Annotated in this window: 55 protein-coding genes and 1 pseudogene (1 of these 56 running past the window's edge); 37 read left to right on the top strand and 19 right to left on the bottom strand. The window is 70.5% G+C overall.

Annotated features, from left to right (window positions below):
- On the top strand, positions 1–102 hold the final stretch of the coding sequence (gcvT, locus tag WU80_RS08050) for a glycine cleavage system aminomethyltransferase GcvT (RefSeq protein WP_055401047.1). Its footprint begins 996 nt before the window's first position; the window shows 102 of its 1,098 coding nt (coding positions 997–1,098); the start codon falls outside the window, past its left edge; it ends in the stop codon at positions 100–102.
- 53 nt (positions 103–155) lie between these two features.
- Positions 156–1,262: a branched-chain amino acid aminotransferase gene (locus WU80_RS08045; protein WP_055401045.1), complete on the top strand. Its 1,107-nt coding sequence runs from the start codon at positions 156–158 to the stop codon at positions 1,260–1,262.
- A 13-nt stretch (positions 1,263–1,275) separates the two neighbouring features.
- Here the strand turns inward: WU80_RS08045 and WU80_RS08040 are convergent, their stop codons facing one another.
- The 4 genes from WU80_RS08040 to WU80_RS08025 are packed head-to-tail and all read right to left on the bottom strand — an operon-like array spanning position 1,276 to position 4,312.
- The gene (locus WU80_RS08040; RefSeq protein ID WP_055401043.1) at positions 1,276–2,034 is read right to left on the bottom strand and encodes an adenosylcobinamide-GDP ribazoletransferase; all 759 of its coding nucleotides are present in this window, start codon (positions 2,032–2,034) and stop codon (positions 1,276–1,278) included.
- Positions 2,031–3,086: a nicotinate-nucleotide--dimethylbenzimidazole phosphoribosyltransferase gene (gene cobT / locus WU80_RS08035; RefSeq protein WP_156349466.1), complete on the bottom strand. Its 1,056-nt coding sequence runs from the start codon at positions 3,084–3,086 to the stop codon at positions 2,031–2,033. Before cobT ends, WU80_RS08040 begins: the two co-directional genes overlap by 4 nt.
- Positions 3,083–3,616, bottom strand: coding sequence for a bifunctional adenosylcobinamide kinase/adenosylcobinamide-phosphate guanylyltransferase (locus WU80_RS08030; protein WP_055401039.1), 534 nt, complete (start codon positions 3,614–3,616; stop codon positions 3,083–3,085). The genes cobT and WU80_RS08030 overlap by 4 nt, the downstream gene beginning before the upstream one ends.
- 21 nt (positions 3,617–3,637) lie before the next feature.
- Complete coding sequence (locus WU80_RS08025; RefSeq protein ID WP_055401037.1) at positions 3,638–4,312, bottom strand: DUF3043 domain-containing protein; 675 nt, start codon at positions 4,310–4,312, stop codon at positions 3,638–3,640.
- 191 nt (positions 4,313–4,503) lie between these two features.
- Here WU80_RS08025 and WU80_RS08020 point away from each other — a divergent pair, with 191 nt between their 5' ends.
- Positions 4,504–5,580, top strand: a complete 1,077-nt coding sequence (locus WU80_RS08020; protein WP_055401065.1) for a glycerate kinase — start codon at positions 4,504–4,506, stop codon at positions 5,578–5,580.
- Between the two features lie 63 nt (positions 5,581–5,643).
- On the top strand, positions 5,644–6,000 hold the full coding sequence (locus tag WU80_RS08015; protein ID WP_055401035.1) for an iron-sulfur cluster assembly accessory protein: 357 nt from the start codon (positions 5,644–5,646) through the stop codon (positions 5,998–6,000).
- 18 nt (positions 6,001–6,018) lie between these two features.
- On the opposite strand, the gene WU80_RS08010 is transcribed toward WU80_RS08015, so the two are convergent.
- On the bottom strand, positions 6,019–6,675 hold the full coding sequence (locus WU80_RS08010) for a hypothetical protein (protein WP_055401033.1): 657 nt from the start codon (positions 6,673–6,675) through the stop codon (positions 6,019–6,021).
- A gap of 196 nt (positions 6,676–6,871) precedes the next feature.
- Between WU80_RS08010 and WU80_RS08005 the strand changes: the two genes are divergently transcribed.
- A complete protein-coding gene (locus WU80_RS08005) occupies positions 6,872–7,846 on the top strand; it encodes a carbohydrate kinase family protein (protein ID WP_055401031.1) in 975 nt (324 codons plus the stop codon).
- A gap of 127 nt (positions 7,847–7,973) precedes the next feature.
- On the opposite strand, the gene asnB is transcribed toward WU80_RS08005, so the two are convergent.
- The gene (asnB, locus tag WU80_RS08000) at positions 7,974–9,926 is read right to left on the bottom strand and encodes an asparagine synthase (glutamine-hydrolyzing) (protein ID WP_055401029.1); all 1,953 of its coding nucleotides are present in this window, start codon (positions 9,924–9,926) and stop codon (positions 7,974–7,976) included.
- A gap of 112 nt (positions 9,927–10,038) precedes the next feature.
- Here asnB and WU80_RS07995 point away from each other — a divergent pair, with 112 nt between their 5' ends.
- The 4 genes from WU80_RS07995 to WU80_RS07980 all read left to right on the top strand — a co-directional run bounded on the left by WU80_RS07995 (position 10,039) and on the right by WU80_RS07980 (position 13,346).
- Positions 10,039–11,151 carry a cytochrome c oxidase subunit II gene (locus WU80_RS07995; protein ID WP_156349462.1) on the top strand — a complete coding sequence of 371 codons (1,113 nt, stop codon included), beginning with the start codon at positions 10,039–10,041 and terminating at the stop codon, positions 11,149–11,151.
- Between the two features lie 13 nt (positions 11,152–11,164).
- A complete protein-coding gene (locus WU80_RS07990; RefSeq protein WP_055401027.1) occupies positions 11,165–11,584 on the top strand; it encodes a cytochrome c oxidase subunit 4 in 420 nt (139 codons plus the stop codon).
- Between the two features lie 179 nt (positions 11,585–11,763).
- The gene (locus WU80_RS07985; protein WP_055401025.1) at positions 11,764–12,696 is read left to right on the top strand and encodes an MmpS family transport accessory protein; all 933 of its coding nucleotides are present in this window, start codon (positions 11,764–11,766) and stop codon (positions 12,694–12,696) included.
- A complete protein-coding gene (locus WU80_RS07980) occupies positions 12,696–13,346 on the top strand; it encodes a DUF2561 family protein (protein WP_055401023.1) in 651 nt (216 codons plus the stop codon). The genes WU80_RS07985 and WU80_RS07980 overlap by 1 nt, the downstream gene beginning before the upstream one ends.
- 7 nt (positions 13,347–13,353) lie before the next feature.
- Here the strand turns inward: WU80_RS07980 and WU80_RS07975 are convergent, their stop codons facing one another.
- The gene (locus WU80_RS07975) at positions 13,354–13,587 is read right to left on the bottom strand and encodes a hypothetical protein (RefSeq protein ID WP_055401022.1); all 234 of its coding nucleotides are present in this window, start codon (positions 13,585–13,587) and stop codon (positions 13,354–13,356) included.
- 329 nt (positions 13,588–13,916) lie between these two features.
- On the opposite strand from WU80_RS07975, the gene WU80_RS07970 reads away from it, so the two are divergent.
- Entirely contained in the window at positions 13,917–14,357 is a 441-nt protein-coding gene (locus WU80_RS07970) for a DUF5994 family protein (protein ID WP_055401020.1), read from the top strand.
- A gap of 19 nt (positions 14,358–14,376) precedes the next feature.
- Here WU80_RS07970 and WU80_RS07965 read toward each other — a convergent pair whose 3' ends face one another.
- From WU80_RS07965 to WU80_RS07950, 4 genes are read right to left on the bottom strand one after another with little or no spacing between them, the layout of a single operon-like run.
- Positions 14,377–16,077, bottom strand: a complete 1,701-nt coding sequence (locus WU80_RS07965; protein WP_055401018.1) for a cytochrome bc complex cytochrome b subunit — start codon at positions 16,075–16,077, stop codon at positions 14,377–14,379.
- The gene (locus WU80_RS07960) at positions 16,074–17,276 is read right to left on the bottom strand and encodes a ubiquinol-cytochrome c reductase iron-sulfur subunit (RefSeq protein ID WP_055401016.1); all 1,203 of its coding nucleotides are present in this window, start codon (positions 17,274–17,276) and stop codon (positions 16,074–16,076) included. Before WU80_RS07960 ends, WU80_RS07965 begins: the two co-directional genes overlap by 4 nt.
- Complete coding sequence (locus WU80_RS07955) at positions 17,273–18,127, bottom strand: c-type cytochrome (RefSeq protein WP_369808504.1); 855 nt, start codon at positions 18,125–18,127, stop codon at positions 17,273–17,275. Before WU80_RS07955 ends, WU80_RS07960 begins: the two co-directional genes overlap by 4 nt.
- A 40-nt stretch (positions 18,128–18,167) precedes the next feature.
- Complete coding sequence (locus WU80_RS07950) at positions 18,168–18,779, bottom strand: heme-copper oxidase subunit III (RefSeq protein WP_055401014.1); 612 nt, start codon at positions 18,777–18,779, stop codon at positions 18,168–18,170.
- A gap of 138 nt (positions 18,780–18,917) precedes the next feature.
- On the opposite strand from WU80_RS07950, the gene trpD reads away from it, so the two are divergent.
- The gene (gene trpD / locus WU80_RS26340; protein WP_231633770.1) at positions 18,918–20,009 is read left to right on the top strand and encodes an anthranilate phosphoribosyltransferase; all 1,092 of its coding nucleotides are present in this window, start codon (positions 18,918–18,920) and stop codon (positions 20,007–20,009) included.
- Here the strand turns inward: trpD and WU80_RS07945 are convergent.
- A pseudogene (locus tag WU80_RS07945) lies at positions 19,947–21,779 on the bottom strand (DEDD exonuclease domain-containing protein); the annotation flags it as partial. The gene trpD and the pseudogene WU80_RS07945 sit on opposite strands and share 63 nt — an antisense overlap.
- A gap of 166 nt (positions 21,780–21,945) precedes the next feature.
- Here WU80_RS07945 and WU80_RS26335 point away from each other — a divergent pair.
- From WU80_RS26335 to pimB, 4 genes are all read left to right on the top strand, one after another.
- Positions 21,946–22,200, top strand: a complete 255-nt coding sequence (locus tag WU80_RS26335) for a hypothetical protein (protein ID WP_082459760.1) — start codon at positions 21,946–21,948, stop codon at positions 22,198–22,200.
- A 182-nt stretch (positions 22,201–22,382) separates the two neighbouring features.
- Positions 22,383–23,534: a peptidoglycan hydrolase RipC gene (ripC, locus tag WU80_RS07940; protein WP_055401012.1), complete on the top strand. Its 1,152-nt coding sequence runs from the start codon at positions 22,383–22,385 to the stop codon at positions 23,532–23,534.
- A gap of 34 nt (positions 23,535–23,568) precedes the next feature.
- On the top strand, positions 23,569–24,414 hold the full coding sequence (locus WU80_RS07935) for a hypothetical protein (RefSeq protein WP_055401010.1): 846 nt from the start codon (positions 23,569–23,571) through the stop codon (positions 24,412–24,414).
- Between the two features lie 47 nt (positions 24,415–24,461).
- Positions 24,462–25,604 carry a GDP-mannose-dependent alpha-(1-6)-phosphatidylinositol monomannoside mannosyltransferase gene (gene pimB / locus WU80_RS07930; RefSeq protein WP_055401008.1) on the top strand — a complete coding sequence of 381 codons (1,143 nt, stop codon included), beginning with the start codon at positions 24,462–24,464 and terminating at the stop codon, positions 25,602–25,604.
- Positions 25,605–25,656: 52 nt separating this feature from the next.
- Here the strand turns inward: pimB and WU80_RS07925 are convergent, their stop codons facing one another.
- Positions 25,657–27,459 carry a long-chain fatty acid--CoA ligase gene (locus tag WU80_RS07925; protein WP_055401006.1) on the bottom strand — a complete coding sequence of 601 codons (1,803 nt, stop codon included), beginning with the start codon at positions 27,457–27,459 and terminating at the stop codon, positions 25,657–25,659.
- A 129-nt stretch (positions 27,460–27,588) separates the two neighbouring features.
- Between WU80_RS07925 and WU80_RS07920 the strand changes: the two genes are divergently transcribed.
- The 5 genes from WU80_RS07920 to WU80_RS07900 all read left to right on the top strand — a co-directional run bounded on the left by WU80_RS07920 (position 27,589) and on the right by WU80_RS07900 (position 30,977).
- On the top strand, positions 27,589–27,978 hold the full coding sequence (locus tag WU80_RS07920; RefSeq protein WP_055401057.1) for a hypothetical protein: 390 nt from the start codon (positions 27,589–27,591) through the stop codon (positions 27,976–27,978).
- Between the two features lie 117 nt (positions 27,979–28,095).
- Positions 28,096–28,530 carry an SRPBCC family protein gene (locus WU80_RS07915; RefSeq protein WP_055401004.1) on the top strand — a complete coding sequence of 145 codons (435 nt, stop codon included), beginning with the start codon at positions 28,096–28,098 and terminating at the stop codon, positions 28,528–28,530.
- The gene (locus tag WU80_RS07910; protein WP_197281136.1) at positions 28,527–29,795 is read left to right on the top strand and encodes an ArsA family ATPase; all 1,269 of its coding nucleotides are present in this window, start codon (positions 28,527–28,529) and stop codon (positions 29,793–29,795) included. The genes WU80_RS07915 and WU80_RS07910 overlap by 4 nt, the downstream gene beginning before the upstream one ends.
- Positions 29,792–30,172 (top strand): hypothetical protein, encoded by a 381-nt coding sequence (locus tag WU80_RS07905; protein WP_055401000.1) that lies wholly within the window; start codon positions 29,792–29,794, stop codon positions 30,170–30,172. The genes WU80_RS07910 and WU80_RS07905 overlap by 4 nt, the downstream gene beginning before the upstream one ends.
- Positions 30,173–30,248: 76 nt before the next feature.
- Positions 30,249–30,977, top strand: coding sequence for a 1-acyl-sn-glycerol-3-phosphate acyltransferase (locus tag WU80_RS07900; RefSeq protein ID WP_055400998.1), 729 nt, complete (start codon positions 30,249–30,251; stop codon positions 30,975–30,977).
- 10 nt (positions 30,978–30,987) lie between these two features.
- Here the strand turns inward: WU80_RS07900 and WU80_RS07895 are convergent, their stop codons facing one another.
- Positions 30,988–32,283 (bottom strand): glycosyltransferase 87 family protein, encoded by a 1,296-nt coding sequence (locus WU80_RS07895; protein WP_055400996.1) that lies wholly within the window; start codon positions 32,281–32,283, stop codon positions 30,988–30,990.
- A 108-nt stretch (positions 32,284–32,391) separates the two neighbouring features.
- Between WU80_RS07895 and WU80_RS07890 the strand changes: the two genes are divergently transcribed.
- The 3 genes from WU80_RS07890 (at position 32,392) to WU80_RS07880 (ending at position 35,359) form a co-directional block, all read left to right on the top strand.
- Positions 32,392–33,258 carry a hypothetical protein gene (locus WU80_RS07890; RefSeq protein ID WP_156349465.1) on the top strand — a complete coding sequence of 289 codons (867 nt, stop codon included), beginning with the start codon at positions 32,392–32,394 and terminating at the stop codon, positions 33,256–33,258.
- A 138-nt stretch (positions 33,259–33,396) separates the two neighbouring features.
- Positions 33,397–33,936: a polyadenylate-specific 3'-exoribonuclease AS gene (locus WU80_RS07885; RefSeq protein ID WP_055400992.1), complete on the top strand. Its 540-nt coding sequence runs from the start codon at positions 33,397–33,399 to the stop codon at positions 33,934–33,936.
- Between the two features lie 34 nt (positions 33,937–33,970).
- A complete protein-coding gene (locus WU80_RS07880) occupies positions 33,971–35,359 on the top strand; it encodes a class II 3-deoxy-7-phosphoheptulonate synthase (protein WP_055400990.1) in 1,389 nt (462 codons plus the stop codon).
- Here WU80_RS07880 and WU80_RS07875 read toward each other — a convergent pair.
- Positions 35,356–36,585 (bottom strand): protein kinase, encoded by a 1,230-nt coding sequence (locus tag WU80_RS07875; RefSeq protein ID WP_197281134.1) that lies wholly within the window; start codon positions 36,583–36,585, stop codon positions 35,356–35,358. The two genes, WU80_RS07880 and WU80_RS07875, sit on opposite strands and share 4 nt — an antisense overlap.
- An 80-nt stretch (positions 36,586–36,665) precedes the next feature.
- Here WU80_RS07875 and WU80_RS07870 point away from each other — a divergent pair, with 80 nt between their 5' ends.
- Positions 36,666–37,070, top strand: coding sequence for an Rv2175c family DNA-binding protein (locus tag WU80_RS07870; protein WP_055400986.1), 405 nt, complete (start codon positions 36,666–36,668; stop codon positions 37,068–37,070).
- Here the strand turns inward: WU80_RS07870 and WU80_RS07865 are convergent.
- Both WU80_RS07865 and idsA2 read right to left on the bottom strand, forming a co-directional pair.
- Positions 37,064–38,614, bottom strand: coding sequence for an alpha-(1->6)-mannopyranosyltransferase A (locus tag WU80_RS07865; protein WP_055400983.1), 1,551 nt, complete (start codon positions 38,612–38,614; stop codon positions 37,064–37,066). The genes WU80_RS07870 and WU80_RS07865 overlap by 7 nt on opposite strands.
- A 4-nt stretch (positions 38,615–38,618) precedes the next feature.
- On the bottom strand, positions 38,619–39,668 hold the full coding sequence (gene idsA2, locus WU80_RS07860) for a bifunctional (2E,6E)-farnesyl/geranyl diphosphate synthase (protein ID WP_055400981.1): 1,050 nt from the start codon (positions 39,666–39,668) through the stop codon (positions 38,619–38,621).
- A 231-nt stretch (positions 39,669–39,899) separates the two neighbouring features.
- Between idsA2 and WU80_RS07855 the strand changes: the two genes are divergently transcribed.
- Positions 39,900–40,796, top strand: a complete 897-nt coding sequence (locus tag WU80_RS07855; protein ID WP_055400979.1) for a mycobacterial-type methylenetetrahydrofolate reductase — start codon at positions 39,900–39,902, stop codon at positions 40,794–40,796.
- Here WU80_RS07855 and WU80_RS07850 read toward each other — a convergent pair.
- Positions 40,793–41,440, bottom strand: coding sequence for a DUF3153 domain-containing protein (locus tag WU80_RS07850; protein ID WP_055401055.1), 648 nt, complete (start codon positions 41,438–41,440; stop codon positions 40,793–40,795). The two genes, WU80_RS07855 and WU80_RS07850, sit on opposite strands and share 4 nt — an antisense overlap.
- Before the next feature lie 140 nt (positions 41,441–41,580).
- Positions 41,581–42,183 (bottom strand): N-acetyltransferase, encoded by a 603-nt coding sequence (locus tag WU80_RS07845; RefSeq protein ID WP_055400977.1) that lies wholly within the window; start codon positions 42,181–42,183, stop codon positions 41,581–41,583.
- Positions 42,184–42,487: 304 nt separating this feature from the next.
- On the opposite strand from WU80_RS07845, the gene WU80_RS07840 reads away from it, so the two are divergent.
- From WU80_RS07840 to WU80_RS07785, 12 genes are all read left to right on the top strand, one after another.
- Positions 42,488–42,892: a DUF3040 domain-containing protein gene (locus WU80_RS07840; protein WP_055400975.1), complete on the top strand. Its 405-nt coding sequence runs from the start codon at positions 42,488–42,490 to the stop codon at positions 42,890–42,892.
- Between the two features lie 423 nt (positions 42,893–43,315).
- Positions 43,316–43,747: a division/cell wall cluster transcriptional repressor MraZ gene (gene mraZ, locus WU80_RS07835; protein WP_007170790.1), complete on the top strand. Its 432-nt coding sequence runs from the start codon at positions 43,316–43,318 to the stop codon at positions 43,745–43,747.
- Positions 43,722–44,879, top strand: coding sequence for a 16S rRNA (cytosine(1402)-N(4))-methyltransferase RsmH (rsmH, locus tag WU80_RS07830; RefSeq protein ID WP_156349459.1), 1,158 nt, complete (start codon positions 43,722–43,724; stop codon positions 44,877–44,879). Before mraZ ends, rsmH begins: the two co-directional genes overlap by 26 nt.
- Positions 44,876–46,045: a hypothetical protein gene (locus WU80_RS07825; protein WP_055400971.1), complete on the top strand. Its 1,170-nt coding sequence runs from the start codon at positions 44,876–44,878 to the stop codon at positions 46,043–46,045. Before rsmH ends, WU80_RS07825 begins: the two co-directional genes overlap by 4 nt.
- The gene (locus tag WU80_RS07820) at positions 46,042–48,087 is read left to right on the top strand and encodes a penicillin-binding protein 2 (protein ID WP_055400969.1); all 2,046 of its coding nucleotides are present in this window, start codon (positions 46,042–46,044) and stop codon (positions 48,085–48,087) included. Before WU80_RS07825 ends, WU80_RS07820 begins: the two co-directional genes overlap by 4 nt.
- Positions 48,088–48,318: 231 nt before the next feature.
- Positions 48,319–49,869: a UDP-N-acetylmuramoyl-L-alanyl-D-glutamate--2,6-diaminopimelate ligase gene (locus WU80_RS07815; protein WP_197281132.1), complete on the top strand. Its 1,551-nt coding sequence runs from the start codon at positions 48,319–48,321 to the stop codon at positions 49,867–49,869.
- The gene (murF, locus tag WU80_RS07810; RefSeq protein ID WP_055400965.1) at positions 49,866–51,386 is read left to right on the top strand and encodes a UDP-N-acetylmuramoyl-tripeptide--D-alanyl-D-alanine ligase; all 1,521 of its coding nucleotides are present in this window, start codon (positions 49,866–49,868) and stop codon (positions 51,384–51,386) included. Before WU80_RS07815 ends, murF begins: the two co-directional genes overlap by 4 nt.
- On the top strand, positions 51,383–52,462 hold the full coding sequence (gene mraY / locus WU80_RS07805; RefSeq protein ID WP_055400963.1) for a phospho-N-acetylmuramoyl-pentapeptide-transferase: 1,080 nt from the start codon (positions 51,383–51,385) through the stop codon (positions 52,460–52,462). The genes murF and mraY overlap by 4 nt, the downstream gene beginning before the upstream one ends.
- A 1-nt stretch (position 52,463) precedes the next feature.
- Entirely contained in the window at positions 52,464–53,921 is a 1,458-nt protein-coding gene (gene murD / locus WU80_RS07800) for a UDP-N-acetylmuramoyl-L-alanine--D-glutamate ligase (protein ID WP_369808503.1), read from the top strand.
- 6 nt (positions 53,922–53,927) lie between these two features.
- Positions 53,928–55,526 (top strand): putative lipid II flippase FtsW, encoded by a 1,599-nt coding sequence (ftsW, locus tag WU80_RS07795; protein WP_055400961.1) that lies wholly within the window; start codon positions 53,928–53,930, stop codon positions 55,524–55,526.
- The gene (gene murG / locus WU80_RS07790) at positions 55,523–56,731 is read left to right on the top strand and encodes an undecaprenyldiphospho-muramoylpentapeptide beta-N-acetylglucosaminyltransferase (RefSeq protein WP_055400959.1); all 1,209 of its coding nucleotides are present in this window, start codon (positions 55,523–55,525) and stop codon (positions 56,729–56,731) included. The genes ftsW and murG overlap by 4 nt, the downstream gene beginning before the upstream one ends.
- Positions 56,732–56,781: 50 nt before the next feature.
- A partial coding sequence (locus WU80_RS07785; RefSeq protein WP_231633771.1) for a Mur ligase family protein occupies positions 56,782–57,671 on the top strand: 890 nt, incomplete at its 3' end.

The following is a 57,671-nucleotide window of genomic DNA, read 5'->3' as shown; positions in this document are numbered from 1 at the left end:
GCCGGCGTCGAGGACGGCCAGCGCGTCACGGTCGACATCCGCGGCCGCGCCGCCGAATGCGAGGTCGTGCGGCCGCCCTTCGTCGAGGCGAAAACCCGTTAGCGCCGCAGGTTCGGGTGAAAAGCCCGATCGCAGGCGGATATACAATCAGCGCCATGGCCAGCGACTCCCCTGAGTTCACGGTTTCACGGTCGGCCAACCCCGTCTCCGACGCCGAGCGTGAATCCATCCTGGCCGAGCCCGGTTTCGGCAAGTACTTCACCGACCACATGGTGTCCATCGACTACGACGACGACCAGGGCTGGCACAACGCGCGCGTCATCCCGTACGGCCCGATAGAGCTCGACCCCTCGGCGATCGTGCTGCACTACGCGCAGGAGATCTTCGAGGGGCTCAAGGCGTACCGCTGGGCCGACGGCTCGGTGGTGTCGTTTCGGGCCGAGGCCAACGCCGCGCGGATGCGGTCGTCGGCGCGGCGGCTCGCCATGCCCGAACTGCCCGACGAGCTGTTCATGGGCTCGCTGTGCCAGCTGATCGCCGTCGACAACGCCTGGGTTCCCGCCGCCGGGGGCGAAGAGGCGCTGTATCTGCGCCCGTTCATCATCGCGACCGAGCCGGGGTTGGGCGTGCGGCCGTCCAAGCGGTACCGCTACCTGCTGATCGCCTCGCCCGCCGGGGCGTACTTCAAGGGCGGCATCAACCCCGTCACCGTGTGGGTGTCGACGGACTACGTGCGGGCCAGCCCGGGCGGCACCGGCGCCGCCAAGTTCGGCGGCAACTACGCCGCCTCGCTGCTCGCGCAGGCCGAGGCCGCCGCGCACGAGTGCGACCAGGTGGTCTGGCTGGACGCCGTGGAACGCCGCTTCGTCGAAGAGATGGGCGGGATGAACATCTTCTTCGTGTTCGGCAGCGGCGGGTCGGCGCGCTTGGTCACCCCGGAACTGTCCGGGTCGCTATTGCCGGGAATCACCAGAGATTCGTTGCTGCAGTTGGCGATTGACGCCGGGTTCTCCGTCGAGGAGCGCAAGATCGACATCGACGAGTGGCAGAAGAAGGCCGCCGCCGGGGAAATAACCGAGGTGTTCGCGTGCGGCACCGCCGCCGTCATCACCCCGGTCTCGCACGTCAAGTACGGCGATACGGAGTTCACCGTCGCCGACGGTAAGCCCGGCGAAGTGACGATGGCGCTGCGGGACACGCTGACCGGCATTCAGCGGGGCACCTTCGCCGACACCCACGGCTGGATGGCCCAACTGGGTTAGGTCGCCCGCCCGGCTAGAAGCGCACCAGCCCGGCGAGCGCCACGGCGCTCACCGTCGCGGTCAGCTCGATGACGGCGCCCAGCACGTCACCCGTGATGCCGCCGAACCGGCGCACGCAGTGCCGCACCAGCACCGCGCCGCAGGCCACACCGGCCAGCACCGCCACCGGTCCCTGCCACCACCGCGGCCCGGCCGCCAGCGCGGCGACGAGCAACACCGCGACCCACGCCGCCACCACGGCCACCGGCTGGCTGCCGGCGACCCGCGCCCCCAGGGAGCTGCCCGCGGCCGCCGGCACCGACCGGCGGCCGGCCAGCACCGCGGCCACCCGGCCCGCGAACACCGTCACGGCGATGCCGGCGATCCCCGGCCTGTCCGCCGCCCCGAGCGCCGCGAAGGCCAGCCCCTGCAGCGCGACCACCAACACGATCGCCGCGGCGCCGAACGGCCCGGTCGACCCGTCGCGCATCACCGCCAGAGCGCGCTCGGGCGGCCCGTAGCAACCCAGCCCGTCGGCCGTGTCGGCCACGCCGTCGACGTGCAGGCCGCGGGTGGCCAGCAGCAGCGCCGCGACCGCGAGCAGCCCCGACAGCGGGCTGGACGCCCCGAACGCGTGCGCCCCGCCCCACGTCACGGCGGCGGCGAGCACACCAAGGACGGCGCCCACCACCGGCAGCGCCGTCAGGGCGCCGCGGCCCATCGGCCCATGCCGCGAACCCGGCACGGGCAACACCGTGCCGAACGCGAAAGCCGTTGCCAGCGAACGGATCACAGTGGGGGAGCGGCCCGCTCGGACACGCCGGCCTGGCTGAATGTGGCCATCGACGACAGCGCGCCCACCGCGGCGCGCAGCACGGGCAGCGCCGCCGCGGCGCCGCTGCCCTCGCCCAGCCGCATCCGCAGGTCCAGGATGGGCTCCAGGCCGAGCTCGGTCAGCGCCAGGGCGTGGCCGGGCTCGGTGGACCGATGACCGGCCTGCCACCACAGCCGGGCGCCGGGGGCCAGCCGTTCGGCGACCAGCGCGGCGGCGGTCACGGCCATCCCGTCGAGCAGCAGCGGGGTGCGCCGCACCGCGGCCTGCGCGCAGAAGCCCGCCAGCGCGGCCAGGTCGGCGCCGCCGGCGCAGCGCAGCAGCGCCACCGGATCGGGCAGCACGAGGCGCGCCCGGAACAGGGCGTCGCGCACCGCGGCCGTCTTGCGCGACCAGCCGGCGTCGTCGATGCCGGTGCCGAAGCCCACCACCGCGACCGGTTCGGCGTTGGTCAGCGCCGCCACCAAAACGGCGGCCGGAGTGGTGTTTCCGATCCCCATGTCCCCGGCGATCAGCAGGTCGGCGCCGGCGTCGACCTCCTCGTCGGCGATGGCCCGGCCCGCGGCGATCGCGGCGACGGTCTCCTCGGCGCTGAGCGCGTCCTCGACGGTGATGTCGCCGCTGCCGCGCCGCACCTTGTGGGCGCCGATCCGGTCGGTCAGCGCCTCGCCCGCCACCGCCAGGTCCGCGACGCGCACCGTCGCCCCGGCGATGTCGACCAGCACGTTGATCGCCGCACCGCCGGCGTCGATGTTGGCGACCATCTGCGCGGTCACCTCCGGCGGGTAGGCCGAGACCCCGGACCGGGCGACACCATGGTCGCCGGCGAACACCACCACCCGGGCGCGCTCGAATTGCCTTGGCGGGCAATGCCCTTGACACGACGCGGCCCACACCGAAAGGTCCTCGAGGCGGCCCAGCGCGCCCCGGGGCTTGGTCAGCGTGTCCTGGCGGGCGCGGGCGGCCGCGGCGACGCCCGCGTCGGGCGGCGATACCGGGGCGAATTCCATCAGGCCCCCGACGGCTTGATCGGGACCGCCTGCCCGGCCACCACGAGCACCACCCGGTCGCACAGGTCGGCGACGCGCTGGTTGAGGCTGCCCAGTTCGTCGGCGAACCGGCGCCCGGACGCGGTGGCGGGGACGACGGCCAACCCGACCTCCGGGCTGACCAGCACGAGCGTGGAGTTGAAGTCGCTGACCGCGGCGAGCACCTCGCCGACCGGCGCCGCCACCGACCCGCCGTCCCAGCCGTGGCGGTCCAGCGCGCCGGTCAGCCAGGCGCCCAGGTCGTCGACCAGCGTCGGGGTGTCCGGCGAGGCGCGCAATTGGCTTGCGATGTCATCGGTTTCGACCGTCGACCAATGCCCGGGCCGGCGACCGCGGTGCTCGGCAACCCTGTCCGCCCAGGCCGCATCGCCCGCGCCGGCCGGGCCGGGCGCCAGGTAACAAACCGGCTGGCCGGCCGGCAGCGCCCCGGCGATCGCGTCCTCGGCCCACCGCGACTTGCCCGACCGGATCCCGCCGAGCACCAGCGTGCGCACCGCGCTCAGGCGGCTTTCCGGCTAATCGACACGGCTGCCGCGCTGCACTTGGGGCCGCGGCGTCCGCAACCGCCGCATCTGCGACGCCCGGCTGGCGGCGTACAACCCCAGCTTCCACCGGCTTTCGGTGTTGTCCGGGAACTTGGCGTCCACCAGCTTGCTCACCTTGCGGCCCAGCAGCAGCCCATCGGCCATCATCACGGCCATCAGCAGCAGCATCGCCGGGGAGACGTAGAGCTGCAGCTGCGGCGTGGTGAACATGGCGAACATCAAAAACAGCGTCGCCGGCATGAACAGGCCCAGCAGGTTGCGCCGGGAGTCCACCACGTCGCGCGCGTAACGCCGCACCGGGCCCTGGTCGCGCGGCAGCAGGTACGCCTCCTCGCCGGCCATCATGCGCTCCCGGCGCTCCGACATCCGGGCGCGGTTGGCCGCCCGCTCGGCCTTCTGCTCCTCGCGGCTGAGCTTGGGGCCCGACAGCGACTTGCGGCGCGCCCGCGCCTCGGCCGCGGTCATCGGTGCCGGGGCAACCGGGCCCTTGCGCCGCGTCTGGTCGCGCTTGGGGGTGGGCCGGCCCTTGGGGCTCGTCCCGCGCGACCCGCGCGCCGTCGTCTCGGGGGCACCTTCGGCGTCGAGCGCCGCCGCGCCCCCGCCGAGGTCCTCGTCTTGGCCTTTCTTACGGCCCATCAACTTCACAGGAGCCAGGTTACTTCGCTGCTGGGCCGCCCCGGAATTGGCTTGGAGTGCCTTGCTATTAGACCTGCGTCAGCACGTCTTTTGGCCCTACTCTTACACGTGATGAACGGCTGCCGCTGATGGACGACGGGTCGATGGCCTCGGATGACGGTGCCTTGGGCCTCGCTCCCGGCCGTCTGCAGCTGCCGGCCATGCTCGTCTTGGTCGCCCCCGATTGCTACGGCGACAGCATGACGGCGGTGGAGGCCTCGGCGGCCATCGCGACCGGGTGGACCCGGTCCCGCCCGGGCGACCGGTTCATCGTCGCCCCGCAGTCCGACGGCGGCCCGGGGTTCGTCGAGGTGCTCGCCAGCCGGCTGGGCAAGGCGCGCCGGCTGCGGGTGTCCGGCCCGCTGTCCACGATGGTCGAGGCCAAGTGGGTGTTCGACCCCGCCACGACGACGGCCTACTTGGAGTGCGCACAGGCGTGCGGCCTGACCCTGCTGGGCGGTCCGCCCACCCCCGAGACCGCGATGGCGGCCCACAGCAGGGGAGTCGGGCAGCTGATCGCCGAGGCGCTGCGGGCGGGGGCGACGCGGATCGTGGTCGGGCTGGGCGGCAGCGCGTGCACCGATGGCGGGCAGGGCATGATCGCCGAGCTCGGCGGGCTGGATTCGGCCCGCCGCCAGCTGGCCAACGTGGAGCTCATCGCCGCCTCCGACACCGAATATCCGCTGCTGGGGCCGTGGGGGGCGGCCCGGGTGTTCGGTCCGCAGAAGGGCGCGGACACCGTCACGGTCGCGGCCCTGGAGGTCCGGCTCCAGGCGTGGGCGCTGATCCTGGAAGCGGTCGCCGGCCGCGACGTGAGCTCCGAACCGGGCGCGGCCGCGGCCGGCGGCATCGGCGCCGGGCTGCTGGCACTCGGCGGCCGGTGCGAGTCGGGCGCAGCGATCATCGCCCATCACACCCGGTTGGCCGACGACCTGGACGTCGCGGAGCTCATCGTGACCGGCGAGGGCCGGTTCGACGAGCAGTCGCTGCACGGCAAGGTGGTGGGCTATCTCGCCGACGCGGCCCGGCCGCGGGGGGTGCCGGTGATCGTGCTGGCCGGACAGGTCGGCCTGGACAACGCCACGGTGCGCTCGGCGGGCATCATGTCCGCCCTGTCCATCGCCGATCACGCCGGATCGGTGAGGCTGGCCCAGGCCGATGCGGCCAATCAGCTCATGGGTCTGGCATCCGTCGTAGCCTCGCGACTCGGGAATAGCGGTCCTGCAAGGTACCGTTGAGCTAGTGGACTTTCTCGGGCCCAGCCTGAAGACCCAGCCAACGAGAGGCATGTAGGAGAAGCAATGACGGTGCAAAACGAGTCGAACGCCAAGACGCACGGCGTGATCCTGACCGAGGCCGCCGCCACCAAGGCCAAGTCCCTGCTCGACCAGGAGGGGCGGGACGACCTGGCGTTGCGTATCGCGGTCCAGCCGGGCGGGTGCGCGGGCCTGCGCTACAACCTCTTCTTCGACGACCGGACGCTGGACGGAGACCTGACCGCCGACTTCGGCGGGGTGAAGTTGACGGTGGACCGGATGAGCGCGCCCTACGTGGAGGGCGCGTCCATCGACTTCGTCGACACCATCGAGAAGCAGGGCTTCACGATCGACAACCCCAACGCCACCGGTTCGTGCGCCTGCGGCGACTCGTTCAACTGACCGGCTAGCGGCTCGTACTCAGTACGAGCCGCCGGTGCGCAGCACGTACGAGCACACCATGATCTGGCCCCGCTGAAACAGCAGCTGGGCGATGCCCTGCAACTCACCGCGCAGCGGGCCCCCGGTCGCGGGCGCCGCCCGCATCGTGAACAGCGCCTGGGCCTGGTACTGCGACAGGTAGACGATCTTGTCGATCGAGGTCACCTCGACCTGGGAGAACTGCTTGCGGAAGGCGTCGCTGCTCAGCTTGGCCAACGCCTGGTCGGACCGCTTGTCGCGGACGGCGTCGTACATGCCGCACAGCGCGTTGCGCTCGATCTCCTCGATGTCGCGGTGGTCGAGCGCGTCGAGGTAACCCTGGATCGCGGTCTTGGCCGCGCCCTCGGAGAACGACGTGCCGGTGTTGGCCCCGTTGGTGCGCACGCCGTAGACGATCGCCACGGTCAGGGCGGCCGCGAGCGCGATGGCCAGCAGCAGGCCGATGATCAGCCGCCGCTTGGACCGTCGCGGCGGGTAGGGCATCGGCGGCGGTGGCTGCCCGGCATAATTGGCGGGCGGCGGACCGCCGGGGCGGGGGTCATCGGGGAATTCGAGCGGCTGTGATTCGGCCGGGGATTCAGGCCCGCTGGGTCCGCTTCCGCCGACGCTGTGGTTCGGCGAGTGCGGACCTGCCATCGTGGTCTCCTACGGTGGTAGTCGGGACTTGTCAGCGGGGCTGGGTGCGGGATACCCCGACCGGGCATCGTTTCCCGCGACGCGAGCGAGTTCCCTAGGGAGGCTAGCGCACCGCTTCGCGCCGACCGTGGACACAGCGACGGTCCGAACGCGTGCGTAAGCTAGATAACCTTGCTAACGAAGGGCGGAGATATTCGTGACGATCGCGGTGACAGGTTCGATTGCGACCGACAACTTGATGCGGTTCCCCGGCAAATTTTCCGAGCACCTGCTGGCCGAGCATCTGCAGAAGGTATCCCTCAGTTTCCTCGTCGACGACCTGGTGATCCACCGCGGCGGCGTGGCGGGCAACATCGCGTACGCCATCGGCGTGCTGGGCGGTGAGGTGGCGCTGGTCGGCGCGGCCGGCGACGACTTCGACGACTACCGGCAGTGGCTGCAGTCGCACAACGTCAACTGCGACAACGTGCTCATCTCGAAGACGGCGCACACCGCGCGTTTCACCTGCACCACCGACGAGGACATGGCCCAGATCGCGTCGTTCTACCCCGGCGCCATGTCGGAGGCCCGCAACATCAAGCTCGCCGACGTGGTGTCCTCCATCGGCGAGCCGGACCTGGTGATCATCGGCGCCAACGACCCGGACGCGATGGTGGTGCACACCGAGGAGTGCCGCAAGCTCGGGCTGCCCTTCGCGGCCGACCCCTCCCAGCAGCTGCCCCGGCTGTCCGGCGACGAGATCGACAAGCTCGTCGACGGCGCCGCCTACCTGTTCACCAACGACTACGAGTGGGAACTGCTGCTCAACAAGACCGGCTGGTCGGAGGCCGACGTGCAGGGCAAGGTCGGCCTGCGGGTGACCACGCTGGGCCCCAAGGGCGTCGACATCGTCGAACCCGACGGCACGACGACGCACGTCGACGTGGTGCCCGAAACGAGCCAGACCGACCCCACCGGCGTCGGCGACGCCTTCCGCGCCGGGTTCCTCACCGGCCGCAGCGCCGGCCTGAGCCTGGAGCGCTCGGCGCAGCTGGGCTCGCTGGTCGCGGTGCTGGTGCTGGAATCCACCGGAACGCAGAACTGGGACTGGAACCGCGAGACCGCGGTGAGCCGGCTGGCCGGCGCATACGGCGACGACGCGGCCAACGAGATCGCCGCCGTACTCGCCTGACGGCGACCGCGGGTCGAGTGTGCGCCCGCGGCTTCGCGCGTGCGCTGAGGGCGCGAAATTTGAGAAATCTCCGCCCAGGACGCACGCGCGAAGCCCTCATCGCACACTCGGCTTGAAGCCGACGGCGTCAGAGCTGGACGGGGTAGACCGGCTCGCTGATCTGCGGCACCACGCTGTGCTCGACGAAGATCGCGTGCCAGAGCATGAAGATCAGCAGCGTCCACAGCCGGCGGCTGTGGTCGCTGACGCCGTTGCGGTGCTCGTCGAGCATTCGCCGCACCGCGGCCAGGTCGACGAGGTGACCGGCCTGTGACGACGCCACCATCCCGTTGGCCCAGTCCAGCAGTTCGCCGGCGCGCAACCAGTGCCGGATCGGCACCGGGAACCCCAGCTTGGGCCGGTGCAGCACGTGCGCGGGAACGATCGGCTCCAGCGCCCGCCGCAGCGCGTACTTGGTGGTGGTGCGGGTGATCTTGGCCTCGACCGGCAGCCGCGAGGCGACGGCGAACACCTCGGGGTCCAGGAACGGCACCCGCAGCTCCAGCGAGTTGGCCATCGTCATCTTGTCGGCCTTGACCAGGATGTCGCCGCGCAGCCAGGTGAACAGGTCGACGTGTTGCATCCGGGCCACCGGGTCCCAGCCGACCGACTCGGCGTACACCGAGGCGGTGACGTCGGTGTGGGTCCAGTCCTCCCGGAAGCCGGGCAGCGCTTCCCGCAGCTGGGCGTCGGAGAAGCTGCGGGCGTTGCCGTAGTAGCGCTCCTCGAGCGTGAGCGAGCCGCGGTGCAGCAGGCTCTTGCCCCGCATCCCCTCGGGCAGCGGCCTGGACACCTTGCCCATCGACCGTCGCAACGGCCGCGGCAGGTAGTCGAATGGCTTGAGCGACAACGGTTCCCGATAGATTGTGTAGCCGCCGAACAACTCGTCGGCGCCCTCCCCGGACAGCACCACCTTGACGTGCTTGCGGGCCTCGCGGGCGACGAAGAACAGCGGCACCAGCGCGGGGTCGGCCACCGGTTCGTCGAGGTACCACACGATCTCGGGCAGGGCGGCCACGAACTCGTCCGGGTGCACCACCTTGGCGATATGGCGGGCGCCGATCGCCTCGGCCGAGGCCACCGCTACGTCGATCTCGGAGAACCCCTCGCGCTCGAAACCGGTGGTGAATGTGATCAGCTTGGGGTTGTGCCGGATGGCCAGCGCCGCGATGGCGGTGGAGTCGATGCCCCCGGACAGGAACGCCCCGACCGTGACGTCGGCGCGCATGTGTTTGGCCACCGAATCCTCGAGCACCGCGGTGATCTCGTCGTAGCGGGCCTGCTCGGTGTCGCGGGTGATCGGTGTGGCGGCGAAGCGGGGCACGAAGTAGCGGGTGATCTCGGGCGGCCGCCCGGGCCGGATCCGCGCGTAACAGCCCGATTCCAGCCGGCGCACCCCGCGGTGCAAGGTCTCGGGCTCGGGCACGTATTGCAGCACGGTGTAGTGCTGGACGGCCCGCTGGTCGATCCGGGTGTCGAATCCGCCCAACTCGGCCAGGTCCAGCAGGCATTTCTTCTCGCTGGCCACCGCCGTGCCGCCGGCGCCGGTCGCCATGAAGAGCGGCTTGATGCCGAAAGGGTCTCGCGCACAGAACAATTCGAGCGTCGCGGTGTCCCACAGGGCGAAGGCGAACATGCCGCGCAACCGGGTGAGCACCCCGGCACCCCAATAGTGGTAGCCGGCGACGATGGCCTCGCCGTCGCCGTCGGTGGCGAAAACCGCGCCGTGCGCGTCGGAAAGCTCGGCGCGCAGCTCAAGGTAGTTGTAGATCTCCCCGTTGAACACCAGCACGTAGCGGTCGGCCGCCTCCGGCGGGCCCCAGCGCAGCGGCTGGTGCGAATGCGCGATGTCGATGATGGACAGCCGGTTGAAGCCGAAAACGACAGACCCGTCCGCGCCGGGGTCGGTCCACGTGCCCGGCTCGTCGGGGCCGCGGTGGCGCATCAGGTGCGACGCGCGCGCGATCGCGTCGTCGGCCCGGGCGGCAGAGTCGGCACCGGCACTGTCCGGGGCAGCGACAAACGCCAGCAGACCACACACGGCGCCCCAGTATGCCGCACTTTGGACGCGCCCGTGGCGGACGCACCCGCGCCCCGCTCGGCGGCGTGGTCTACGCTGCGTAGTATTCGATATCCGAGCAGGAGGCGCCAACGTGACACCTCGCGAGCAGGCCCGTTCGCAACGTTTGTCGCAGGGCAGTTTTCGGGGCCTTTTTCGCAGCCGTTCCGGGAGCGTTGGTAAGGGCCTGCCCCGTCGCCTGCGGCCGCTGGCGCTGGCCGGGACCTTCGCCGTATTGGCGGTGACCCTGAGCGGATGCAGCTGGTCGGATGTGCTGGGCCTGGGCTGGCCGAAGGGCATCACCCCGCAGGCCCAGATCAACCGCGAGCTGTGGGTCGGAGCGACGATCGCCTCGCTGGTCGTGGGCGTCATCGTGTGGGGCCTGATCTTCTGGGCGTCCGCGTTCCACCGCAAGAAGGCCACCGACACCGAGCTGCCGCGCCAGTTCGGCTACAACATGCCGCTGGAGCTGGTGCTGACGGTGACGCCGTTCCTGATCATCTCGGTGCTGTTCTACTTCACCGTGGTCGTGCAGGAGAAGATGCTGCACGTCGACAAGGACCCCGAGGTCGTGGTCGACGTCACGGCCTTCCAATGGAACTGGAAGTTCGGCTACCAGCGGGTCGACTTCAAGGACGGCACCCTGACCTACGACGGTGTCGATCAGGCGCGCAAAAACGCGATGGTGTCCAAGCCCGAGGGCAAGGACGCCCACGGCGAGGAGCTCGTCGGCCCGGTGCGCGGGCTGAACACCTCGGACCGGACCTACCTGAACTTCGACAAGGTCGAGATCCTGGGCACCAGCGACGAAATCCCGGTGCTGGTGCTGCCCACGGGCAAGCGCATCCAGTTCCGGTTGGCCTCCGCGGACGTGATCCACACCTTCTGGGTGCCGGAGTTCCTGTTCAAGCGCGACGTGATTCCCAACGCCGAGGCGAACAACTCCGTCAACGTCTTCCAGGTCGACGACATCCAGAAGCCGGGCGCCTTCGTCGGGCACTGCGCGGAGTTCTGTGGCACCTATCACTCGATGATGAACTTCGAGGTGCGGGTGGTGCCGCCCAACGACTTCAAGGCTTACCTGCAGCAGCGGATGGACGGGAAGAGCAACGCGCAGGCGTTGCAGGCGATCGGCCAGGCGCCGCTCGCGGTGACCACCCACCCGTTCGACACCCGTCGTGGCCAGTTGGCCGGAAGCCAGCAGTAGGTTAGGACACCAAATGCATATTGAAGCCAGGCTTTTCGAATTCGTCGCCGGGTTTTTCATTTTGGTTGCGGTGCTTTATGGCGTGCTGACCGCGCTTTTCGCCACCGGCGGCGAGGAGTGGGCGGGCACCACCGCGCTGGCGTTGACCGGCGGGCTCGCGTTGATCGTCGCCACCTTCTTCCGGTTCGTGGCGCGCCGCATCGACACGCGGCCCGAGGATTACGAGGGCGCCGAAATCAGCGACGGAGCAGGTGAATTGGGCTTCTTCAGCCCGCACAGCTGGTGGCCGATCCTGATCGCGCTGTCCGGCTCGGTGACCGCGGTGGGCATCGCGTTGTGGCTGCCGTGGCTGATCACCGCGGGGGTGATGTTCATCCTCGCTTCGGTCGCCGGATTGGTCTTCGAGTATTACGTCGGCCCCGAGAAGCACTGATTCGCCGGCATTAAGGTCACAATCAGATCACGTGCTCTGTGGCGGGTTCGCCTGGACTTCTTTGCCCCTGTCCGTTCGGTAATGTTTTGCCCAGGCAAATGAGAATTTCCCATGCGCGCGCAACCAGATAGCCGTGGTGCCTTGCGCGCTGGTGAGGCAGTTGGACAGGGCAGGAAACGATGAGCGGGCCGAAACCCCCGGAATGGGAACCTGAGGAACCCGATTCCGTGAACGAGGCTCCCCACGAACCGGATCCGGGTGCCGAGCCGGCGGACGTCGCCGAACCCGGTCCCGACGACGAGCTCGAACCCTTGGACGAAGCGGCCGAGCCCGCGGCCGACCAGACGGGCCAGACCGACGCCTATTCGCGGGCCTATTCGGCCCCGGAGTCGGAGCATTTCATCAGCGGCCCGTACCTGCCGGCCGATCTGCGGCTCTACGACTACGACGCCTTCGACGAGTCGGTCGACGACGAGGACACCCACGGCGCACCCCGCTGGCCGTGGGTGGTCGGGGTCGCCGCCATCGTGGCCGCCATCGCGCTCGTGGTGTCGGTGTCGCTGCTGTTCGCGCGCACCGACGCCACCAAGCTGGCCAACCCCAACACCACGACCACCGTCCCGTCGACCCCGCCGCTGCAGGACGAGATAACGACCACCAAACCACCACCGCCGCCGCCCCCACCGCCGACCACCACCGAACCGCCGCCCCCACCACCAACGGAGACACAGACAGTGACGGTGACGCCCGCACCGCCGCCACCACCGCCGGCGCCCGCCCCGGCACCGCCCCCGGCGACCTCGACGGCGGCGGCCCCACCGCCGCCGACCACGCCGGCCGGTCCGCGACAGGTCACCTATTCGGTGACCGGCACCAAGGCGCCCGGCGACATCATCTCGGTGACGTACGTGGACGCGTCCGGGCGCCGGCGCACGCAGCACAACGTGTACATCCCTTGGTCGATGACCGTGACGCCGATCTCCCAGTCCGACGTGGGCTCGGTCGAGGCGTCCAGCCTGTTCCGGGTCAGCCGGCTCAACTGCTCGATCACGACGAGCGATGGGACGGTGCTTTCGTCCAACACCAACGACGCGCCGCAGACGAGCTGCTGATGGTCAGCAGGTACTCGGCGGCCTACCGCCGTGGGGTGGGGGACGACACCATCTCGCCCGACGTCGTCGACCGCATCCTGATCGGGGCCTGCGCCGCCGTCTGGCTGATATTGCTGGGGGTGAGCGTGGCCGCGGCCGTCGCGCTGTCGGACCTGGGGCGGGGCTTCCACAAAGCGTCCAGTGGCACGCACAGCACCTCGTGGGTGCTGTACGCCGTGATCGTCGTGTCCGCGCTGATCATCGCCGGGGCCATCCCGATGCTGCTGCGGGCCCGCCGGATGGCCCAGACCGACCCGGCCGCCCGGGGGATGACCGCGCCCAACCGGCCGCCTGTGCGGCTGATGTCGCAGGCGCCGCGCACCGCGGCCGAACGCGCGCGGCAGCCGAGGGTGCAGACCCCGGCTCCGCCGGCCGACTCCGACTGGTCGGGCGAGGCGGTCGACCGGGCGTGGTTGCGCGGCACCGTGTTGCTGGTGGGGGCCATGGGGGCGGCGCTGGTCGCGGTCGCCACGGCCACCTACCTGATGGCAGTCGGTCACGACGGCCCGTCCTGGGTCGCCTACGGGATCGCCGGCGCGATCACCGCGGGCATGCCGGCGATCGAGTGGCTGCACGTTCGCCAGCTGCGCCGCGCGGTCGCCGCGACCTAGGGGCCGGTCAGGACGCCTTGGCGTACCTGCGGACCAGCTCGTCCTCGCTGAACGTGCCGGTGTGCTGAGTGCCGTTGTCGTCGCGGCCGAAGAAGGTCCAGCGCCGGGGAACCGAGCGCGGTTCGCTGATCATCTTGACGGTGTAACGCAGCTGCGTGGGGCGCAGCGTACCGATGATGTCACCGACCCGGATCTTCGAGGGGTGGATCTCCGGCGCGTCGCCCCAGTCTTGTATCGCCACTCAGGCCCATCCTCACGGTGTCGGCCCCCCGCTCACCTGGACAGCGCCACGGTCAGGCACTCGCCACTGTAGTGCACGCCCGCGCCCAGCCCACCATCGCGATCGCCCGGCGGCCGAGCCGTCAACCCTGGCGGTTGCGACAGTCCACCCGTGGCGTAGCGTCGACCGCGAGCTGTTTCGTTGTCAGAGGTTTCCCCCGCCCCCGGCGGAGGTCGCCCACGGGGAATGCGATTCCTCCGTCCGCCCGCGCTCGCCGGGCCGACGACGCCGACTGAAGGGACGCCCGTGGATGCTGGGAAATTGCCTGGCCGAGTTCACCAGGTCGTGGAATGACCGAATCGCTTGAACGACGACGCGGGGTCAATCCGGTCCGGCTGTCAGTGGCGCGCGAACTCGGTCGCGTCATCGACGGTGCGTGGTGGCCGCGTGCGGACCGCATCACCAACGAATTGCCCGGCCTGGTAGCGATTCTGACTCCCTTGCTGGGGGACATCCGCTCCATCAACGTCAACTGGCCACCGCTGCAACGGCCGCCCGACTTGAACTGGTCGGGGTGGGAACGCAAACGCCAGCACGTGATGACCTTCGTCGGGGGAGACGCAAGCATCAACCTGTTGGTCATCCCGTATGCCACCCACAGCGCGCTCGCCCTGATGGTGTTGCGCTGCGCGGCAGACCTTCCCGTCGAAGCGCGCGACCAGACGAAGCCGGCGTTCCTGACCGCCGGCTCCATCCTGCGGGCGGCCCAGCAGCAGTGCGCGACGGCCTGAAGCCGGACCGGCGCGAAACCTAGTGGTGCTCGCCGTTCGTGCCGTTCGGCGAACCGACGGTGCTCTCCTGGTGTTCGCGCAGGGCGGTCAGGGCGCGTTGCTCGGCGCCGTGTGCCGCCTCGCGCAGCGCCGCATCCTCGGAAACCGGGTCGGCGAACAGGAAGCTGCCGCTACCCGGTGAACCCGCCGAGCCCAGCTTGTTCATCCGCTTGGGCAACGCCGCACCCTGGTACTCGAGCGGCAGCGGGTGGCCGTGGTCGTCGACCGGGCCCAGAGGCTGATGCAGCTCGATGTACGCCCCGTGCGGCAGCCGCTTGATGATGCCGGTCTCGATGCCGTGCGCGAGCACCTCGCGGTCGCTGCGCTGCAAGGCAATACACCACCGATAGGTGATGAAGTACACCACCGGCGGCAGGATGACCATTCCGATGCGGCCGATCCAGGTCGTCGCGTTCAGCGAGATCTGGAACTTCAGCGCGATGATGTCATTCATCGCCGCCAGCGTCAGCAGCATGTAGAACGAGATCGCCATGGCGCCAATGGCAGTCCGCACCGGGACGTCGCGCGGGCGCTGCAACAGGTTGTGGTGCGCGTAGTCGCCGCTGAACCGCTTCTCCAGGAACGGGTAGACGATCAGCAGGATGAAGATCAACCCCATGATCAGCGCCACCCAGACCGCGGCCGGGATGGTGTGGTGCCAGAAGTAGAACTCCCACGGCGGCCAGATACGGGCCAGGCCCTCGGTCCACATCATGTAGAAGTCGGGCTGTGAACCCGCCGAGACGTGAGATGGCTTGTAGGGGCCCAGGTTCCAGATCGGGTTGATCTGCAGCAGGCCGCCCATCAGGCCGAGCACGCCGACGATCGCGGCGAAGAACGCGCCGGACTTGACGGCGAAGATGGGCATCACCCGCACGCCTACGACGTTGTGCTCGGTGCGGCCCGGGCCGGGGAACTGGGTGTGCTTCTGGAACCAGACCATCGCCAGGTGCAGGCCGATCAGCGCCAGGATGATCCCCGGGATCAGCAGGATGTGCAGGGCGTACATGCGCGGGATGATGTAGCCCGCCGCGGCGCACTCGTCACCCACACCGCCGCAAGGGAAGTCGCCGCCGAACAACGCCCAGTGCAGCCAGGTGCCGATCACGGGCATTCCCAACGTGATCGACGACAGCGCGGCCCGCAGCCCGATGCCCGAGAGCAGGTCGTCGGGCAGCGAGTAGCCGAAGTAGCCCTCGAACATGGCAAGGATCAACAGCAGCGAGCCGATCACCCAGTTCGCCTCGCGCGGCCGTCGGAACGCCCCGGTGAAGAAGATGCGGGCCAGGTGAACCATGATCGACGCGGCGAAAATCAGTGCGGCCCAGTGGTGTACCTGCCGGACGAACAGGCCGCCACGCACCTCGAACGAGATGTCCAGCGTCGAGGCGAAGGCCTTGGACATGTCCACGCCGCGCAGCGGTTGGTAGACGCCGTTGTAAGTGATCTCGGCCATCGACGGGTCGAAGAACAGCGTCAGGTACACGCCGGTGAGCAGCAGCACGATGAAGCTGTACATCGCGATCTCGCCCAACAGGAACGACCAGTGCGTCGGGAAGACCTTGTTGAGCTGCCGGCGCACCGCCGCGGACGGGTGATAGCGCGTGTCGATGTCTTCGCCCTGACGGGCCAGGACTTCGCCGATCTTCGGCGGTTTCGGGGGACTCAGTCTTGGACTCATGTTGTCGTCCTCTCCCAGAATGCCGGTCCGACGGGCTCGATGAAGTCACCGTTGGCGACCAGATACCCGTTGGTGTCGATCGTGATGGGCAGTTGCGCCAGCGCACGAGCCGCCGGGCCGAAGATCGGCTTGGCGAAGTGCAGGGCGTCGAACTGCGACTGGTGGCAGGGGCACAGGATGCGGTAGGTCTGCTCCTCGAAAAGCGATGCGGGGCAACCCAAATGCGAGCAGACCTTGGTGTAGGCGAACAGTTCGCCGTAGTTGAAGCTTTCCTGCCCCTGGCGTTTGACCACCTTGGGCATGTCGGTCGGCCGGACCCGGATGAGCATCACGGGGTTGCGCACGCCCTGGTTGATCGCGCGCAGCTTTTCCTGCGATTCCGGGGTGGTGCCGTCACCGTCGGACTCCCGCCACGGGAAGACGGTTTCCATGCCACCGGCGTCCAGGTCCTCCGGACGCATCTTGATGAACGGCGAGGCGCCTGCGGATCCGGTGGCCCGCGCGAGGAAGATGGTCTCGCCCTGATACCGCGGGGTCCAGCCGGACGTCCACAGCACGGCCTTCTTGCCGTTGGCGGTGGACACCACCGGCTTCCACGGGTTCTTGATCAGGCCGCCGGCGAAGGCCACCAGGGTCGAAAGGCCGAACGCGCCGAGGCCCAGCCCCAACGACAGCCCGATGACCTTGCGGCGCCGAACGGTCGAGCCCTCCAGGGCGTCGGTCAGGTTCGCCACGACCGTCTTGCGGTCGATCTCCCGGGAAGCGCCGTCGTGGCGCTCCTGGATCGAAATCTCTTCCGGGATAAACCTTTTCTGATACAGGATGGTGCCGACGGCGATCGACAGGATGGACATCCCGAAGGTCAGGCCGTACAGCGGGGTGGCCAGGTCGTACAGCAGGCTGCCCGCGGAATCCTTGGGCTTGTACTCCCACGGCCAGAACAGGAAGACCAATAGCAGCGCCAGTCCGAAACCGCCACCGAGCAACAGCCACAGGGCGACGCCACGCTCGGCGCGCTTCTCGGCCTTGGTGCCCTCGACGGGCCAGCGGGGTTCGTTGACGATCGTCTCGACGCCGTCGAGCCTGCCGCCCAGCGCCACCAGCTCGCGCTGCGACATGGCGGCCAGGGCCGCCTCGTCGGGTTCGTTTGGCGCGGCGCCCTTGTCGGTGTCAGAGCCGCGAACGTCCTTTTCGCTCATGATGCTCGTGCCCCAATCCACAGTGCCAAACCGATGGCGGCGACCATCCCGATGATCCACGCGGCCATGCCTTCGGGGGCGGGCCCGAATCCACCGAGCCCGTAGCCGCCGGGCTGGCGCTCTTCGGTCACCGCCTTGATGTAGCCGATGATGTCCTTCTTGGCTTCGAAGGACAGCTGGCGATCGGAGAACTTCGGCATGTTCTGCGGGCCGGTCCGCATCGCCGCCAGGATCTGCTGCTCGTTCGGCGCCTCCAGCGGCGGCGCGTACTTGCCCGAGGACAGCGCCCCGCCGCGACCGGTGAAGTTGTGGCACGAGGAGCAGTTGAGCCGGAACAGGTCGCCGCCGCGGCCCGTGTCCTCGCCGCGCAGCGACTTCATCGCCAGGCTGCCGTCGGGGTTGCGCACCGTGGTCGGGCCGCCGCCGTTGGCCTGCACGTACGCGCCCAGGGCGTCCACCTGCGCCTCGTCGAAGATCGGCTCCTTGCGCGGCGCCTGGGCCTCGCCGGTCATCGCGGGCATCCGGCCGGTGGACACCTGGAAGTACACGGCCGCCTCGCCGACGCCGATCAGGCTGGGGCCGCGGTCGGCCACCCCCTGCAGGTTGGCGCCGTGGCACGACACACACGAGGTCTCGAAGAGCTGCTTGCCGGTCCGCAGCAGCGCCGAGGACGACTCGTCGGCGACGGCCACCTGCGGGCGGGGCGTGAGCACGGCGGCCAGGCCGCCGGCGATGGTCAGCGCAATCAGCAGCAACAGCCCACCCGACAGGCGGCGGCGCAGCCGACGCCGGGAGCGGTCACGCTGTGCTTGTCGCGGCTTCCGGTTTCGCATGGACCCCAGCTTCTTCAACCGAGCACTCCTGTTCATTGCTTTATTCGGAGCCGTCGGCTCATCGGATGAAATAGATCACGGTGAACAGCGCGATCCAGACGATGTCGACGAAATGCCAGTAGTAGGAGACGACGATGCTCGCGGTGGCCTGCGCCGGGGTGAACTTGCTCATCGCGGTGCGGGCCAGCAGGAAGATGAACGCGATCAGGCCGCCGGTGACGTGCAGGCCGTGGAACCCGGTCGCCAGGTAGAACACGCTGCCGTACGCGCTGCCCGGGATCGTGGTGCCGTGCGTCGCCAGGTGGAAGTACTCGTAGCCCTGCCCGCAAACGAAGAACAGGCCCATCAGGAAGGTGATCACGTACCAGCGGCGCAGCCCGAAGACGTCGCCGCGCTCGGCCGCGAACACCCCCATCTGGCAGGTGAACGACGACGCGATCAGCACCAACGTCACCGGCACGGCCTGGTAGAGGTTGAGTTCGGTCGGCGGCGGCGGCCACTTGCCGCCGGACTGGGCACGCGCGGTGAAGTACATCGCGAACAGGCCAGCAAAGAACATCAGCTCGCTGGAGAGCCAGACGATTGTGCCGACACTGACCATGTTGGGTCGATTCAACGAATGAACCCGCGACGTGATTGCAGTACCCGAGGTCCCTACAGCGCTGGTCACATCCGCAAGTATGACGCTTTGTAGTTGTTGAACTCCACCCGGGGCGGCATTTGATCTTTTCGCGTCGCGACCGCGCCGGACGCGGGCGGCCGTCCGCGCCGGTTGGGGGAGGTTCGCTCCTCGTGGGACCATCGGCGCGTGGCTCTGTCATCTGAGGCTTCGCCCCTCGGCGGTTCCGCCCGGGTCGCGGCGCCGTCGTGGCCGGGGGTGCTGGCCCGGTTGACCGACGGCCAGGATCTGGCGCGGGGCCAGGCCGCCTGGGCCATGGAGCAGATCATGGCCGGTGACGCGAGCCCGGCGCAGGTGGCCGCGTTCGCGGTCGCGATGAAGATGAAGGTGCCGACCGCGGCCGAGGTGAGCGAGCTGGCCGACGTCATGCTGAGCCACGCGCTGCCGATGCCCGCCGGCATGCGCGACGACACGGTGGACGTCGTCGGGACCGGCGGTGACGGCGTCAACACCGTCAACCTTTCCACCATGGCCGCGATCGTGGTCGCGGCCGCGGGCGTTCCGGTGGTCAAACACGGCAACCGGGCGGCCTCGTCGTTGTCCGGCGGCGCCGACACCCTGGAGGCGCTCGGGCTGCGCATCGAGCAGGAACCCGAGCAGGTCGCGCGGAGCCTGACCGAAGTCGGCATCGGGTTCTGCTTCGCGCCCCTGTTCAACCCGTCGTACCGGCACGCGTCGGCGGCGCGCCGCGAGGTCGGGGTGCCGACCGTGTTCAATCTCCTTGGGCCGCTTACCAATCCGGCCAAGCCGCGGGCGGGCCTGATCGGCTGCGCGTTCGCGGACCTGGCGGAGGTGATGGCGGGGGTGTTCGCGGCGCGTCGATCCAGCGTGCTGGTGGTGCACGGCGACGACGGGCTGGACGAGCTGACCACGACGACCACCAGCACGATCTGGCGGGTGCAGGCCGGGACGGTGGACAAGCTGACCTTCGATCCGGCCGGATTCGGTTTCGCCCGAGCCGATCTCGGCGACCTGCTGGGCGGTGACGCGCAAGCTAACGCGGCGGAGGTGCGCGCGGTGCTGGCCGGCGCCAAGGGTCCGGTCCGGGACGCCGTCGTGCTGAACGCGGCCGGGGCGATCGTCGCGCACGCCGGCCTATCCAGCCGCGCTGAATGGCTGCCGGCTTGGGAGGACGGGCTGCAACGCGCCTGCGCGGCGATCGACTCCGGTGCGGCCGAACAGCTGCTCGCGCGATGGGTGCGGTTCAGCCAGCAGCTCTGAGTCGCGTTGGGCCACTTGCTCATACGCGAGCCGCGCCGAGCGTGCCGAGGCCGCCCACGCCGCCCACACGCCGGCCGAACGCAACGGCGAAGCCCAGCCCGCGGCGTCGGGGGAGTCGTCGACGCGGACGATGCGCACACCCGGACCGGCCAGCCAGCGCGCGATGAGCGCGGATTCCTCCACCAACGCCCCGCCCAGGGGCGCCGGGATGGGCAAGATCGCTTGTGCCGCAGCCACAATGGCGTCGATCACCGGCATCGGGGGCACCCCGCGGCGCGCCGCGCCTGCCGCGGCGAGCTGGCCGTGCCGCACGACGGCGAGGTGGTATCCGCCCTCGCCGTCGGGTGCGGCGGCGATCAGCTCGGGCAGCGCGGCCAAGGCCCGCAATCGCTGGCCGCGCCACAATATTTCGACGGCCGTGGCGGTGCGGTCGCGCAGGCGCGCGGCGCTCTCGAAATGGTGCCGGGCGGCCAGCACGGTGACCTGGTCCACGGCGGCCGACAGGGCGGCGTTGTCCATTCCGTCCATCAACGCGGCGGCGCGCGCCACGGCTGCGGCGTATTGGGTGGGCGTGATGTCGCGGGCCGCGGGGCAGGGCGAGACCTCCGCCTCGGCGCAGCCCGGGCCGTGCAGGGCCGAGCGGCCCAGCCGGGTGGTGCACGTCCGCAGGCCGGTGAAGCGGGCGAGCAGGTCGGCGGTGTCGGCCGCGTCGGCGCGGGACCGAAACGGGCCGACGGCGCGGTCGTGCCGGGGCGCCCGCACCACCGCCAGCCGCGGGAAGGCCTCGTCGGTGAGCGCCACCCACCACCAGCGGTGCGGGAACCTCGACCGGCGGTTGTAGGGCGGGGCGTGCGCGGCCAGCAGCCGCAGCTCGCGGACGCCGGCCTCCAGCGCGTGGGCGCACTCGACGTGGTCGACCGCGGTGGCCAGGTTGACCATCTCCTTCATCCGGCCGCGCGGGTCGGCGCCGGTGAAGTACTGACCGACCCGGCGGTGCAGGTCGACGGCGGTGCCGATGTAGAGCACCTCGCCGGACGGCCCCCGAAACAGGTAGACCCCCGGCCGGCGGGGCAGGCCGTGGGCGAGGACGCGCTTGCGCCGCTGGGCCGGGGTCACGTCCGGCAGGTAGGAACGCAGGTCGGCAAAGGTGTGTACGCCCTGATTGCCCACCCGCTCGATCAGCGCGTGCAGCACGTCGACGGTGGCGCGGGCGTCGTCGAGGGCGCGGTGCGTGGGCTGGGTGGCGACGGCGAACAACCGCGCCAGGGCGGCCAGCCGCACGCTGGGCGCTTCCTCGCGGCTGAGCACCCGGCGGGCCAGCCGCACCGTGCACAGCACCTGCGGCCGCGGCCAGGCGATATCGCACCGCGCCGCCGCCGCGCGCAGGAACCCGATGTCGAACCCGGCGTTGTGGGCGACCAGCACCGCATCGCCGGCGAACTCGAAGAACATCGGCAGCACCGCGTCGATGGTCGGGGCGTCCGACACCATCGCCGTCGTGATGCCGGTGAGCTGCACGATCTGGGGCGGGATGCTGCGCTGCGGGTCGACGAGCGTGGCGAACTCGCCCAGGACCACCCCGCCGCGGACTTTGACCGCCCCGATCTCGGTGATGGCGTCGGGAACGCTTCCGTCGGTGCACTTCGTGCGCCCGCCGGTGGTTTCCAGGTCGACTATCACGAAGGTGGTGTCCCGCAGCGGTACTTCGGCGGTGGCAAATGACGGCCCCAACTCGGCGAAGCTGAGCTGAGTCGCACCACCGGCACCCATGGCCGCGACGTTAAGCGCCGCCACCGACACCAGCGCGGCCGCCACGCCGATCGAACCGGGCCCGGTGCCAGCCCAAACGCGACCCCGGCGGGTTGTCGGTGGCCGCGGTTACCGTTCGGGTAGTCCGACCTGACGTTCGCCAAGCCTGACCGAGAGGACCAATCCGATGGCACGAAGCAGTGGGCCCGACAGCTACGGCGCGACGGTGCCGGAAGCGGGGGCGCCGGTGGTGATCGACTGTGACGACTGCGCGGTGCGCGGCCCGGGATGCCGCGACTGCGTCGTCAGCGTGTTACTCGGGGTCCCGGAAACTTTGTCGGAGGATGAATGCGCTGCATTGGCGGTGCTTGCCGATGCGGGACTCGCGCCGCGATTGCGGCTGGTACCCATCCGCCGCGGACACGATTTTGGGGTGGCTTAAGATGCTTTGTGTGCCAAAGGTTTACGAGGGGGACATCGGCGTTCACATGGTTATGACAGAAATCTTTCCAATTTCTTAACCGCTCGCTTTGGACAAACGTCGATATCGTTTCGTAACCTGTTTGAGACCTAAACCAGCTCGACGACGCGCGGTCGTCGATGGCCGTTTAAGGAAGCAAAATCTTGAGGCTTGACTCTAGATACCCGTTTGCGCGTGTCCTCACACGATCTGCCATCGGGACCCTAGCGGGCTTCACGGTCTTTTCCGGCGTCCTTGCCGCGAACGTCTGGGCCGACCCGGCCGAGGACGCGCTGGCGAAGCTCAACGAGCTGTCCCGCCAGGCCGAGCAGACCACCGAGGCGATGCACAGCGCGCAGCTCGACCTGAACAACAAGTTGGTGGCCGAGCGTGCGGCGGAGAAGAAGCACGACGACGCCCAGGCCGCCGTCGACGCCGCCAAGGCCCGCCTGGCCTCGTTCCAGGGCGCCGTGAACAAGCTCGCCGCCGCGACGTACATGGGCGGCCGGGTCGACGGCATGACGGCCATGCTGACCGCCGGATCGCCGCAGGGGCTGATCGACAAGCTGGCCATGCAGCGGTTGATGGCGACGCAGATGTCCGACCAGATGACGAACTTCCGGGTGGCCGGCGAGCAGGCCGCCAAGGCCGAGCGGGAATCCGCGAAGGCCGCCGCCGACGCCAAGAGCGCGGCCGAGCAGGCCGCCGCGGTGCGAGCGAGCCTGCAGTCCAAGCAAAGTCAGCTGCAGGTGCAGATCGCGGTCGTCAAGTCGCAATACGTATCCCTGTCGCCCGAGCAGCGCACCGCGCTCGCCGACCCCGGGCCCATCCCGGCCGGGCTCCCGGCACCCGGCGCGCCCGCGCCGGACGCCGCGCCGCCGGGCGCGCCGCCACCGGCCGGACAGGTACCCGGTGAGGCGCCGCCGCCCGGCGGAATGCCCGGACCGTTCGGCGGCGGGGTCGGCGGCGGTGACCGCGCGACCGTCGTGCAGGCGGCGCTGACCCAGGTCGGCTCGCCGTATGTGTGGGGTGGCGCCGCGCCCGGCGGATTCGACTGCTCCGGGCTGGTGATGTGGGCGTTCCAGCAGGCCGGCATATCGCTGCCGCACTCCAGCCAGGCGCAGGCCACGGGCGGCCAACCGGTGGCGCTGTCGGACCTGCAGCCCGGGGACGTGATCACCTTCTACAACGACGCGTCACACAGCGGCCTCTACGTCGGTGACGGCATGGTGATCCATTCCTCCACCTACGGCCAGCCGGTGCGGGTGGTGCCGATGAATGCCGCAGGCCCGGTCCACGACGCCCGCCGCTACTAGTAGGGGCCCCCGGACGCCGCGCCAGCGGCTGACGATGCTGCTGGCCTGGGTATTCGTTGTCGAATTGATCGTCGCCGCGGCCGTGCCCTTCGACGCGGAAAGCGACAGCCGCGCACGCCCCGCGCAGCTGATCACTCCAGCGCGTAGCGAGGTCGCCGCGGCGACCAGGTCGATGGTCGCCGGCGACCGCACCGTTCGGCTGCTGGGACTCGGCGGCGACCGCCTGCTGTCGCGCGTCTCCGCCGACATCGGCGGCGCGATCAACGCGGTCGAAGCGTTCTGGGGTGTCGACTGGTCGCGGGAGATCACCGTGATCGCGGCCCGCACCGACGAGGAGTTCCGCGCCGCCGCGGGCGGGGGCCCGCCGGCACAATGGGCCGACATCGCGGCGGTAACCGTCGTCGACCGTGTCGATCCCGCGCGCCGGGCGGCCATCAATGAGCGGATCGTGTTCGCGCCGGGTGCGGCCGGCATGACCGCGGGTGCGCTACGAATTGTGTTGGCGCACGAGCTTTTTCACTACGCCGCGCGTGTGGACACCGCCCCGGATGCGCCCCGATGGCTGGCCGAAGGGGTGGCCGACTTCATCGCCCGGCCCCAGACGCCGGTGCCCCCCGACGCGCTGCCGGTGCCGCTGACGCTGCCCTCGGACGCCGACCTGGACGCGCCCGGGCCGCAGCGCTCGCTGTCCTACGACCGCGCGTGGTGGTTCGCCCGCTTCGTCGCGGACACCTACGGGGCCGCCAAGCTGCGCGACCTGTATCTGGCGGTGTGCGGGGTCGGCCACACCGACGTGCCCACCGCCGTCCACGACGTCCTGGCCACCGATACGCCGGGCCTGCTCGTGCGCTGGCACGCCTGGCTGACCCACCCGGCCTGACGGATGCCCCGCACGGCCCGCGCGCGCCGCCAGGCTAGCCTGTCGCAGTGAGTCGGGTCCTGCTGGTAACCAACGACTTTCCGCCCCGGCCGGGCGGCATCCAGTCCTACCTCAACGACTTCGTCGGTCCGCTGGTCGCCGCCGGATCGCATTCGGTGACCGTGTACGCGCCGCAATGGAAGGGCGCCGACGCCTTCGACGACTCGGCCAAAGCGGCCGGCTATCGGGTGGTCCGCCATCCGGGCACGCTGATGCTGCCGGGTCCGGCGGTCGATTCCCGGATGCGCCGGCTGATCGCCGACAACGGCATCGACACCGTCTGGTTCGGCGCGGCGGCGCCGCTGGCGCTGCTCGCCCAGCGCGCCCGCCAGGCCGGGGCGACCCGGGTGGTGGCCAGCACGCACGGTCACGAGGTGGGCTGGTCGATGCTGCCGGTCGCGCGGTCGGTGCTGCGCCGCATCGGCGACACCACCGACGTCGTCACCTTCGTCAGCCGCTACACCCGCGACCGGTTCGCGCCGGCGTTCGGGCCGCACGCCTCGTTGGAATACCTGCCGCCCGGGGTGAACACCGACCGGTTCCGGCCCGACCCCGCCGCGGGCGCCGCGCTGCGCGACCGGTATGGGCTCGGTGAGCGGCCCACCGTCGTGTGCGTGTCCCGCCTGGTCCCGCGCAAGGGCCAGGACATGCTGATCAAGGCGCTGCCGTCGATCCGGCAACGGGTCGACGGGGCGGCCCTGGTGATCGTCGGCGGCGGCCCCTATCTGGACTCGCTGCGCAAGCTGGCGCGCGATTGCGGGGTGGCCGACCAGGTGACGTTCACCGGCGGCGTGCCGGCCGCCGAGCTCCCGGCCCATCACGCGCTGGCCGACGTCTTCGCCATGCCATGCCGCACCCGCGGTGCCGGCATGGACGTCGAGGGGCTGGGCATCGTGTTCCTCGAGGCGTCGGCGACGGGCAAGCCGGTGATCGCCGGCGACTCCGGCGGCGCTCCAGAAGCCGTGCAGCACAACAAGACTGGGCTGGTGGTCGATGGGCGCTCGCGGGACGCCGTCGCCGACGCGGTCAGCGCGGTGCTCGGCGATCGGGATCGGGCGGCCGCGATGGGCGCGGCCGGACGCGAGTGGGCGCTGGGCCACTGGCGGTGGGACGTGCTCGCGGCGCGGCTGGCCGGGCTTCTGCGGGCCTAGAGGGCGGCTCGAGCGTCACGCCAGCGTGACGCTCGCGGGCGAGGCGGGCGCGCTATTCCTTCTCGTAGATCGACTCGATGTCGGCGGCGAACTTCTCGGCGACCACGTTGCGCTTGACCTTCATCGTCGGCGTCAGCTCACCGGTGTCCTCGGTGAAGTCGACCGGCAGGATGCGGAACTTGCGGATGGACTCCGCGTGCGACACCGCCAGGTTGGCGTGCTTGACGGCCGCATCCACCTCGGCGATGAGGTCGGGGTCGGTGGCCAGGTCGCCCACCGACGCGTCGGCGGCCTTGTGGTTGCGTTCCTTCCAGGCGCCGAACGCCTCGGGGTCGATCGTGATCAGGGCGCCGATGAACGGCTTGGCGTCGCCCACCACCATGGCCTGGCTGATCAGGGCGTGCGCCCGCAGCTGGTCCTCGAGCACCGCCGGCGCGACGTTCTTGCCGCCCGCGGTGACGATGATCTCCTTCTTGCGGCCGGTGATCTTCAGGAAGCCGTCCTCGTCCAGCGCGCCGAGGTCGCCGGTCTTGAACCAGCCGTCGGTGAACGCGTCGTTGGTGGCCTGCTCGTTGCGCCAGTAGCCGCTGAACACCACGCCGCCGCGCACCAGCAGCTCGCCGTCCTCGGCGATGCGCATGCTGTTGCCCGGCAACAGCGTTCCGACCGTCCCGATCCTGACGTTGCCGACCTGGTTGACCGTGATGGCCGAGCTGGTCTCGGTCAGGCCGTAGCCCTCGTGGATCGTCAAACCCACGCCGCGGTAGAAGTGGCCCAGCCGCGCCCCCAGCGGGGCCCCGCCCGAAACCGACGCGTGGCATTCACCGCCCAGGGCGGCGCGCAACTTGTGGTAGACCAGCCGGTCGAACACCGCGTGCTTGGCGCGCAGCACCAGCCCCGGCCGGCCGCGGTCCTGGGCCTGGCTCCAGTCGACGGCGGTCTGCACGGCGGCCGCGAAGATCCGCCCCTTGCCGTCGTTGACGGCGTTCTGCTCGGCGGTGTTGTAGACCTTCTCGAACACCCGCGGCACCGACACCACCACCGTCGGCTTGAACACCGCGAACATCGGCAGCAGGTTCTTGATGTCGCTGGTGAACCCGACCGTCACCTTGTTGGCGAACGCCGAGAGCGTCAGCGAGCGCGCCAGCACGTGGGCCAGCGGCAGGAAGATCAGCAGCCGCTGCCCCTCGTCCAGCAGGGTGGGCAGGCATTCCTTGGCGCCCCGGGTCTCGTACAGCAGGTTGGAGTGGGTCAGCTGGCAGCCCTTGGGCCGCCCGGTGGTCCCCGAGGTGTAGATGAGCGTGGCCGGGTCGTCGGCGCGCAGCGCCTCCTGGCGGGCGGTCAGCTCCGGGGGCTCGACCGACTCGCCGGCCTCGGCGAGCTGATCCAGCGCCTTCGGGCCCGAGCCGTCGATGTGCAGCACGCGGCGCAGCGCCGGCAGCTCGGCGGTGAGCTCGGTGACCATCGCGGCGTGCGCGTCGGTTTCGGCGAACGCCAGCACCGCCTCGGAGTCCTGCAGCACCCAGCGCACCTGCTCGGCCGACGACGTCTCGTAGATCGGCACGGTGACCGCGCCCACGGACAGGATCGCGAGGTCGATGATCGCCCACTCGTAGCGGGTGGCCGAGAAGATGGACACCCGGTCACCGGCCTGCACCCCGAGCCCGATCAGGCCCAGCGCCGCCGAGCGGACCTGTTTGGCCACCTCGGCGCAGGTGACGTCGGTCCAGACGCCGTCGACCTGGCGCCGGAAGATGACGAAGCCGGGGTCTTGCTGCTCGTGCTCGAAGACCATGGCCGCGATGTTGTCGTGCTCGCCGACGGAGAAGCGGGCGGGGACACTGTACTCACGCACTCTTACTGACCTCGTTTGGCTAGTGACGTATCCGGGGGACGGCTTGATGTCGTCCAGCCTAATCCGCGCATTCACGCAGGAACGGTGGCAGTCTGCCGGGCCTCGGGCGAGGTGTGTGAAGCTGAGGTGGTGAACAGCATCCAGATCGCCGACGAGACGTTCATCGCCGCCGACGGCGCGCGGGTCGGCGCCGCCGTCTCCGATCCGTCGTGCTGGCGTCGCTGGTGGCCGGACCTGCGCCTGCAGGTCGTCGAGGACCGCGCCGACAAGGGCATCCGTTGGGCGGTCACCGGCGCGTTGACCGGCACCATGGAGATCTGGCTGGAACCGTCGCTCGATGGGGTGGTGCTGCACTATTTCCTGCACGCCGAACCCACCGGGGTGGCGGCCTGGCAGCTGGCGAAGCTCAATCTGGCGAAAATGACACACCGCCGTCGGGTGGCGGGAAAGAAAATGGCCTTCGAGGTCAAAACGACGCTGGAACGCCTCCGCCCGGTCGGAGTTTCTCCGGTAGTTTAGCCGGGTCAGGTTTGCAGGGGAGAGTACCGTTTCGGACCGGAGGCCCGGGGGGTAGACCCGCACGGTAGTTTCCCCGCCGGCGGCGTCGACCGCTTGCAGGAGAGAGGGCAACACCAGGTGGCGGAGAAGACGTCGCAGACCATCTACATCGAGGCCGACCCGGGCACGGTGATGGACGTGATCGCGGATATCGATTCCTACCCGCAGTGGATCTCCGAATACCGGGAGGCCGAGGTCCAGGAGACGGACGCCGACGGCTACCCCAAGGTCGCGCGGGTGGTGCTGGACGCCGCGGTGCTCAAGGACACGTTGGTCATGTCCTACCAGTGGCCCAAGGACCGGCAGTCGGTCAGTTGGACGCTGGTCTCCAGCTCCTTGCTGCGTTCCCTGGAGGGCACATATCGGTTGGCGCCCAAGGGATCTGGCACCGAGGTCACCTACGAGCTCTCGGTCGACCTCGCCGTCCCCATGATCGGATTGCTCAAACGCAAGGCCGAGCGCCGGCTGACCGACACCGCGTTGAAGGATCTGAAGAAACGAGTCGAGGGCTGAGTGAGTCCAACGAATCGCGGGCGTCCACCCCGGCCCGGATCAGTCTATTCGTTGGCAAGGGCGGGGTAGGAAAATCCACGCTGGCGTGCGCCACCGCGGTCAGTGCCGCGAGCGCCGGCCAGCGGGTGCTGGTGGTGTCCACCGACCAGGCGCACTCACTCGGCGACGTGTTCGGCGTCCCCGTCCCGCCGAGCCAGGGCGAACTGGTTCGGGTGCTTGCCGATGACGAGCAGGCCGGCGGGGGCTTTCTCGACGCGCTGGCCCTGGACACTCTGGCCCTGCTCGAGTCGCGCTGGCGCGACGTGGTCGACACCCTGGATCGGCGGTTCCCCGAATCCGAACTGAGTACCATTGCGCCGGAAGAACTTTCGGCACTACCGGGCGTTCAGGAAGTGCTCGGCCTGCACGCCGTCGGTGAGCTGGCCGTCTCCGGGGGCTGGGACCGCGTCGTCGTGGACTGTGCCTCGACCGCCGACGCGTTGCGCATGTTGACCCTGCCCGCCACCTTCGGGCTCTACGTCGAGCGGGCGTGGCCGCGGCATCGGCGGCTGTCCATCGGCGCCGACGACGCCCGGTCGGCGGCGGTGGTGGAACTGCTCGAACGCATCAGCTCTAGCGTCGAGGGGCTGGGCGCCCTGCTGACCGACGGCGAATTGGTCAGCGCGCATTTGGTGTTGACCCCGGAGCGAGTGGTGGCGGCCGAGGCGGCCCGGACGCTGGGCTCGCTGGCGTTGATGGGCGTGCGCGTCGAGGAGCTGATCGTCAATCAGGTTCTGACCGAAGACGATTCTTACGAATACCGCAACCTGCCCGATCACCCCGCGTTTTACTGGTACGCCGAACGCATTTCCGAACAACGTGGTGTTCTCGACGAGCTCGACGCCACCATTGGTGAGGTGGCCCTGGTGATGACTCCGCACCTGTCCGGCGAGCCGATCGGCGCCAAGGCGCTGGGCGCGTTGCTCGACAGCGCGCGCCGGCGCGGCGGCGCCGCGCCGCCGGGACCGCTGCGGCCGACGGTGGACCTGGAATCCGGAACGGGACTTGGTTCCGTCTACCGAATGCGGCTAGCGTTGCCGCAACTCGATCCGTCTGGGCTGACGCTGGGTCGCGTCGATGACGACCTCATCATCAGCGCGGGCGGATTGCGGCGCAGGGTTCGGCTGGCGTCTGTGCTCCGGCGGTGCACGGTGCTGGACGCACACCTGCGGGGCGGCGAGCTGACAGTCCGATTTCGACCAGACCCGGAGGTGTGGCCTAAGTGAGTGAGGGTCATTCCGAGATCGGTCCGGAGCTGCGCAGGCTCGCCCAGGCGATCCTGGACGGGATCGACCCGGCGATGCGGACGGCGGCCGCGCTGACGGCGGGCCGGGGCGTCGGGACGGGGAAGTGTCAGCAGGTGTGGTGCCCGGTGTGCGCGCTGGCCGCGCTGGCGACCGGCGACCAGCACCCCTTGATCACCGTGATCGCCGACCACAGCATCGCCCTGCTCGAGGTGGTACGCGCCATGCTCGACGACGTCAACGGCGCGGCGCCCCCGCCACCGGACGGGCCGCCCGGCGACGGCGTCACCGAGGCGGAGACCCCGGACGCCGCCACCCGGACCCGCTATCAGCCGATCCCGGTCACCGTCGAGGAGTAACCGGCTGCGCCGAAGGTGGTCCCGTGCGCAAGCGATGGGTACAGTTGGCGCAGAACGGCGGGCGAGAGGGAGGGCCATGTGGTACTGGCTATTCAAGTACGTGCTCCTCGGCCCGTTGCTGGCCTTGCTCGGCCGCCCAAAAGTTGAAGGGCTGGAACACATTCCGAGTTCCGGTCCGGCGATCCTGGCCAGCAATCACCTGGCGGTGATGGACAGCTTCTATCTGCCCTTGGTGGTGCGTCGGCGGATCACATTCCTGGCGAAGGCCGAATACTTCACCGGAACCGGCCTGAAGGGTTGGTTTCAGCGCTGGTTTTTCACCGCCGTCGGCCAGGTGCCGATCGACCGGACCGACGCCGACAGCGCGCAGGCCGCGCTGACCACCGCCGAGCGGCTGCTGTCCCAGGGCAAGCTGCTGGGGATGTACCCCGAGGGCACCCGCTCGCCCGACGGCCGGCTGTACAAGGGCAAGACCGGCCTCGCGCGGCTGGCCCTGCACACCGGGGTGCCCGTGATCCCGGTCGCGATGATCGGCACCAACGTCGTCAACCCGCCCGGCACGAACATGCTGCGCTTCGGGCGGGTGACCGTGCGCTTCGGCAAGCCGATGGACTTCTCCCGTTTCGAGGGGCTGGCCGGCAACCGTTTCATCGAGCGGGCCGTCATCGACGAGGTGATCTACGAGCTGATGGGGCTGTCCGGCCAGGAGTACGTGGACATCTACGCCGCCAGCCTCAAGGAACGCCGCAACGGTGACGGATCGTCCAGCCAGGCCGAGCGGATCCCGGAAACCGCCGCCGGCTAGGTGTACCCGGTTATCCGGCGGCTGTCACCGGCGTCAATTGCTGCGGTGCCGTATCCCGCGACGGCGTGCGGGCGGTGACCGTCAGCCCGGCCACGACCAGGACCGCCAGCGCCCACCACACGTAGGACATCCCCGCCAGCTGGCGCCACCAGGCCGCGGTCGCCTCGTGGTGCTTGGGCAGCAGGTCGATCGGCGACCACCGCATCAGCGCGACACCGGCGAGGCCGACCACGGCCAGCGCCACGTTGCGGCGCCGCCAGGCCAGCACGGCGAGCACCACGACCGTCGGCAACCCCCACACCCAGTGGTGCGACCACGAGACCGGCGAGACCACCAGGCCGAAGAGCGCAACGCACACCACCGCAAGCGCGGGCTCGTCGGCCCGCAGCACCCTGCGCATCGCCCATACGGTCAGCGCCAGCACGAGCAGGCAGGCCGCCACCCACAGCAGGAAGCGCGGCTGCTCACCCAGGCCGATCCGGGCCAGCGCCCCGGCGATGTTCTGATCGGTGTTCAACGCCGCCTCGCCGATCCGGTCCGTGTGTTGCAGTGTGTGCGTCCAGTACTCCCACGAATCGCTCCACGCCAGAACGAAACCGACCGTCGTCGCCGCCACGAAGGACAGCACCGCCGTCAGCGCCGCACGGTTGTCGCGGCGCAGCAGGAAGTAGAGCAGGAAGACCGCCGGCGTCAGTTTGAGCGCGATGCCCAGCCCCAGCAGAAGGCCGCGCGGCCACGGCGTGCGACGGGGCATGCAGTCCGCGATCACCAGGGTCATCAGCACGACGTTGATCTGGCCGAAGGCGAAGTTGGAGGTGATGGGTTCCAGCCACAGCGTCGCCCCGACGGTGATGACGATGGCCAGCCACCAGCGGCGCAGCCAGGCCGGGCCGGGCAACGCCGACGAGGCGGCCCAGACGTCCAGGCGGGTCAGCACGATCACGGTCGACACCACCAGCAGCACCAAGGTCAGCGCGGTGATCGCGACGCTGGCGGCCGGCATGTGCAGCCAGGCGAATGGGCAGAACACGATCGCCGCCAGCGGGGGGTAGGTGAACGGCAGGTCAAGGCCGATCGGCGTGTGGAACAGCACCTCGCCGTGGTACAGCGAATGCCCGTGCATCCAGGCTTGCGCGCCCATCTGGTACACGTCTATGTCGATGCGGTAGGGGATGTGCCCGAACAGTTGCCAACCCGCGTAGCCCAGCCCCGCCGCCGCCAGCACCCAAAGTCCGCACCACAACAGCACCTGACCGGGGCCACGTTTGCTTGGTAAGCCCTGGTCGGGCGCCCGCCATTTACTCATGTCGCACAACAGCGTAATCGGTGGGTGGGCGTGGCACGTGGCACAGCGCGGCTCCCGCGGCGTCGGCGCTCACAGGCGTAGGTTTCAAGAGTGCTCCACTGGTTCGTGCTGCGGGTGACCCACTGGTTCGCGCACGACATCATCGAGGCCGGCCGGTTGCCCCTGCTGTGTTGCCTGGTGGCGTTCATCCTCACGTTCTTCGTCACCCGATCTTTCGTGCGCTTCATCCGCCACCGCGCCGACGCCGGCCGCCCCGCCCGATGGTGGCACCCGCGCAACGTGCACGTCGGTGGGATCCACATCCACCACGTGACGTTCGGGGTGGTGTTGGTGTTGCTGTCGGGCCTGACGCTGGTCACGCTGTCCATCGACGGGCAAGAGCCCGACTTCACCTTGGCCGCAATCTTTTTCGGGATCGGGGCCGCCCTGGTGCTCGACGAGTACGCGCTGATCCTGCACCTGTCGGACGTCTACTGGTCCGAGGATGGGCGGACCTCGGTGGACGCGGTGTTCGCGGCGGTGGGCGTGGCCGGTCTGCTGATCATGGGCCTGCACCCGCTGATGTTCTTCCTGCCGATCTGGGAGGGCGCCGAATCGTGGCCGCTGCGGGCCGCGGTGGCCGGCGCCTTGGTGTTGACGCTGCCGATGGCCGTGGTGGTGGTGCTCAAGGGCAAGGTGTGGACCGGTTTGCTCGGCATGTTCATCGTCGTCCTGCTGGTCATCGGCGCCATCCGGTTGTCGCGCCCGCACGCACCCTGGGCCCGCTGGCGCTATACCGTCCAGCCCGACAAGATGCGGCGCGCGCTGCAGCGGGAACGCCGGCTGCGCCGCCCGGTCGTGCGGGCCAAGCTGTGGGTCCAGTGTGCGATCGCGGGCACCCCGAGCCTGCCCGACGAACGCGCGGTCGACGCCCAGCTCGACCACGACGTCCACGCGGCACCCCCGCCCACCGAGCCGATCCTGATCGGCAGATAGCCGGCTCGCCGGCCGTATCGACGGGCCGCCTCCTTACTCGCGCGGTTCCCGCGCTCGCCGTCGCCGGCCGTATCGACGGGCCGCCTCCTTACTCGCGCGGTTCCCGCGCTCGCCGTCGCCGGCCGTAGGCTTGCTCCGGTGCGGTACTTCTACGACACCGAATTCATCGAGGACGGCCGCACCATCGAGTTGATCTCGATCGGGGTGGTCGCCGAGGACGGCCGCGAGTATTACGCCGTGTCCACGGAATTCGACCCCGAGCGCGCCGGCGCCTGGGTGCGCGCCAACGTGCTGCCCAAGCTGCCGTCGCCGGCGTCGCAGCTGTGGCGCTCCCGCAGGCAGATTCGCCTGGACCTGGAGGAGTTCTTCGGCGTCGCCGGCACCGAGCCGATCGAGTTGTGGGCCTGGATCGGCGCCTACGACCACGTGGCCCTGTGCCAGCTGTGGGGCACGATGCCCGAGTTGCCGCGGGCGCTGCCCCGCTTCACCCGGGACCTGCGGCAACTTTGGGAGGACCGGGGGTGCCCGCCGATGCCGCCGCGGTCCCGCGACGCCCACGACGCGCTGGTCGACGCCCGCGACCAGCTGCGCCGATTCCGTCTGATCACAGCTGCGGACGCCGGCGGCCACGGGGGCGATCCGGACGGGGGAGCATCGCCCGAACGACGTTCGCGCTGATCAGTCACCCTCGCGGCCCGGTTACCATGGACCGATGAACTGGACAGTCGACATCCCGATCGACCAGCTGCCGTCGCTGCCCCCGTTACCGAGCGACCTGCGGGCGCGGCTGGACGCCGCGCTGGCCAAGCCGGCGGCCCAGCAGCCCAGCTGGCCTGCCGACCAGGCGACGGCGATGCGCACCGTCCTGGAGAGCGTGCCGCCGGTCACGGTGCCGTCGGAGATCCTGCGGCTGCAGGAGCAGCTGGCCCAGGTGGCCAAGGGCGAGGCGTTCCTGCTGCAGGGCGGCGACTGTGCCGAGACCTTCACCGACAACACCGAACCCCACATCCGGGGCAACATCCGCGCCCTGCTGCAGATGGCCGTGGTGCTCACCTACGGCGCCAGCATGCCGGTGGTCAAGGTGGCCCGCATCGCCGGCCAGTACGCCAAGCCGCGGTCGGCCGACATCGACGCCCTGGGGTTGCGGTCCTACCGCGGGGACATGATCAACGGCTTCGCGCCGGATGCGGCCGCCCGCGAGCACGACCCGTCGCGGCTGGTGCGCGCCTACGCCAACGCCAGTGCGGCGATGAACCTGGTGCGGGCGCTGACGTCCTCGGGGCTGGCGTCGCTGCATCTGGTCCACGACTGGAACCGGGAATTCGTGCGGACGTCGCCGGCCGGCGCGCGCTACGAGGCGCTGGCCACCGAAATCGACCGGGGCCTGCGGTTCATGAGTGCGTGCGGCGTGGCCGACCGCAACCTGCAGACCGCCGAAATCTACGCCAGCCATGAGGCTTTGGTGCTCGACTACGAGCGGGCCATGCTGCGGCTGTCGGAAAGCGACGACGGCGAGCCGCAGCTATTCGACCTGTCGGCGCACACCGTCTGGATCGGCGAGCGCACCCGCCAGCTCGACGGCGCGCACATCGCGTTCGCGGAGGTGATCGCCAACCCGATCGGCGTGAAGATCGGCCCGACGATGACCCCGGAACTGGCCGTCGAATACGTGGAACGCCTCGACCCGAACAACAAGCCCGGCCGGTTGACCTTGGTGAGCCGGATGGGCAACAACAAGGTGCGCGACCTGCTGCCCCCCATCGTGGAGAAGGTCCAGGCCACCGGTCACCAGGTGATCTGGCAGTGCGACCCCATGCACGGCAACACCCACGAGTCGTCCAACGGGTACAAGACCCGGCACTTCGACCGCGTCGTCGACGAGGTGCAGGGCTTCTTCGAGGTGCACCGCGCGCTGGGCACCCACCCGGGCGGCATCCACGTCGAGATCACCGGCGAGGACGTCACCGAATGCCTCGGTGGGGCGCAAGACATTTCGGACCTCGACCTGGCCGGGCGCTACGAGACCGCCTGCGACCCGCGGCTGAACACCCAGCAGTCGCTGGAGTTGGCCTTCCTGGTCGCCGAGATGCTGCGCGACTAGAACAGTCCGTTCAGGTTGCTGCCGATCGTCCACGCCGCGGTGGCGACCATCCCGGTGAGCGCCAGCACCAGCGCGAACCAGATCAGCACCAGGCGCCGGCCGCGCTGGCGGGCGTATGCGAACTCGGCGATCGGAATGCCCGCGAATTCGCCTGTGACAGGGGCGTATTCGTAGTCCTCGTCGGGCTCGTCGTCGGACACCGGCGCGCGCGGCGGCTCCGAGAGGCCCTCGGGGCCGCGGGTCAGCTGGCGGGTGGGGTGGCGGACCGGTGCGGGCTGTTGCGCGCCGGCCGGACGCTGGCTCAGGCGGCTGTGGTGCAGCGCCGCCGACCGGTGTTGCGCGGAATTGCGCGGCGCGGGGACGGAGAAGTCCGGCAGCGCAAGCTCTTCGGCGATCGCGTCCAGCTCGGTGCCCATCTCGATCGCGTCGGCGTACCGGTTGGCCGGGTCGCGCGCGGTCGCGCGCCGCACGAACTCGTCGAACTGCGGGGGCACACCGTCGATCGCCGCGCTGGGCGGCGGCACCTCGGTGTCCAGCCGTTGGTACGCGATGGCCAGCGGCGAGTCGCCCGTGAACGGGGTGCGCCCGGTCAGCAGCTCGTAGGCGAGGATTCCGGCGGAGTACACGTCGCTGCGCGGGCTGGCGTCACCGTCGCGCACCTGTTCGGGCGACAGGTAGGCGACGGTGCCCAAAATGACGCTGGTGGAAGTGATTCCGGCGGCGGCCACGGCACGGACCAGGCCGAAATCGGCGATCTTGACGTCGCCGTCGTCGGAGATCAGCACGTTCTCGGGCTTGACGTCGCGATGGACCAGGCCGGACCGGTGCGCGGCCGCGAGCCCGCCCAGCACGGGACGCAGCACCGCGGCCACGGCATAGGGCGGCATCGGCCCGCGCTCGGCCAGCAGCTCGCGCAGCGTCCCGCCCTCGACGAGCTCCATCACCAAGAAGGGGTGCCGGGAGTCCAGGCCCTGGTCGTAGACGGCGACCAGGCCGGGGTCCTTGAGCCGCGCGACCGTGCGGGCCTCGCGCTGGAAGCGCGTCAGGAACTGCTCGTCGCCGGCGTAGCGGGAATCCATCACCTTCACCGCGACGGGGCGGTCGAGCCGGGTGTCGAGGCCGCGGTACACCGTCGACGTGCCGCCGCTGGCGATCTTCGACTGCACCAGGTAGCGGCCGTCCAGCAATGCACTGTCCAAGGGGTCTCCCGTCGGGGGTCCGGCCACGGGGCCATCGTAGGGGTGACGGTGCAATCGGGCGGAAAAACATGCCTTCACAAGGCCGTGGCAAGGCCTACACTTGCGCCGTGAGCAGTGTTCCTGCCGGCGACGATGTATTGGATCCCGACGAGCCGACCTACGACCTGCCGCGGGTCGCCGAATTGCTCCGGATTTCGGTCAGCAAGGTGCAGCAGCAACTCCGGGAAGGCCACCTGGTCGCGGTGAAGCGCGACGGCGGCGTGGTGGTGCCGCAGGTGTTCTTTACCAAGTCCGGTGAGGTGGTCAAGAGCCTGCCCGGGCTGCTGACCATCCTGCACGACGGCGGCTACCACGACACGGAGATCGTGCGGTGGCTGTTCACCCCCGACCCGTCGCTGACGATCACCCACGACGGCAGCCGGGATTCCATCAGCAACGCCCGCCCCGTCGACGCCCTACACGCGCATCAGGCGCGGGAGGTCGTGCGCCGGGCGCAGGCCATGGCTTACTGAGCGGCGAGCGCGGCTTCCTCGGCTTGGCCGGCCCGCCGGTCGGGGGCGCGGTGCAGGCTGTACCAGGCGATCAGCGCGCAGGCGGTGGCCAGCAAGAAGTGCAGCCACGAGTACATCCCGTGTGAGCCATCGGGTTTGAAGATCACCATCACCCACGTGGACAGGCCGGCGATGATCGCGATCGCCCGTCGGGACTGCGCCAGCGGGGCGACCACCGCCAGCGGCCAGGAGTAGTACCACGGCAAGGCCGCGGGGACGAACAGCACCACGACGAGCATCGAGATCGCGATGCCGGTCAGTGCCTCCCGATCGTCGCGCCGGAACCGCCACCACAACAGCGGCAGCGCCATGGCGATGACGGCGACCCCGACGAGGCGGGCGATCCGCAGCATCGGGTAGAAGTGCACCGGGAAGAACCCGCTGAACACGGCGTGGATGATGTTGGCGGCCGCGGTCGGCACCGTCAGCCAGTTGATGATCTTCACCGACCCGGCCAGCGCCGTCAGCCAGCCCAGCCCGACGCCGGCCACGGCCGACAGGATGCCGAACACGACGACGAAGATCAGCAGCGACATGGCCGCGGCGGCCACGAATGCCGTGGCCGGCCGGTAGCCGCGACGGTCGCGCAGGTGCCGCATCCACACCCACACCATGAACGGCAGGGCGATCCCGGCCGTGGCCTTGACCGCGATCGCCACGGTGATCAGCGTCGTGCCCAGGACGTGGCGCCCGGCGAAGCTCAGCGCGATGCCAGCGGCCATCAGTCCCACCATGAGCATCTCGTTGTGCACCCCGCCCATCAGGTGGATGAGCACCAGCGGGTTGAGCACGCAGATCCACAGGGCCGTCGAGCCGTCGTTGCCCAGGTGGCGGGCCAGGCGGGGGGCGGCCCAGATCAGCAGGGCCAGCCCCGGCAGCATGCACAGGCGCAGCAGCGCCGTTCCGGCCACCACGTTGTTGCCGACGGCCATGGTGACCAGCTTTGCCACCAGAATGAACGCGGGGCCGTAGGGGGCGGTGGTGATCGTCCAGATGGGACTTACGTTGTCCAGCAAGCTGTTCGGGTTGGCGACCGGTCCGACGGCGTACGGATCCAGGCCGTCGCGCAGCAGCGCGCCCTGGGCCAGGTACGAGTAGGTGTCCCGGCTGAAGACGGGCACCGACACCAGCAATGGCACCAGCCAGAAGCCGGTGGTGGCCTTCATCATGAACTCGGTCACTTCGCCGGCCAGCACGCGCAGGCCCAAACCCAGCCACGCGATCAGCATCAGGCCCACGCCGGTCCACAACACCACGGACGACAACACCAGGCCGTGGCCGAAACGCAGCCAGGACATGTGCATTGATTCCAGCAGCGGGTCGTGTTGGCGGGTGCTGCCCGCGCCAAGGCCGCCCACGGTGATCAGCGCCGCGCCGAGCATGCCCAGCTTCGCCGGCCGGGCGTCCTCGGAAACGGCGAACGCGCGCAACCGCGAAAAGCCGCCGCCGCCAGCCGGTTTCGCTGCCGGCGAGCCGGAGGGCGGGGTGTGCGTGGGAGTGGTCATCGGTTCAGGCGGACCGGTCGGTGGCCAGCCTGGCCAGGTCGGTGAGTCCGGCTTTGGCCGCCGCGTCGATGGGTGCGGCCGCCAGCGCGGCCAGCGCGCGTCGGGTCAGCTCGCCGATGCGTTGCTCCGCCGCGGCCAGGGCGCCCACCGACTCGATCACCTCGCGCAGCCGGTCCACCTGCTCGTCGGTCAGCTGCGCGCCGATCGAATCGCGTAACAGCTTGGCGGCCAACGGATCTGACCGCTCAGCCAACTCGACGGCCTCGGCCAGTAGCACGGTGCGCTTGCCCGACCGCAGGTCGTCACCCGACGGCTTGCCGGTCACCGCCGGATCCCCGAACACGCCCAGCACGTCGTCGCGGAGCTGAAACGCCACCCCGAGGTCGGTCCCGAACCGGCCGAAGACCTCCTGCACGTCGGGCCGGTCGGCGGCGGCGGCCGCCCCCAACTGCAGCGGCCGCGACACCGTGTAACAGGCGGTCTTGTAGGTATCGACGTTCATCGCCGACGCGATCGACTCGGCGGCGCTGGCCTCGGCGACGATGTCCAGGAATTGGCCGCCCAGCACCTCGGTGCGGATTTCGGCCCATACCCGCTGGACGCGCCGCGCGGCGTCCGGCGCCAGGCCCGCGCGAAGCACGATGTCGTCGGCCCACGACAACGCGAGGTCGCCGAGCAGGATGGCGGCCGACAGCCCGAACCGCTCCGGGGAGCCGCGCCACTGCCGGTCGCGATGCAGGGCCGCGAACCGGACATGCGCGGTGGGCCGGCCGCGGCGGGTCGAGGAGTCGTCGATCACGTCGTCGTGCACCAGGGCGCAGGCGTGCAGCAGCTCCAGCGCGGAAAACAGCAGCAGCACTTCGGAATCGGGTTCCCCGGCCGCGACGGCCCGCCAGCCCCAGTAGGCGAAGGCCGGCCGCAGCCGCTTGCCCCCGTTGAGCACGAAATCCTCGAGCGCCCCGACCATGAGTTCGTAGTCGCTGCCGATGTAGGCGGTGTCGGCGCGCCGGTCGCGCAGGTATTGCCGAAGCCGATCGGTGATCGCGCCGGTCAACTCGACGGTTGCCGCTGCCGCTGGGGCGTTGGGGCTCAGCGCGGCACCCCTTTCTGCTCGACTTTCTGCTCGACGCGGCACGGTTTGTCGCGGGCCCGACCAGTGTATTCGGCGCCGCACCGGGGATCTTGGCAAGTAGCCCCCCGCCTATGCTGTCGGGGTGCCGGGACCGCCCACTGCCGTGCGGCCGGGGAAGCTCAAGCCGCTAGTCGTCGGATGGAGAGAAGCCGCGTGACACTCAACACCATTGCGCTCGAGCTAGTGCCGCCCAACGCCGACGAAGGCCGGGAGCGGGCGCTCGAAGACGCGCGAAAAGTGGTGCAGTTCTCGGCGGAAACCGGTCTGGACGGCCGGCTGCGGCACGTGATGATCCCGGGCATCATCGCCGAGGACGACGACCGTCCGATCACGATGAAGACCAAACTGGACGTGCTGGACTTCTGGTCGATCGTCAAGCCCGAGCTGGCCGGGCTGCACGGCCTGTGCACCCAGGTGACCGCCTTCTCCGACGAGCCGTCGCTGCGCCGGCGGCTGACCGAGTTGCGCGCGGCCGGAATGGAGGGCGTGGTCTTCGTCGGCGTTCCGCGCACCATGAACGACGGTGAAGGCTCCGGCGTCGCCCCGACCGACGCCCTGTCCATCTACCGCGACCTGGTGCCCAACCGCGGGGTGATCCTGATCCCCACCCGGGACGGCGAACAGGGCCGGTTCAACTTCAAGTGCGACCAGGGCGCGACCTACGGCATGACCCAGCTGCTGTATTCGGACGCGATCGTGGGATTCCTGCGCGAATTCGCCGCCAGCACCGACCACCGGCCGGAGATCCTGCTGTCGTTCGGGTTCGTCCCGAAGATGGAGAGCCGGGTCGGCCTGATCAACTGGCTGATCCAGGACTCGGGTAACGCGGCGGTGGCCGCCGAGCAGGAATTCGTGAGGCGGCTGGCCGCCAGCGAACCGCCCGAGAAGCGCCAGCTGATGGTCGACCTGTACAAACGCGTGATCGACGGGGTCGCGGAGCTGGGCTTCCCGCTGAGCATCCACCTGGAGGCGACCTACGGCGTCTCGGCGCCCGCCTTCCAGACGTTCGCCGAGATGCTGGCGTACTGGTCACCCGCCCCGCAGGGCTAGCTCGGCGACTGGTCGCGCGGTGCGGTGAGCCGCGGGGAGCGGTCGCGGTTCATCCACGCCAGCAGCGCCACCACGCCGGCCGCCGCGAAGGACGCGATGCCCAGCCAGACGCCGGCCCCGGTGAACGACCGGGTGTTCGGGTCGGTGTAGCGGGCCTGGGCGGTCATCGTGGTCACCACGCCCGGCTTGAGTTTCCAGGACACCACGGTGGACTCGACCCGATCGCCGTTGGTGGAAGTCACCACGCCCGGGAAGGCGACGGTCAGCTCGACCTCGGCCTCGGAATCGGTCAGCGACGTCAGGTCCGCCCGGCCCTCCAGGATCACCAGGTTGCCGTTGCGGCGCAGCGACAGGTTGACGCCCTGCGCGTCGGAGTTCATGTTGGCCAGCTGCGGCAACTCCGCGAAGGTCAGATCGGAGAACACCGCCTGCGACCCGACGTAGCCGTCGCTGTCGTAGTTGGACACCGCCACCTTCTGGCTGAACGGCAGGTTGTTGCTGTCGAGCTGCGGGCCGGTGTCCTTGGGCGTCTTGGGTTTAGCGGCGGCGACGATCTCACCGGACACCAGGTCGTCGGGCGAGATGGTGAGCGACGCCCGCACCCGCAGGCACCCGGTGGCCAGCGGCACCAGCATGAGCAGCATCGCGATGGCCACCAAGCGGCGCCGCCGCGCGGTGAATCCGGCGGGTCGGCACGGGGCGAGGCTGGCGCGCACCAGGTCATCGTGCCAGATGCGGCGCGCCGCTTCGGCATGTCCGTCCGGGCGCGCCCCCGAGCCGGCGGTCACAGGGGCAGCTTGCGGCCCAGGATCGCGAACGCCCGTGGGTCACCCGCGAAGTGGTAGCGGCGGATGACGTCGGTGAAACCCAGCCGCCGGTACAACCGCCAGGCCCGGTTCGGCTCGCCGTTGGTCTCCGGGGTGGACAGCAGGACATTCTTTTCGGCCCGGCCGGCCAGCAGCCGCCGGGCCAGCGCCTCCCCGAGGCCGCGCCCCTGCGCGCGGGGGTGGATGTGCAGTTCGGTCAACTCGAAATAGCTGCTCATCAGGCCGGCGATCTCCTGGGCCGACAGCCCGCCGCGTTGCATGCCGAGGACGACCTGTTGCTGCCACCACTGCCCGGGCGCCCCGGGGTAGCCGTAGGCCACGCCGAGCAGCGGCGCCTTGCTCAGCTCCGCCGCCGGCGGGATCGGCGCGCCCTCGGCCAGTTCGACATCGACGACGCCCACCCCTTGCCACCCGTGGCGGCGGATGTGCTCGAGCCACATCGCCGCGCGCTGGTTCTCGGTGCCCCGCGGGTACCGCATCGCGTCCACATACACCTTCAGGGCGTCACCGAGACGGCGCTCCATATCGGTGGGCGGCAGATCGATGAGGAATATCGCCAACTCGCGGTGCCCTCCTCATCCCGTGGTCCAACGGCGCGCTGCCACCGTCATTATCGGACCCGCGGCGGGTTCCCCGACGAGCGGTCGCGGCAATGAACCGGGGAACCATGCCGGTTCGGCAAGGCGGTTGTAGCGCACCGCCGTTGCGGCTGCGGCTGATGCCCGGCCGCGGCGGGGATAGAATCGGCACCGAACCAGTGGTAAGGCACAGATTGACCTCGTATCATTTCGAATAGTTGCCCCCGCAACGGGCATCCGCGTGCTATCGATAGTTACGCGTCAAACTGTCGGCAAGGAGGGACGAATGCCACTCTCCGATCATGAGCAGCGGATGCTCGATCAGATCGAGAGCGCTCTCTATGCCGAAGACCCCAAATTCGCGTCGAGCGTCCGCGGCGGGGGGTTCCGCGCGCCCACCGCGCGCCGCCGCCTGCAGGGCGCGGCGCTGTTCGTCATCGGCCTGGCGATGCTGGTCTCAGGAGTGGCGTTCAAGGCCACCATGATCGGAAACTTCCCGATCCTCAGCGTCTTCGGATTCATCGTGATGTTCGGCGGCGTCGTGTTCGCCATCACCGGCCCACGGCTGTCCGGCCGGCCCGACCTCCCCGGATCGGCGTCCGGCTCGTCGCGCCAGCGCCGCAACAAGGGCGGCGGGGGTTCGTTCACCAGCCGGATGGAAGACCGGTTCCGCCGCCGCTTCGACGACTAGCGGCAACCGTCAACCCATCGGGGTAGCCCCGCGGCTACCCCTTTTTCACGCCCGCAGCGGGCCGGCGGCGCCATCATCGCCGACGCGACCCGGCCGGCCGGCGACCGTCGGGCGGTCGATGCCGTTTTGACGCCGGATCGAGCCCGAACCGAGTTTTGACGCAGGCCCCACGCCCCACCCGGCCCCACCGAGCGGCCCCACTATGCCCCACTGGCCCCGTGGCGAGGCCCTGAAGTGGGGTTTTCTTCCGTCCGCCGGGGTGCGCGACGTGGTCCTGGGAGCCACCGCGCCCCGATGGGAGCGGCCGTGGGTGGCGGACAACCCGAAAAACTCCGCCGCGACACCCTAGGAATGGGGCGAAGTGGGGGATTGTGGGGTATGGTGGCTGCAGTGTTTGGGTGACCCCACAGGGGAGGTGAGCAGGTGTTTCTCGGCACCTACACGCCCAAACTCGACGACAAGGGGCGGCTCACGCTGCCCGCCAAGTTCCGCGACGCGCTGGCAGGGGGGTTGATGGTCACCAAGAGCCAAGACCACAGCCTCGCCGTCTACCCGCGCGGGGAATTCGAGCAGCTCGCGCGCCGGGCGAGCAAGGCCTCGCGGAGCAACCCCGACGCCCGCGCGTTCCTGCGCAATCTCGCCGCGGGAACCGACGAGCAGCATCCCGACGCGCAGGGGCGCATCACGCTGTCGGCCGACCACCGCCGCTACGCCAACCTGTCCAAGGATTGCGTGGTGATCGGAGCGGTCGATTACCTCGAAATCTGGGACGCGCAAGCCTGGCAGGACTACCAGCAGACCCACGAAGAGAACTTCTCCGCGGCCAGCGATGAAGCACTCGGCGACATCATCTGAGGCGCATGCCCGTGCAACGTGGCCTCTGCCCGAACCGACCCTGGCGTACTTCCCCAACGCCAGGTTCGTGCCTTCGGACAGGGACCTCGATGCAGGGGCGTCTCGCCCGATCCGGGGAGGTGTTGCGGTGGCTGACGATTCGGGAGACTTCGGGCACGTACCCGTCCTGCTGGACCGTTGCGTCGAACTGCTCACCCCCGCGCTGACCCGTCACCACGCCGACGGTTCGGGCGCGGTGCTGCTCGACGCCACCCTGGGGGCGGGTGGGCATGCCGAACGCTTCCTGAGCGACCTGCCCGGGCTGCGACTGATCGGACTCGACCGCGACCCCAATGCGCTGGCAATCACCCGGGCGCGGCTCGACCGATTCGCCGACCGGATCACGCTGGTGCACACCCGCTATGACGGCCTGGCCGCCGCGCTGGCCGAAAACGGTTACGCCACAGCGGCATCGGTCGACGGGATGCTGTTCGACCTAGGGGTGTCGTCCATGCAGCTCGACCGCGCCGAGCGGGGCTTCGCGTACGCGCAGGACGCGCCGTTGGACATGCGGATGGACCCCGAGTCGTCGTTGACCGCGGCGGACATCCTCAACACCTACGACGAGGCGGCGCTGGCCGACATCCTGCACCGCTACGGCGAGGAGCGGTTCGCGCGCCGCATCGCCGCGCAGATCGTGCGCCGGCGCGCCCGCGCACCCTTCACCTCGACGGCGGAGTTGGTCGAGTTGCTCTACCAAGCGATCCCGGCCCCCGCGCGGCGCACCGGGGGACACCCCGCCAAGCGGACCTTCCAGGCCCTGCGGATCGCGGTCAACGACGAACTGAACTCGTTACGCAGCGCGATCCCGGCCGGGCTGGACGCGCTCGCCGTGGGCGGACGCATGGTGGTGCTGGCCTACCAATCGCTGGAAGACCGGATCGTCAAGCGGCTGTTCGCGGACGCGGTCGCGTCCCGCACGCCGGTGGATCTGCCGGTCGAACTTCCCGGCCACGAGCCGCGATTCCGGTCGCTGACGCACGGCGCCGAACGTGCGGACGCCGCCGAGGTGGAGCGCAATCCGCGCAGCGCCGCGGTGCGACTACGAGCTGTCCAACGGGTCCAGCAGGCAACCGGAAAGGGCGACGCATGAAAGCAAAGCGGGAGACGCCGAATCGCCGCGGCGGGCGCGACGGCTCCGCCAGGCGGGGCGGACGCTCGTCGGCCGATCCCGGCCCGGCGCGCCGGACCCGGCCGGGGCGGGCGTCGGCGCCCACGCGTGAGAGCCGTGCGCCCAAGTCCGGCCCGCACACCAGCCCCATCGCCCGGCCGGTCGAGCGGCCGGCACGGCCCAAGAACGCGAGTCAGGCGAAGGCCCGGGCCAAGGCGCGGAAGGCCAAGGCGCCCAAGGTGGTTCGTCCCCGCCTGAGCGAACGGTTGGCGGCCAGGCTGGCCTCGATCGACCTGCGGCCCCGCACCCTGGCGAGCAAGGTTCCGTTTGTCGTGTTGGTCATCGGTGCGCTCGGCGTCGGGCTGGGTCTCACGCTGTGGTTGTCCACGGACTCCGCCGAGCGCTCCTACAAATTGAGCCACGCCCGCGAGAAAACCCGGCTGCTGCAACAGCAGAAAGAGGCGCTGGAACGCGATGTGCGCGAGGCGGAATCGGCGCCGGCGCTCGCCGAAGCGGCCCGCAAACAGGGCATGATCCCGACGCGGGACACCGCGCACTTGGTCCAGGACCCGTCCGGGAACTGGGTGGTCGTCGGCACACCGAAGCCCGCCGACGGCGTGCCGCCCCCTCCGTTGAACAGCAAACTGCCCGAACAGGGTCCGCCCGCGCCCCCGGCACCGCCGGCGCCGCCGGCGGAGGTGCCGATCCGGTTGCAACCCGACCCGGCGGCGCCCGTCCCCGCCCGGCCCGGACCCGAGGCGCTGTTGCGCGCACCGGACGGGTCAGCGACGCTCGGCGGCCAGCACCTGGGCCAGACCGCGCCGCAGCTGCCGGGCGCGCCGGCGGTGCCGGGGGCGCCCGTCACCGGGCAGGCCCCCGCCGCGATGCCCACGCCGGGTGCGCCGGTGCCGGGCTTGCCCGCGCCGGCCGGGCCGGCGCTCGCCCCCTTGCCCGCTGAGGTGCCGATCCCGTTGGGCGGCATGCCCGTTCCGCCGCCCGGCCAGGTGCCCGCACCGCTGCCCGCGGAGGTGCCGGTCCCGGTGCAGCGGGGGGCCATCCCCGCCGCGCCCGTCGTCCCCGCGGCGCCGGTGCTCGCGCCGCAGCCCGTGGCGCCGGGCCCCGTCGCGGCGCCGGGTGCGCCCCGATGAGCCGCGGCGACTCCGCGCGGGCCCGCCGGTCGCAGGCCACCCGCGGACCCCGGAAGGCGCAGGAAGCCAAGGGGATTCGGCAACCCAAGCGGCGCGCGAAGCAACAGGCGCAGGATCCGCGGGAACCGAAGCGATTCCGCAAGGGCAAGGCCAAGGACGCCAAGAAGGCCTCGGACGCGGTGGCGACCGGGCATTCGGCGCGGGAGCGGCGCACCCGGCAGCTCGTGCAGGCGGGCACCCGCGGCGCGTCGTTCGTCTTTCGGCACCGGGCCGGCAACGCGGCCATCGGGATCCTGGTCGTGGTGGCGGCGGTCCAGCTGTTCGTCCTGCAGGTGACCAACGCGCCGACGCTGCGCGCCCAGGCCGCGGGACAGCTCAAGGTCACCGACGTCGAGAAGGCGGTGCGCGGCAGCATCGTCGACCGCAATAAGGATCAGCTGGCGTTCACCACAGAGTCGCGCGCGTTGACGTTCCAGCCCAAGCGGATTCGTAAGCAGCTGGAAGAGGCCAAGGCCAAGAACTCGGTGGCACCCGATCCCGCGCAGCGGCTGCGCGACATCGCCAAGGAGGTCTCCACCCGGCTGGGCAACAAGCCGGACTCCGCGACGGTGCTGAAGAAGTTGCAGAGCGACGAGACGTTCGTGTATCTGGCCCGCGCCGTCGACCCCGCGGTGGCCAGCGCGATCTCCGACAAGTACCCCGAGGTCGGTTCGGAGCGCCAGGATCTGCGGCAGTATCCGGGTGGGTCGTTGGCGGCCAACATCGTCGGCGGCATCGACTGGGACGGTCACGGGCTGCTGGGGCTGGAGGAGTCGCTCGACTCCGTGTTGTCCGGCACCGACGGCTCGGTCACCTATGACCGCGGCTCCGACGGCGTCGTCATCCCCGGCAGTTACCGCAACCGGCATCGGGCGGTCAACGGTTCGACGGTCCAGCTGACGCTCGACGACGACATCCAGTTCTATGTGCAGCAGCAGGTGCAGCAGGCCAAGAATCTCTCGGGCGCGCACGATGTTTCGGCCGTCGTGCTGGACTCGAAGACCGGCGAGGTGCTGGCCATGGCCAACGACAACACCTTTGACCCGTCGCAGGACATCGGGCGTCAGGGCGACAGACAGCTGGGCAACCTGGCGGTGTCCTCGCCGTTCGAGCCCGGCTCGGTCAACAAGGTCATCACCGCGTCTTCGGTGATCGAGTACGGCTTGTCCAACCCCGACGAGGTGTTGCAGGTGCCCGGGTCGATCCAGATGGGCGGGGTGTCCATCCACGACGCGTGGGAACACGGCGTGATGCCCTACACCACGACCGGCGTGTTCGGAAAGTCCTCCAACGTCGGCACTTTGATGCTCGCCCAGCGCGTCGGCCCGGAACGCTTCTACGACATGGTCCGCAAATTCGGCCTCGGGCAACGCACCAACGTGGGCCTGCCGGGCGAGAGCGCCGGCCTGGTGCCACCCATCGACCAATGGTCGGGCAGCACGTTCTCGAACCTGCCCATCGGGCAGGGCCTTTCGATGACTCTGCTGCAGATGGCCGGCATGTACCAGACGATCGCCAACGACGGGGTTCGCGTTCCGCCGCGGATCGTCAAGGCCACCATCGCGCCCGACGGTACCCGGACCGAAGAACCGCGGCCCGAAGGCGTGCGGGTGGTGTCGCCGCAGACCGCGCAGACCGTGCGCAACATGCTGCGCGCCGTCGTGCAACGCGACCCGATGGGTTATCAGCAGGGCACCGGGCCCGCCGCCGCGGTGACGGGTTACCAGATGGCGGGCAAGACGGGCACCGCCCAGCAGATCAACCCGGCCTGCGGTTGCTACTTCGACAACGTCTACTGGATCACCTTCGCCGGAATGGCCACGGTCGACAATCCGCGCTACGTCATCGGCATCATGATGAACAACCCGGATCGCAACGCGGACGGTACGCCGGGCCACTCGGCGGCCCCGCTGTTCCACAACATCGCCGGCTGGCTGATGCAGCGCGAAAACGTGCCGCTCTCGCCCGACCCGGGCCCGCCCCTGACGTTGCAGGCCACCTAGCGGCGATCGCAAGCGCGGCGCAGCCGGGCGCCGCGGGTCGCCGCCAGGCCACCTAGCGCCCGCCCGTCGCGCGTGCGGTGACGGCGCCGAGCGTGCGCTGAGGGCGGAATTCGGGCCCGAATCACGCCCTCAGCGCACGCGCAAGGCCCACAACGCACATTCAATCGACGAGCCCACCTGCGTGGCAGGCGCCTCTCGGTAGGGTGTCATGGCCGATCATGAGGACCACGTGTGTGGACGGGAGGTTTGTCGGTGCCCACTGGTTTGCGTCCCAGCGCAGGCGCGGGAACGCGCCTGCCCGCGCTGGCGGCCCAGGTCGGCGCGGTGCTCGCCGACCGCGGCGCGGCGGTGCCGGACGTGGCCATCACCGGGGTGACGCTACGGGCCCAGGACGTGCGTCCCGGCGACCTGTTCGCCGCGCTGACCGGGGCGTCGACGCACGGGGCCCGGTACGCGGGCGAGGCGATCGAACGCGGCGCCGTCGCCGTCCTGACCGATGCCGCCGGGGTCGCGGAGATGGGCGCGTCGGCGGCGGCGGTGCCGACGCTGGTGCACCCGGCGCCGCGCGGCGTACTCGGCGCCCTGGCCGCCACGGTCTACGGCAACCCCTCGGAGCGCACGACCGTCGTCGGCATCACCGGAACCTCGGGCAAGACGACCACGACGTATCTGGTCGAGTCCGGGCTGCGCGCGGCCGGCCGGACGGCAGGACTGATCGGCACCGTCGGCATCCGCATCGACGGGGCCGACGTCCCGAGCGCGCTGACCACGCCGGAGGCCCCCGCGCTGCAGGCGATGTTCGCGGCGATGGCCGAGCGCGGGGTGGACACCGTCGTCATGGAGGTGTCCAGCCACGCGCTGGCGCTGGGCCGGGTGGACGGCACGAAATTCGCGGTGGGCGGCTTCACCAACCTGTCCCGCGACCACCTCGACTTCCACCCCACCATGGCCGACTACTTCGAGGCCAAGGCGAAGCTGTTCGATCCCGCGTCGCCGCTGCGCGCCCGCCGGGTGGTGGTCTGCGTCGACGACGACGCCGGGCGCGCCATGGCCGCCCGCGCCGGAGACGCGATCACCGTCAGCGCTGCCGGCCAGCCCGCGCACTGGCGTGCCATGGACGTCACCCCGATGGGCGCCGGGGGACAGCAGTTCACCGCGATCGACCCCGCCGGCGTCCGCCACCGGGTCGGCATCCGGCTGCCGGGCGATTACAACATCGCCAATTGCCTTGTCGCGCTGGCCATTCTGGATGCGGTCGGGGTCTCGCCGGAGCAGGCCGCGCCGGGTTTGTTGACGACCCGGGTGCCCGGCCGCATGGAAGAGATCGATCGCGGGCAGGACTTCCTGGCGCTGGTCGACTACGCCCACAAGCCGGGCGCGCTGCGGGCGGTGCTGACCACGCTGGCGCGCCCGGGTCGCCGGGTGGCGGTGGTGTTCGGCGCCGGCGGCGAACGCGACCCGGGCAAGCGGGCGCCGATGGGCGCGACCGCGGCCGAGCTGGCCGACCTGGTCGTCGTCACCGATGACAACCCCCGCGGCGAGGACCCGGCCGCCATCCGCCGCGCGATCCTGGCCGGGGCGGCCGGGGCCGGCGGTGGGGCCGAGGTCGTCGAGATCGGCGACCGGCGGGCGGCGATCGAACACGCGGTGGCGTGGGCCGGGCCGGGCGACGTGGTGCTGGTCGCGGGCAAGGGCCACGAGACCGGACAACGTTCGGCGAGGGAGGTCCGACCCTTCGACGACCGGGTTGAGTTGGCCCGGGCGCTGGAGGGGCGGCGATGATCGACCTGACCATCGCGCAGATCGCCGAGATCGTGGGCGGCACGCTGGCCGACATCTCACCGGCCGCGGCCGCGGAGCTGCGGGTCACCGGCACCGTCGAATTCGACTCGCGGGCAGTCGGTTCCGGTGGCTTGTTCCTCGCGCTGCCCGGGGCCCGCGCCGACGGTCACGACTACGCGGGCGCGGCCGTGGCGGCCGGGGCGGCCGCCGTGCTGGCCGCCCGGCCGGTCGGCGTGCCCGCCATCGTGGTGCCGCCGGTGAGCGCCGCCGACGCGCGGGCCGGGGTCCTCGAGCACGACGCCGACGGCTCGGGCGCCGCGGTGCTTTCGGCGCTGGCCAAGCTGGCCAAGGCGGTGGCCGCCGAGCTGGTGGCGGGCGGGCTGACCATCGTCGGCATCACCGGCTCGTCGGGGAAGACGTCGACCAAAGACCTGGTGGCCGCCGTGCTCGAGCCGCTGGGCGAGGTGGTCGCCCCGCCAGGGTCGTTCAACAACGAGCTCGGGCACCCGTGGACGGTGTTGCGGGCGACGCGTAACACCGACTACCTGGTGCTCGAAATGTCGGCCCGCCACCCCGGCAACATCGCCGCGCTGGCCGACATCGCCACGCCGTCGGTCGGGGTGGTGCTCAACGTCGGCACCGCCCACCTGGGCGAGTTCGGCTCGCGCGAAGCCATCGCGCGCACCAAATCCGAACTGCCGCAATCGGTTCCGCCGTCCGGTGTGGTGATCCTCAACTTCGACGACCCGGCGGTGGCGGCCATGGCCCGCGTCACCCGGGCGCGGGTGGTGCGGGTCAGCCGGTCCAGCCACACCGATGCCGGCCCCAGCGACGTCTGGGCGGACGGAGTGTCGCTGGACGCACTGGCCAGGCCGCGCTTTACCCTGCACGCGATGAACGACGCGGCCGAAGTGCAGCTGGGCGTGTACGGCGACCATCAGGTCACCAACGCGTTGTGCGCCGGCGCGGTCGCGCTGCAATGCGGCGCGACCGTCGAGCAGGTGGCCGCCGCGCTGGCGCAGGCGGGGCCGGTGTCGCGGCACCGGATGCACGTGACCACCCGGGCGGACGGCGTCACGGTGATCGACGACGCCTACAACGCCAACCCCGACTCGATGCGGGCCGGGCTGCAGGCGCTGGCCTGGATCGCCCACGGCCGCGGGGCCGGCCCCACCGAAAAGCGCCGGAGTTGGGCGGTGTTGGGGGAGATGGCCGAGCTCGGCGAGGATGCGGTAGCCGAGCACGATCGCATCGGCCGGCTGGCGGTGCGCTTAGATGTGTCTCGACTGGTCGTCGTGGGAAGTGGGAGGTCGATGAGCGCCATGCACCACGGAGCGGTCATGGAGGGCTCGTGGGGGGCCGAGGCCGTCAACGTGGCCGACGCCGACGCCGCGCTGGAGCTGCTGCGGGCCGAGATGCAGCCCGGCGACGTGGTCCTGGTCAAGGCCTCCAACGCGGCCGGGTTGGGCGCGCTGGCCGACAAGCTGGCTCGTGACGACGACGGGACGCGCCCGTGAGACAGATCCTGATCGCCGTCGCGATCGCGCTCGCCGTGTCAATCCTGTTGACGCCAGCGCTGATTCGCCTGTTCACCCGGCAGGGTTTCGGCCACCACACCCGTGAGGACGGCCCGCCCAGCCACCACACCAAGCGCGGCACCCCGTCGATGGGCGGGGTGGCGATCCTGGCTGGCATCTGGGCCGGATACCTGGGGACGCACCTGGTCGGGCTGGCGTTCGACGGGGAGGGCGTCTCCGCGTCCGGTCTGCTGGTGCTGGGCCTGGCGACCGTGCTCGGCGGTGTCGGCTTCCTCGATGACCTGATCAAGATCCGCCGGTCGCGCAACCTCGGGCTGAACAAGACGGCCAAGACCATCGGGCAGGTCGCGGCCGCGGTGGTGTTCGGGGTGCTGGCGTTGCGGTTCCGCAACGGCAGCGGGCTGACGCCGGCGAGCTCGGACCTGTCGTACGTGCGCGAAATCGCCACCGTCACTTTGGCTCCCGGCCTGTTCGTGTTGTTCTGTGTCGTCGTCGTCAGCGCCTGGTCCAACGCGGTCAACTTCACCGACGGCCTGGACGGGCTGGCCGCCGGCAGCATGGCGATGGTGACCGCCGCCTACGTGCTGATCACCTTCTGGCAGTACCGCAACGCCTGCGTCACCGCGCCGGGTCTGGGCTGCTACAACGTGCGCGACCCGCTGGATCTGGCGCTCGTCGCGGCCGCGACCGCGGGCGCCTGCATCGGCTTCTTGTGGTGGAACGCCGCTCCCGCAAAGATTTTCATGGGGGACACCGGATCGCTGGCGTTGGGCGGCATCATCGCGGGCCTATCGGTCACCAGCCGCACCGAGATCCTCGCCGTCGTGCTGGGCTCGCTGTTCGTGGCCGAGGTGTCGTCCGTGGTGCTGCAAATCCTGGCGTTTCGCACCACCGGGCGCCGGGTGTTCCGGATGGCGCCCTTCCACCACCATTTCGAGTTGGCGGGCTGGGCCGAGACGACGGTGATCATCCGCTTCTGGCTGCTGACGGCCATCACCTGCGGTCTGGGCGTGGCCCTTTTCTACGGTGAGTGGCTGGCCGCGATCGGTGCCTGACGTGGCCGGGCTCGATCCCCTGGCGCCCGGCGCGCCGGTGCTGGTGGCCGGCGGCGGCATCACCGGCAGGGCGGTGCTGGCGGCCCTGACAAGGTTCCGCGCGGTGCCGACCCTGTGCGACGACGACCCGGGCACGCTGCGGCGCCACGCCGAGGCCGGCGTGACGACCCTGACCACCTCGGCGGCCATCGAGCGCGTCGCCGACTACGCCCTGCTCGTCACCAGCCCGGGCTTCTCGCCGGAGACGCCGCTGCTGGTCGCCGCGGCGGCGGCGGGCGTGCCGGTCTGGGGCGATGTGGAATTGGCCTGGCGGCTCGACGCCGCCGGCCGGTACGGTCCGCCGCGTCCGTGGCTGGTGGTGACCGGCACCAACGGCAAGACCACCACGACGTCGATGCTGCACGCGATGCTGACGGCCGCGGGCAGGCGAAGTCTGTTGTGCGGCAACATCGGTGAACCGGTGCTGGATGTGCTCGAGGCGCCCGGGGACGTGCTGGCCGTCGAGCTGTCGAGCTTCCAGCTGCACTGGGCGCCCTCGGTGCGGCCCGAGGCGGGCGCCGTGCTCAACATCGCCGAAGACCACCTGGACTGGCACTCCACCATGGCCGACTACACCGCGGCGAAGGCGCGGGTGCTGGGCGGCCGGGTGGCGGTGGTGGGTCTCGACGATGAGCGGGCGGCCGCGCTGCTGGGCACCGCGGCGGCGCCCGTGCGCGTCGGCTTCCGGCTCGGCGAACCGGCGGCGGGCGAACTGGGCGTGCGCGACGGCCAGCTGATCGACCGCGCGTTCGCCGACGACCTCGCGCTCCTGCCGGTCGAATCGATTCCGGTGCCCGGGCCCGTGGGCATCCTCGACGCCCTGGCCGCGGCGGCGCTGGCCCGCAGCGTCGGCGTGCCCGCCGAGGCGATCGCCCAGGCCATCGCGTCCTTTCGGGTGGGCCGGCATCGGGCGGAGGTGGTCGCCGTCGCCGACGGCATCACCTACGTCGACGACTCCAAGGCCACCAACCCGCACGCCGCCCAGGCGTCCGTGCTGGCCTACCCGCGCGTGGTCTGGGTGGCCGGCGGTTTGCTCAAGGGCGCGTCGGTCGACGCGGAGGTCGCCAGGATGGCCTCTCACCTGGTCGGCGCCGTGCTCATCGGCCGAGATCGGCAAGAGGTTGCAGAGGCGTTATCGCGACACGCGCCGGATGTCCCCGTCGTCCAGGTTGTGACAGGCGAGGATGCTGATATGAATGCGACGGCTGTGGTTGTTGGTGCAAATGTGACAGAAGTGAAACATTCGGGCGGGGATCTCGGCACTTCCGTCATGACGGCCGCGGTCGCCGCGGCCCGCGACCTGGCGCAGCCCGGCGACACCGTGCTGCTGGCCCCGGCCGGCGCGTCGTTCGACCAGTTCAGCGGCTACGCCGACCGCGGCGACGCCTTCGCCGCCGCCGTCCGCGCGGCCACCCGGTAGGCGGGCGTGGGTAACCCGCTGGCCCGGCTGAGACGCCGGGGCAAGGACACTTCGGGGACGGCTTCTGAGCCAACCGCGGCCGCCGAACCGGGCGAGGCCGAGGCCACCGGCCCGATCGTCGGCACCTCCGAGGCCAAGCCTTCGGCGAACAAGCAGGCGGCCGAGGAACGCAACCGGTTCGGCGCCTGGCTGAGCCGGCCCATGACCTCGTTTCACCTGATCATCGCCGTGGCCGGGCTGCTGACCACGCTCGGCCTGATCATGGTGCTGTCGGCCTCGGGCGTGCGGTCCTACGACGCCGACGGGTCGGCCTGGGTGATCTTCGGCAAGCAGGTGCTGTGGACGGTGATCGGCCTGATCGCCTGCTATTCCTCCCTGCGCATGTCGGTGCGGTTCATCCGCCGCGTCGCCTTCACCGGGTACGTCGTCACCGTCATCCTGCTGGTGCTCGTGCTGGTTCCCGGCATCGGAAACCTGGCGAACGGGTCGCGGAAGTGGTTCGTCATCGCCGGCTTTTCGATGCAGCCCTCCGAGCTGGCGAAAATCGCGTTCGCCATCTGGGGCGCGCATCTGCTGGCGGCCCGCCGGCTGGAGCGGGCCTCGCTGCGCGAGATGCTGATTCCCCTGGTCCCCGCGGCGGTCATCGCCCTGGCGCTGATCGTGGCCCAGCCAGACCTGGGGCAGACGGTGTCGCTGGGCATCATCCTGCTGGCGCTGCTGTGGTACGCCGGGCTGCCACTGCGCGTCTTCGCCACCTCGCTGGTGGCCGTCTTCATGGCCGGGGCGATCCTGGCCATGTCGGCGGGTTACCGCTCCGACCGGGTGAAATCCTGGATGAACCCCGAGAACGACCCGATGGACACCGGTTATCAGGCCCGCCAGGCGAAGTTCGCCCTGGCGCACGGCGGCATCTTCGGCGACGGCCTGGGCCAGGGCGTCGCCAAGTGGAACTACCTGCCCAACGCCCACAACGACTTCATCTTCGCGATCATCGGCGAGGAGCTGGGCTTCGTCGGCGCGTTCGGCCTGCTGGTGCTCTTCGGGTTGTTCGCCTACACCGGGATGCGCATCGCGCGCCGCTCGGCCGACCCCTTCCTGCGGCTGCTGACCGCGACCACGACGATGTGGGTGCTGGGTCAGGCGTTCATCAACATCGGTTACGTGATCGGCATCCTGCCGGTCACCGGTATCCAGCTGCCGCTCATCTCCGCCGGCGGAACCTCAACGGCGGCAACACTTTTCATGATCGGAATCATGGCCAACGCGGCGCGTCACGAACCGGAGGCCGTGGCGGCCCTGCGCGCCGGCCGCGACGACAAGGTGAACAGGTTCCTGCGGCTGCCGCTGCCCCAGCCGTACGTGCCGACCCGGCTGGAGTCGTTCCGTGACCGCAAGCGGGGCGGCAAGCAACCGGCCAAGGGCGCCCCGTCCCGCAACGGCGCGCGCAAGCCCGCCCGCAAGGCCGAGGAACCGCTGCGGCCGGCCTTCTCCCGCACAGCCGGCCGGCCGGCCCGCCGGGCGGTGCATCATGGATCTGGCCAGCGATACGCCGGCCAGCGTCAGGCACGGCGCGCTCGCGCATTGGAAGGTCAGCGTTACGGGTGAACGACACGGTCAGCAAGCCGGCCGGCGGGTTGGGGGGAAGTCCCCAGCCCGCCGGTGCCGCGTTGTCGGCTTTTAAGCCGCTCAAACCCCTGTCGGTGGTGCTGGCCGGCGGGGGCACCGCCGGCCACGTCGAGCCCGCGATGGCGGTGGCCGACGCGCTCAGCGCGCTCGACCCGCAGGTGCGCATCACCGCGCTGGGCACCCACCGCGGCCTGGAGACGCGGTTGGTCCCCCAGCGCGGTTACCACCTCGAGCTGATCACGCCGGTGCCGCTGCCGCGCAAGCCGAGCGGCGACCTGGCGCGGCTGCCCCCTCGGGTGTGGCGCGCGGTCCGGGAGACCCGCGCCGTGCTCGACGCGGTCGACGCCGACGTCATCATCGGTTTCGGCGGCTACGTGGCGCTGCCGGCGTACCTCGCCGCCCGCGGTCTCGGCCGTCGCCGCCGGGTCCCGGTGCTCATCCACGAGGCCAACGCCAGCGCGGGGCTGGCCAACCGGGTCGGCGCGCGCCGCGCCGACCGGGTGCTGTCCGCGGTCCCCGACTGCGGGTTACCGCGCGCCGAGGTGGTCGGCGTGCCGGTGCGCGCGGCGATCACCTCGCTGGACCGCGCGGCGCTGCGCGCCGAGGCGCGCAGGCACTTCGGCTTCGCCGACGACGCCAAGGTGTTGCTGGTGTTCGGTGGCTCGCAGGGAGCGGTGTCGCTGAACCGGGCGGTGTCCGCGGCCGCCGCCGACCTGGCCGCCGCGGGCGTGTCGGTGCTGCACGCGCACGGCCCGAAGAACACGCTGGACCTGCGGGAGAGCCAGCCCGGCGAGCCGCCCTACGTCGCGGTGCCCTACCTCGACCGGATGGACCTGGCCTACGCCGCCGCCGACCTGGCGATCTGCCGGTCCGGTGCCATGACCGTCGCCGAGGTTTCGGCGGTCGGTCTGCCGGCCATCTACGTGCCGCTGCCGATCGGCAACGGCGAGCAGCGGCTCAACGCGCTGCCGGTGGTCAACGCCGGCGGCGGCATGGTGGTGGCCGACGCCGCCCTGACGCCGGAGCTGGTCGCCCGCGAGGTGGCCGGCCTGCTCAACGACCCGCCCCGGTTGGCGGCGATGACGGCGGCCGCCGCGCGGGTGGGGCACCCGGACGCGGCGCGCCAGGTGGCACAGGCGGCGCTGGACATCGCCAGGAAGGCAGCGGCGGGAGGGCGACGGTGAACGCCGAGCAGCTGCCGCCCGAGCTGCCCCCCGAGCTGGCAAGGGTGCACATGGTGGGCATCGGGGGAGCCGGCATGTCCGGCATCGCGCGCATCCTGCTCGACCGCGGGGCGCTGGTGTCGGGCTCGGACGCCAAGGAGTCGCGGGGCGTGCACGCGTTGCGCGCCCGCGGCGCGTCGATCCGCATCGGCCACGACGCGTCGTCGCTCGACCTGTTGCCGGGCGGTCCGACCGCCGTCATCACCACCCACGCGGCCATCCCGAAGACCAACCCCGAGCTCGTCGAGGCCCGGCGGCGCGGCATCCCGGTGATCCTGCGTCCGGCCGTGCTGGCCAGGCTGATGGACGGGCGCACCACGCTGATGGTCACCGGCACCCACGGCAAGACGACGACGACGTCGATGTTGATCGTGGCGCTGCAGCACTGCGGGCGCGACCCGTCGTTCGCGGTCGGCGGCGAGATGGGGGAGGCCGGAACCAACGCGCACCACGGCAGCGGCGATTGCTTCGTCGCCGAGGCCGACGAGAGCGACGGCTCGCTGCTGGAGTACACGCCCAACGTCGCGGTCGTCACCAACATCGAGACCGACCATCTGGACTTCTACGGCAGCGCCGACGCCTACGTCGGGGTGTTCGACGCCTTCATGGAGCGCCTCGCCCCGGGGGGAGCACTGGTGGTGTGCGTCGACGACCCGGGCGCGGCCGCGCTGGCCGAACGCACCGCCGCCCTGGGGATTCGGGTGCTGCGCTACGGATCCGCGCCGGATGCCGAGAACGCCGCCACCCTGGTGTCCTGGGAGCAGCAGGGCACCGAGGCCGTCGCGCACATCCGGCTGGCGGGCGAACAGCACCCGCGCGTGATGCGGCTGTCGGTGCCCGGCCGGCACATGGCGCTCAACGCGCTGGGCGCGCTGCTGGCAGCTGTCTCTTATACACATCT

The organism is Mycobacterium sp. UM_11, from assembly GCF_001414075.1.
Classification (GTDB): domain Bacteria; phylum Actinomycetota; class Actinomycetes; order Mycobacteriales; family Mycobacteriaceae; genus Mycobacterium.
This window is presented reverse-complemented; position numbering and strand designations above follow the sequence as displayed.

Coding starts and splice junctions, on each gene's coding strand:
- WU80_RS08045 (WP_055401045.1), top strand. CDS start 156: ATGGCCAGCGACTCCCCTGAGTTCACGGTTTCACGGTCGGCCAACCCC.
- WU80_RS07825 (WP_055400971.1), top strand. CDS start 44,876: ATGAAAGCAAAGCGGGAGACGCCGAATCGCCGCGGCGGGCGCGACGGC.
- rsmH (WP_156349459.1), top strand. CDS start 43,722: ATGAAGCACTCGGCGACATCATCTGAGGCGCATGCCCGTGCAACGTGG.
- WU80_RS07970 (WP_055401020.1), top strand. CDS start 13,917: ATGACCGAATCGCTTGAACGACGACGCGGGGTCAATCCGGTCCGGCTG.
- WU80_RS08010 (WP_055401033.1), bottom strand. CDS start 6,675: ATGGCAGGTCCGCACTCGCCGAACCACAGCGTCGGCGGAAGCGGACCC.
- WU80_RS07985 (WP_055401025.1), top strand. CDS start 11,764: ATGAGCGGGCCGAAACCCCCGGAATGGGAACCTGAGGAACCCGATTCC.
- WU80_RS07980 (WP_055401023.1), top strand. CDS start 12,696: ATGGTCAGCAGGTACTCGGCGGCCTACCGCCGTGGGGTGGGGGACGAC.
- WU80_RS07935 (WP_055401010.1), top strand. CDS start 23,569: ATGCTGCTGGCCTGGGTATTCGTTGTCGAATTGATCGTCGCCGCGGCC.
- WU80_RS07900 (WP_055400998.1), top strand. CDS start 30,249: ATGTGGTACTGGCTATTCAAGTACGTGCTCCTCGGCCCGTTGCTGGCC.
- WU80_RS07840 (WP_055400975.1), top strand. CDS start 42,488: ATGCCACTCTCCGATCATGAGCAGCGGATGCTCGATCAGATCGAGAGC.
- WU80_RS07820 (WP_055400969.1), top strand. CDS start 46,042: ATGAGCCGCGGCGACTCCGCGCGGGCCCGCCGGTCGCAGGCCACCCGC.
- murF (WP_055400965.1), top strand. CDS start 49,866: ATGATCGACCTGACCATCGCGCAGATCGCCGAGATCGTGGGCGGCACG.
- WU80_RS07990 (WP_055401027.1), top strand. CDS start 11,165: ATGCATATTGAAGCCAGGCTTTTCGAATTCGTCGCCGGGTTTTTCATT.
- WU80_RS08020 (WP_055401065.1), top strand. CDS start 4,504: ATGCTCGTCTTGGTCGCCCCCGATTGCTACGGCGACAGCATGACGGCG.
- WU80_RS07960 (WP_055401016.1), bottom strand. CDS start 17,276: ATGAGCGAAAAGGACGTTCGCGGCTCTGACACCGACAAGGGCGCCGCG.
- WU80_RS07850 (WP_055401055.1), bottom strand. CDS start 41,440: ATGCTGCTCATGCTGGTGCCGCTGGCCACCGGGTGCCTGCGGGTGCGG.
- WU80_RS07880 (WP_055400990.1), top strand. CDS start 33,971: ATGAACTGGACAGTCGACATCCCGATCGACCAGCTGCCGTCGCTGCCC.
- WU80_RS07965 (WP_055401018.1), bottom strand. CDS start 16,077: ATGAGTCCAAGACTGAGTCCCCCGAAACCGCCGAAGATCGGCGAAGTC.
- WU80_RS07895 (WP_055400996.1), bottom strand. CDS start 32,283: ATGAGTAAATGGCGGGCGCCCGACCAGGGCTTACCAAGCAAACGTGGC.
- WU80_RS08015 (WP_055401035.1), top strand. CDS start 5,644: ATGACGGTGCAAAACGAGTCGAACGCCAAGACGCACGGCGTGATCCTG.
- WU80_RS07865 (WP_055400983.1), bottom strand. CDS start 38,614: ATGACCACTCCCACGCACACCCCGCCCTCCGGCTCGCCGGCAGCGAAA.
- WU80_RS26335 (WP_082459760.1), top strand. CDS start 21,946: ATGGCACGAAGCAGTGGGCCCGACAGCTACGGCGCGACGGTGCCGGAA.